Raw genomic sequence first — 56,723 nt, 5'->3', positions numbered from 1 at the left:
CTTCGAGGTCGCCGCCGCCGTCACCACGTTCATCCTGGCCGGCCGCTACTTCGAGACGCGGGCGAAGCGCCGTGCCGGCGCTGCCCTGCGCGCGCTCATGGACCTCGGCGCGAAGGACGTCACCGTGCTCCGCGACGGCGAGGAGCACTCGGTGCCCGTCGCCGGCCTGCACGAGGGAGACCTCTTCCTCGTCCGGCCCGGCGAGAAGATCGCCACCGACGGCGTGATCACCGAAGGCGGCTCCGCGGTCGACACGAGCCTGCTCACCGGCGAGCCGGTGCCGGTCGAGGTCGGACCGGGTGACGCGGTCACCGGCGCCACCGTCAACGCCGGCGGGCGGCTGGTCGTGCGGGCCACCCGCGTCGGCGACGACACCCGGCTGGCGCAGATGGCGCGGCTCGTCGAGGCCGCCCAGAACGGCAAGGCCGAGGTCCAGCGGCTCGCCGACCGCGTCTCGGCCGTGTTCGTCCCGCTGGTCGTCCTCGCGGCGCTGGCCACGATGGTGGTCTGGCTCGCGACCGGCGGGCGCCCGGACGAGGCGTTCACCGCGGCGGTCGCGGTGCTGATCATCGCCTGCCCGTGCGCGCTCGGCCTCGCGACGCCGACGGCGCTGCTCGTCGGCACCGGCCGGGGCGCCCAGCTCGGCATCCTCATCAAGGGTCCCGAGGTGCTCGAGTCCACCCGCCGCGTCGACACCGTCGTCCTGGACAAGACCGGCACCGTCACCACCGGCCGGATGACCCTGGTCGAAGGCGACGGCGACGCGCTGCGGCTGGCGGGTGCCGTCGAGGCCGCGTCCGAGCACCCGATCGGCCGCGCCATCGCGGAGGCGGCGAAGCAGCGCTTCGGCCCGCTTCCCGCGGTCACGGACTTCCGCAGCACGCCGGGTGTCGGCGTGACCGGCGTGGTCGAAGGACGCACCGTCAGCGTCGGGCGCGCCGAGGGCGGCGCCGCGACGACGGTCGGCGTCACCTGGGACGGCGAGGTCCGCGGCCGGCTGGTCGTCGCCGACGCGATCAAGCCGACGTCCGCGCGGGCGGTCGCCGAGCTGCGCGCACTCGGCCTGACGCCGGTGCTGCTGACCGGGGACAACGCCGACGCGGCGAGGGCTGTCGCGGCCCAGGCGGGCATCGACGAGGTCGTCGCCGAGGTGCTCCCGGAGGAGAAGGTCGCCGTCGTCAAGCGCCTGCAGGCCGACGGCCGCGTGGTGGCGATGGTCGGCGACGGCGTCAACGACGCGGCCGCGCTCGCCCAGGCCGACCTGGGCCTGGCGATGGGCACCGGCACGGACGCGGCCATCGAGGCGAGCGACCTGACGCTCGTGCGCGGCGACCTGCGCGTCGCCGCCGACGCGATCCGCCTCGCCCGGCGCACGCTGGCGACGATCAAGGGCAACCTGTTCTGGGCGTTCGCCTACAACGTGGCCGCGTTGCCGCTGGCCGCGCTCGGCCTGCTCGACCCGATGATCGCGGGGGCGGCGATGGCGTGCTCGTCGGCGTTCGTGGTCAGCAACAGCCTCCGCCTGCGCCGGTTCCGCTGACACCCCGGGAGGGTATAGTCGGTGGGAGGGAAGCCGACTACGGGACAGGTGGGCGATGACGGGTTACGGCAGCGAGCGGGACGCCTATCTGAAGCGCCTGCGCCGGATCGAGGGGCAGATCCGCGGGTTGCAGCGGATGGTCGAGCAGGACAAGTACTGCATCGACATCCTCACCCAGGTCTCGGCGGCGACGAAGGCGCTGCAGTCGTTCTCGCTGGAGCTGCTGGACGAACACCTGGCGACGTGCGTGGTGCAAGCCGCCGCGGCGGGCGGCGAGGAAGCGGATCTGAAGGTCCGGGAAGCGTCGGACGCGATCGCGCGGCTGGTGCGTTCGTAGCCCGGCTCAGCGCACCAGGACCGCGAGCGTCAGCCCGCCCGCGTTGGTGGTGAAGTGCACGAGCACCGAAGCCAGCACGCCCCGGCCGGCGTGCCGCCACCAGTGCAGGAAGACACCCGCCGCGCCCGCGGCCGCCATGGCCAGTACCTGCAGCACCACCGCCGGCGTTGAGCCGAACACGGCGTGGACCGCCGCGTTGCGGCCGATCGCCAGCGCCGGAAGCGCGTGCCACAGGCCGAACAGCGCCGCCGCGGCCAGGATCGGGCGCCAGCGCCACTTCTCGTCGCTCGCGCCGAACAGGGCGGGGAGCACCCCGCGGAAGGCCACCTCCTCGATCAGCACCGTGCCGAACAGGATGCGGCCGCAGGTCAGCCAGAGCAGCTGGCCGAAGTCCGGATCACCGACCCGGCCGTCGTGGTAGACCGTGCGCAACGCGGGCACCGCCAGCGCGATGCCGAACACGACGGCGATCAGCGCCGCGCCGGCCAGGCCGACCAGCGCGGGACGGCGGAAGCCGCGTAACCCCAGGTCACGCCACGTGCACCCGGCCGCGCGGGCCAGCGCCACCAGGAGCACCGCCGCCACCAGGCCGCAGAGCGGGTACGCCCAGCCGGGCAGCACGCGGTTGGCCAGCGTGGTCGACGCCGCCAGCGTCACCACCGCCGCGGCCACGGCCGGCGCGCGCCGGACCGCAACGGCGTGTGTCAACCGACCGCCAGGTCATCGGCGGGTGAGCGCCGCTGGACCGGCACCCGCTTCGACATCGGCAACGTCGCTTCCGGGTCGAACGGGCCCGGGCGTTCGTCCAGCGTCACCGCCGCATCGGCCAGCAGGGTGCGGCAGCCGGTCAGGCTCGCGTGGAGCTTGTCGCGGACTTCCTGCAACGCCGTGACCTCACGCTGGGCCGCCTCGACCAGCGTTTCGCCTTGGTGGGTGGCTTCGCCGATCAGTCGGGCGGCCTGTTCTCGCGCCGTGGCGAGTTCGGTTTCGCCGGTGGCGACCAGCGTTTCGCCGTGCTGCTTGGCCTCGCTGATCAGCTGGGCGGCCTGTTCTCGCGCGGAGGCGAGTTCGGTTTCGCCGGTCGCGACCAGCGTTTCGCCGTGCTGCTTGGCCTCGCTGATCAGCTGGGCGGCCTGTTCTCGCGCGGAGGCGAGTTCGGTTTCGCCGGTGGCGACCAGCGTTTCGGCCTGGTGGGTGGCTTCGCCGACCAGCCGGGCCGCCTGCTCCCGCGCCGAAGCGAGCTCGCCGCGGCCGGTCGCGACCAGCTGAGCCGCCTTCGCCCGGGCGGCCGCTTCCTGCTCGGCGAGTTCGCGCATCGCGTCGGCGCGCCGGACCGTCATGGCGCGCGTGTGGTCCTCTTCCAGCTGGGCGCGGCGGTGCGCCGCGGCCTCGTCCAGCTCGCGGCGGCGCTGCTCGGCCGCGCGCACGAAGTCCTCGTGCTCGGCGCGCTGCCGTTCGCGCTCGGCCTCGGCCTCGGCGACCAGCCGGCGTTCCTTCTCGGTGAGCCGGCCGGCCTCCGCTTCGGCCTCGCGCCGGATCCGGTCGGCGGTTTCCGTTGCCCGCGCGGTGATTTCCGCCGCTTCCTCGCGGGTCAGCTCGATCATCCGGCGCGCGCGCTCCTGCAGCGCGTCCGCCGGGATCGGGGTCATGCTGATCCGGTCGATCTTCACGCGGAGCTCACGGTTCTCCTCGGCGAGCGCGGCCCCGCGCCGGCGCGCCGCGTCGCGCTCGGCGGTGAGTCTGCGGATCTCGGCCTCGGCCCACGCGACGTACTCGGTGACCTGTGCGCGCTGGAAACCGCGCCACGCCAGGTCGAACTCGGGCTGGGTGTGCGCCACGTCCTCACCGCCGCCGGGGGCCATGCCTCACCTCCGAATTGGATGGTTTCTCCCCGGCCGCGCGATTTCGTTGCGGCACCGGGGAAGTTCACGTGCCACCCCAGTGTGCCGCAAACTCGCCGCCGCGTGCCCCCCGGGCGGGCGATCATTCGTCGAACGGTTCCCCGCGGCCGGGTGGACGTGCTCCGGACCCGGGCAGTTCCGCCGGTTCCCCGGCGAGGGCGGAGAGATCACCGCGCCCGTCCAGGCGCAGGGGCACGATCGCAATCCGTTGCCCGTCTTCGGAAATCGGCTCGTGAGCGACGTCGATCGCGGCCGGCTGGTGGCAGCCGAGAAGAACCGGCCGGGCCCTCACCACGGCATACTGGATCGGAAGCACCGGTCCGGTGCCAGGGTGAGGGGAACCGCGTGACAGCGACTCGGCCGGTCCCACCACCGGACTTCGTGGGCTACCCGGCAGTACGGCGCGGCGTTCGCGCGCTGCTCGACGGGCGGCCGGGCACGCACCGGCGGCCGGTCCCGGCGTGTCCGGAGTGGACCGTCACCGACCTGCTCGTTCACCTCACGGCCATCGCCGAGCGCGTGCTCGAGCGCCTCGGCGGCACCCCACCGCCCCCGGCCGGGGTACTGACGGTGCCGGAGCTGCTCGACCGCTGGGACGACGTCGGCGTCGAGCTCGACGGGAGGCTCGCGGACGCGGGCGGGCGCAGCGGCGAGGTCATGGTCATGGACGCGTACACGCACGAGCTCGACCTGCGCGCGGCGCTGGGGGTGCCGCCGCCGGTCGAGCACGTGGCCTGGGCGCCGAGCTTCGAAGTGCTGGTCAGAGGCTTCTCGGGCTCGGTCGCGGGCCGCGGCCTGCCCCCGCTGCGCCTCCGGACGACGGGCGGTTCGACGTGGACGGCGGGCGCGGGGCGCGCGGAGGCCGAGGTGACGGCGCCGGCCCACGAGCTGTACCGCGCCCTGGCCGGCCGGCGCTCACTCGCCCAGCTGGCCGCACTGGAGTGGAGCGCGGACCCGGGGCCGTGGCTCCCCGCGTTCAGCTGGGGGCCGTTCGTCCCGCCGCCGCGCCCGGGAGTGTGAGACCGGCCGCCGGTGCGGCTCGGAAGCAGCTCGGCGAGGTGTGCCGGACTGCGGTCGCGTGGGCTCCGGCCAGGTGCGGCACGCCGGATCGTGGCGCGCAGCCCGGCGTGCCGCACCCGACGTGCCGCACCCGGCGTGCCGCACGCCGGGTCGTGGCGCGCAGCCCGACGTCCGGAAGCGGGATGGCTGCCGTCCCGGGCGGGCGGCGCCGAGAGCGGTCAGCCGCCCGGCGGGGTGACCGTCAGCAGCGCCGCCAGAGCCAGCACCACCACGCTGATCACCACCTCCGCCGCCACCGCCTGACGCAGGCGGCGCAGGTCCGCCGTCACCGTTGTCGCCGCCGCCGGCTTCGAGGCCGCCAACCCGCGCTGCACCACCCGGCGCGAACGGCTCGCCACCGCCAGCAGAAGCGCGAAGCCCGCCACCTTGAGCAGCACCAGCAGGCCGAACCGGGTCGTCCAGAGCGCGGACAGCGACGGCATGATGCGCAGCGCCAGCACCGCTCCGCTGATCGCGATCGCCGTCACCGCGATCGCCGCCATGCGGGAAAACCGGGTGGCCGCCGGGGCCGGGTCCTCGCCCGGTGCCGGGCGGAACAGGCACAGGGCCAGCTGGACCAGGCCACCCGCCCACACGGCGATCGCGCCGAAGTGCACCAGGTCCGCCGTGACCGAGAAGAACATCATCGGGTCGGTCACGGGGTGGCCGGTGGCCGAGAACGTCAGCAGGACGACGAACCCCGTCACCATGGCCAGGTTTTCGTAGCGGGCCCGCAGCCGCTCCGGCAGCGACGGCCGCAGCAGGCGGGGCACCAGGGCCGCGAACGCGGCCACCGCCACCAGCCTCAGTAGCAGCAGTTTCCCGTACGCGACCCGCAGGGTGTCCGCCAGGAGCCCGGTGTCGAACACCGCCTCGAGGTCGCGGCCGGCCGCGTACGGGCCCTGGAGCAGCAACGCCGCCACCGTGGCCGCCGCGACCAGCACGGCGCCGCCGGACAGCAGCCGGCGGGCGCGGTGGTCGGTGCGGGCGGCCGGGCGGCACAGCACCACGAACGCCAGCCCGCCGAGGAGCACGACGCCGAGGTACGCCAGCCAGCGCACCGCCGTCGACGTGGCGTCCACCGCCGCGTCGGTACCGGTGGCCGCGGACACCGCGCCCGCCGACGTCACCAGGGGCCCGCTGCCGACCACGAACGCGAAGGTGCCGCGCACCGGGTGGGAATCGGCGGAGACGAAGGCGTATTCGACCAGGTAGCTGCCGTCCGGCAGGCCGGGCCGCAGCCGGATCCCGACCTGCTCGGCGGCCTCGCCGGGCTGGAACACCGGCCCGGCGTCCACCTGACGGCCGCCGAGGTCGACGACCTTGATCGACCCGGGCTGGATCCCGATGTTCTCCGAGAGGGTGATCGTCACCAGTGACGGCGCCGCGCTCAGGCGGGCGCCGTCACCGGGGTTCGACGAGAGGACTTCGACGTGCGCCGACGCCGGGGTGGCGCTGACCAGCAACCAGCCGGCGAGGAGCGCCAGGAGCGCCAGCGCCCGCTTCACGACGTGGCGAGCACGGGCGGCCGCGGCACGCCGCAGGAGCAGCCGGTCAGTTCGCGCTCGGCGGCGGAGGCACGCCGGTGCAGCACCATGGCGACGACCATCGGGATGGTGACGATCGTGTTGTAGAACAGGTGCAGCTCCACGCGGGGCACGAGCAGCTGGATGATGCTGGTGGGCACCTTCGAGCCGGCCAGCCGCCAGCCGCTCTGCGCCTGGATGAACAGCAGCAGGTGCTCGAAGTGGTGCCAGAACTGGATGCCCAGCGCGAGGTTCCACCACTGCCGCGACCGGCCCGCGAACCCGCGTCGCAGGGCCCAGAGGAACACCAGCATCACCAGCGCGTAGCCGTAGTGCAGCCACTCCTGCGAGATCAGCCACGGGAAGGGCATGCCGAGCACGCCCCGGGCACGCGAGGTCGGCCAGCCGAAGCCGTAGATCTGGATGGCCTGCACGATGTGCTCCACCCAGTGCGCGATGACGATGACCATGAACACGGCGAGGGCCCGGTTGTGGTACTTCCCGTTCAACGTCCCCAGGAAGCCGGCCGGCCGAACGAACTCGGAGGTCGACATGTCTGCCCTTTCTCGACAGGGCCGAAAGATCGGCTGCCAAAACCTTAAAGGGCCGGATCGGCGGTGCCGTTACTCCGGATTGCCCATCTTTGGTCGTCTCAGGCGGAAGGCCGGCCGGGCGCCCCCTGTGCGCCTCGGCCGGCCTCCGTCGCCCGGCTCGTGGATGTCAGTGGAAGGCGATGCCGTCCGGCAGCTCCGGCTTCGGCGGGATCCGGAACAGCTTCGTGAACAGCTCGAGGTGGGCGAAGTCGCCCTCGATCCGCACCCGGCCCGAGGCCAGGGCCTCGGACGCGGTGAGCTGGCCGTTGACGAGGTCGATCAGCTCCGGGCCCTGCGGCTCGATGACGAGGTCGGCGGCCGGGTGGTCGCCGGAGCCGACCTTGAGGGTGCCGTCCTCGACCATCGCGTGGATGATCAGTGAGTCGTGGTGGCGCAGCACGTAGGTGACGTGCACGCCGGCCGCGGCCTCCTGCTGGAACGTCGTGTACAGCGAGAGGATGGCGGCGTCGTTGGTGAACACGTCGTCGTCCTTCGGGTGCCCGAGCGACCGCGCGCCCCAGAGGCCGAGGTCGAGCAGGATGTGGTCGAGCTCGCTGCCGTACTCGGTGAGCTCGTAGACCAGGCTCGCGTCCAGCTGGGGCAGCACGCGGCGGCGGATCACCCCGGCCTGCTCGAGCTCGTTGAGCCGCGCGGAGAGGATGCTGGCCGGGATCCGCGGCAGGCCGAGCTGCAGCTCGGTGAACCGCTTCGGGCCGAGCACCAGGTCGCGGATGACCAGCATGGACCAGCGCTCCCCGATGATCTCGAGGGCACGCGCGAGGCCGCAGAACTGTCCATAGGTGCGAGTGGTCGTCATACTCGGTCCTCACTTGTGGTCTCGGTCGGAAGGCCGGGCGGTCGCCCGCGCCGGCTGTGCCCTCGCGATCCAGGTTGACGAACCACCCGAGGCGCGGACCAGTGCGCGGTGCACCCTCCCCACATGCGTTTCGCGCGAATCGACATGCGTTTCGCACGTCCGGTTCGGTGTGCGGCGCACTGGCCGCAGGTCGGCGCGCCGGAGAAGAATCCGGGTTCTCGGATCGCGCGCACGGAGTTGAGGAGCCCAGATGAGCGGATCGGCCGTGCAACCCGCCCCGCACCGGACGCGTTCCGCGCCGCCGCCGGCCGCCGGCCCACCCGTGCTGGCGTTCAAGCGGCACCTGCGCGCGGAGGTCCGGGCCGGCAAGGGGGCGTACCTGTTCTCCGAACAGGGTGTCATCGCGATGCGCGGCGCGTGCATCGAGTCGCTCGCGCCGCTGCTCGACGGCACCCGTGCGCTCGGCGAGGTGCTGCGGGCCCGGCCGGCCGGGATGACCCCGGAAGAGGTCGCCGCGATCGTGACCGAGCTGGTGGACGCCGGGCTGGTCTCGGTGCGCCCGGCGCCTGGACCGGCCGCCGACGAGCGAGAGCTCGCGTACTGGGACGCGTGCGGGGTCGACGCCGCTTCGGCCACCTCCCGGGACTCCCGCCGTGAGGTCCGGCTGCTGGCCGTCGGCGACGATGTCGACATCCGGCCGGTGGAACGCGCGCTCGCCGACGCCGGCCTCGGGGTCGCCCCGGCCGGTTCGGCGGCCGACGAGGCCGACCTGAGCATCGTGCTGTGCACGGACTACCTCGACCCGCGGCTGGGCGAGCTCGACGCCGAGCACCGCCGCACCGGCCGGCCGTGGCTGCTGGCGAGGCCGTTCGCCGCGCAGGTGTGGATCGGGCCGATCCTGCGGCCCGGCGAGTCGGCGTGCTGGCACTGCCTGACCAACCGGCTCTGGGGGCACCGGCACGCCGAGGCCTGCGCCCAGGAGCTGCTCGGCCACGAAGGCCCGGCGCGCCGCCCGGCCGCCGCGCTGCCGTCGCTGACCGCCGCCGCGGCGCACCTGATCGCGCTCGAGGCCAGCAAGTGGCTGGCCGGCTACCGGCACGGCGGCCAGGAGAGCGTGTGGGTGCTCGACACGCTGGACCTGCAGGGCAAGCTGCACGAACTGCGCCGCCGTCCGCAGTGCCCCGAGTGCGGGGACGCGACGCTGGTGGCCGCGCGGGCGGCCCTGCCGATCCGGCTCGAGCCGGCCCGCAAGACGACCTCGACCGGCGGCGGACACCGCACCGCGACCCCGGCGCAGACGCTCGCGCGCTACCGGCACCTGGTCAGCCCGGTCACCGGGATCATCCGGGACGTCCGGCCCGACCCGTCGGCGCCGTCGTTCGCGAACGTCTACCGGTCCGGCTACAACGTGGCCCGCGGGGTGACCGGGGTGAACGGCATGCAGGCGGGGCTGCGCAGCGAGAACGGCGGCAAGGGCGTCACCCCGATCGACGCCGAGGTCGGTGCCCTCTGCGAGGCCGCCGAACGCTTTTCCGGCAACTACCAGGGCGACGAGCTGCGCATCCGGGCGTCGTTCGACGAGCTCGGCGCGGAGGCGCTGCACCCCAACGACTGCATGCTCTTTTCCGAGCGCCAGTACGGCGAGCGGGCGGCCTGGAACGCCGCGCACGGCCTGTTCCAGCACGTCCCCCGCCGGTTCGACCAGGCGGCGCCGATCGACTGGACGCCGGTCTGGTCGCTGTCCGGGCAGCGGCGGCTGCTGCCGACCGGGTATCTCTACTACGGCGCCCCCGCCGCGTGTGGCGTCCGGGGGCTGCACCCGGACTCGAACGGCGCGGCGGCCGGGAGCAGCCTCGAGGACGCGGTCCTGCAGGGCACGCTCGAGCTCGTCGAGCGGGACGCCGTCGCACTCTGGTGGTACAACCGCACGCCGATGCCCGGCGTCGACCTCGGCTCCTTCGCGGACGGCTGGCTGGACGAGATGGCCGGCAACTACGCCGGGCTGCGCCGGGAGCTGTGGGTCCTCGACCTGACGTCGGACCTCGGGGTGCCGGTGTTCGTCGCGGTGTCGCGCCGCACGGACAGCCCGCACGAGCACATCATGTTCGGCTTCGGCGCCCACCTGGACCCGCGGATCGCCCTGCGGCGCGCGGTGACCGAGCTGAACCAGATGATCCCGGACGTCGAGGTGCTCGGCCACGACGTGAACGACCCGGACGCGGCCCGGTGGCTGCGGTACGCGACCGTCGCCAACCAGCCCTACCTGCGTCCCGCTCCCGGCGAGCGGACGCGGACCATGGCCGACTTCGGCTTCGTGCACCGCGCGGACGTGCGCGACGACATCCAGGCGCTGGCCAGGACGGTGGCGGCCGCGGGCAGCGAGCTGCTCGTGCTCGACCAGACCCGGCCCGACGTCGGCCTCCCGGTGGTCAAGGTGCTGGCACCCGGGCTCCGGCCGTTCTGGGCACGCTACGCTCCCGGCCGGTTGTTCGACGTCCCGGTGCGCCTGGGCCGGCTCGCCGAGCCGACCCCGTACGAGCGGCTCAATCCGTTCCCGATGTTCCTGTAGCACGCCTCGTGCATCGAACGGCGATTTCGTCGTCAATATAGGAGTTTGCGTTGGCTGCCGAGAGCCCGCAAGGGCACGCTGAAACGGTCCGCCTGCTGTCGTTGACCGAGGACACGCTGATCGAAGCGGGTGACGACGGGTCGCTGGTGGCGATCACGTGGTGGGGGGAGTACGACTTCCCCGGCGCGGCCGACGGGGTGCGCGAATCCCTCGGCAGGCTGGCGCTCGGGCCGGTGTCGATGGCGAACCTGGCGGTCTCGGGGGAGGCGGCCGGCAGCGACGCCTGGCGGCCTTCCCTGCGCAAGATCCTCAGCTGGCTGTCGGGATCGGTGGTGCACTCGCTGGCGCTCAACGACGGCCGCGGGCCGGTGCTCTCGGCGATCCCCGTGACGCAGTTCCCGGTGTTCCCCGACGGCCCGCTGCCGGCCGGGCGGCAGGTCCGGCTGTCGCGGTTCACGGCGCTTCGGGCCGACGAGGGCGCGCTGCTGGCCGAGTCCCCGGGCGCCCGGTACAAGGTCGCGCTGTTCCGCCCGCCGGCGGTGGTGATCGCGTCCGCGCTGGCCACCCCGGCGACGGTCGAGCAGCTGGCCGTGACCACCGGGGTGGCCGAGCCGGTCGTCGCCGACGTCGTCGAGTTCCTCGTCGCCGCCGGGGTCGTGCTCCTCGGCGACGCCGACGGCCGGTTCACCGAGGACGGCGACTCCGGCCGGGCGACCTGGTCGCACGACGACCTGATCTTCCACGCGCGCAGCCGGACCTGGCAGAAGGGCCCGCCGCCGGAGCCCGGCGCCGGCCGGACCGGCGCCGAGCCACCGGTGACCAAGCCGGTCACCGCGGGGCCGACCTTCCCGCTGCCCCGGCCGGACCTGCCGGACGCCGCGGAACCGTCGTTGACCGCGCTGCTGGAGACCGACCACTCCTGCCCGGAGTTCAGCGAACGGCCGCTGTCGGCGCGCCAGTTCGGCGAATTCCTGTTCCGCTCGGCGCGGGTGCGCTCGGTCGGTCCGGCCCACCTGCCCAGCGGGCCGTCCCACGAGGCGTCGCAGCGGCCGTACTTCAGCGTGGCCTGCCTGTACGAGCTGGAGATCTACGTCGGCGTCAACCGCTCCACCGACTTCGACAGGGGCATCTACCACTACGACCCGCTGTGGCACACGTTCACTCTGGTCAACGACGACGCGGGCGTCCTCGACAGCCTGCTGGACATGGCGATGATCGCCGCGGGCAGCCACCGCCGCCCGTCGGCCCTGCTCACGATGACGGCTCGCATGGCCCGGGTCGCGTGGGTGCTCGGCGGCGCGGCCTACGCGACGACGCTGCTGCACCTGGGTGCGTTGCAGCAGGTGTTCTCGCTGGCGGCGCGGGCGATGGGGCTGGCGGCGCACGCGGTGCCGGTCGATTCCGGGGACCGGGTGGACCGGGCCCTGAAGCTGGAGTGGCCGGCCGAGGTCAGTGTGGGGGAGTGCGTGCTGGACTTCCCGGAGTAGGGCGCCCGGGTCCAGTCGCCAGGAAAATCCCCCGAGGTGGCGAGCCGGATTCGCCGGAACGACTGTTAGATTGCTGTTCTGGGGAAGTGCAGCGTTTCGGGGAGGCGCCGCGGTGATCGCTACTGCGAGAATGCCTGACGCAAGAGTCCGGTCGCCGTATCCGCGCTGGTCGAAGGGAGCAACCTGGTCGCATACGGACACCGTGGATCGACCGGTGGGTAAGGCCTTCCCGGCTCGCCTCGTCTACACCGTGCACGCCGGGGTCTGTTTCGGCATCGGGGTGCTCGGCCTGCTCGGGCCGCTGCGGGAGGTCCGGTCGTGGCCCGTCTCGCTCGCCGCGGCCGGCTACGCGGTGGCCCTCGTCGCCGTGCACCTGGTCGGGTTCGGGTACGGGCGCATCCGGTTCCGCGGGCCCGCTCTCGTGCTGCAAGCCGTCCTGGGGCTCGCGCCGGTGCTGCAGCTGGGTGTCGCGTGGAGCGTGCTCAGCAGTTTCTTCGTGGGCAGCGTGCTGCTCGTCGCCAAGCCCGTGGTGTCGCTGCCGGTCCTCGTGCTCGTCTCGAGCAGCGTGGGCGTGCTGTCCGCGGACGCCGGCCCGCCCGAGGAGTCCATCCCGGACGGTCTGCACGGCGCGGCGCTGACCGCGGTCGCCGCGGCGGCCGTGTTCGGCCTGGCCTGGTTCGTCCGCCTGGCCGCCGAACGCGAGGACGGCAGGCGTGCGCTCGCCGCGCGGGTGGTCGCCGAGGAGCGGATGAGGTTCGCCCGGGACACCCATGACCTGCTCGGCCTGAGCCTGTCGGCCATCACGCTCAAGGTGGAGCTGATCCGCCGCCTGGTCGACACCCAGCCGGCGCAGGTCCAGCCGGAGCTCACCGAGCTGGTGACCATGTCGCGCAAGGCGCTCGCGGACGTGCGATCGGTGGCGGCCGGGCACCGGGAACTGTCCTTGGCCGACGAGTGCGCGGCCGCGGCCGCCGTGCTGACCTCGGCCGGGGTGACCGTGCGGTTCGACCGGGTGCTGCCCGATCAGCTCCCCGAAGTGGTCGCCACGACGCTGGCCACGGTGCTGCGCGAGAGCGTCACCAACGTCGTGCGGCACAGCCAGGCGTCGTGGTGCGAGTTCGCCATCGGCGCGGACCGCGGCGAGGCGTGGCTGCGCGTGGCGAACGACGGCGTCCTGCCGGGCGGTCCCGAGGAGAGCGGGGAGGAGCGCGGCTGGGGGCTGCGGAACCTCGAGCACCGCGTCAGCCTGCTCGGCGGGAAGCTGACGGCCGGGACCCGGCCAGGGGGGACGCACCTGCTGCACGCCAGCGTCCCGCTGGAGGCGTTCGGGGTCCGAAGGGGATTCGACCCGCTCAGAGCCATTCGGCGTCAGTGGCGATCCTGATCGCGTGGACCCGGTTGCGGGCGTTGAGCTTGGTCACCGACGCGGCCAGGTAGTTGCGCACCGTGCCGGGGGACAGGAACAGGTCCGCCGCGATGTCGGCGACGTTGCGCCCGCGGGCGGCGAGGGCGAGGATCTCCAGCTCGCGCGGGGTGAGCGGGCAGTCGTCGGCTTCCCACGCGGACAGCGCGAGCTCGCTGTCGATCACCCGCCGGCCGACCGCGACCGACCGCACCGCGTTCGCGAGCTTGTCCGACGGCGCGTCCTTGAGCAGGAAGCCGTTGACCTTCGCGTCCAGCGCGCGCCGGACCGTGCCCGGGCGACCGAGGCTGGTCAGGATCAGCGTGTGGCACTCCGGCAGGTGCTCGTGGATTTCGGTGGCCGCGGTCAGCCCGTCCTTGCCGGGAAGGTCGATGTCGATGACGGCGACGTCGGGCCGGGTCGACTTGGCCGCGGGCAGGATCTCGTCCCCGGAGTCCACTTCGGCGACGACCTCGATGTCGGATTCGAGGCTCAGCAGAGCGACGAGGGCACCGCGGACCATGTCCATGTCTTCGGCAAGAAGAACTCTGATCACGTCGTTCCTCGCTTCCCCCAGTCGACCCTTTCCCCCGTGCGGAATTGTACGTCACCGGACGATCGCCCCGGAGGATTCGCCGGTCGCTCTCCGCGAGCGCGGGGGTGAATCGGCAGTCGAAATGCCGGTTCGCGGTACCGGCGCGGCTCCCGCACGGGGCAGGGGAATCCGATTCCCGAACCCCGCGCGGGACCCCTCGGGTGTCAAACCGCGACCGGGTGCCGAACCGGGGCGGCGGGGCGCAGATCGGGCAGCGCCAGCAGGACCGGCGGGTCGAAACCGTGCCGCGGTCGCAGCCGGACGTCGGCCAGGCTCGCGGCCACCCCCCGGTACACGGTCACCGGGCCCGCCAGCCCGGTCAGCGGCCGCAGCCCGCGGTCGTCGTTCGGGCAGACGCCGAACGCGTGCGTGATGACGTACCACGAGCCCAGCGGCACGTCGGTCAGCGTGTACGGGCCGGCGCTCGGCAGGATCGTGTAGCGCGCGGGTGCGCCTTCGGCGATCTTCGCCGGGAACAGCCCGACGAACACCGGACCGGACTCCGCGCCCGGCGGGCGCCGGACGTGCCCGCGCACGGCCGCCTCGGAGCTCACCTGACCGGTCCGTTCGACGATCTGCGGCCGGGTGCCGCGCAGCTGGCGGTACCCGGTCGGCGAGAAGCCCACACTGCCGCTGAACCGCGCGCTGAACGTGCCGACGCTGTTGTAACCGACCTGGTGGCTGATGTCGGCCACCGAGATGGCGGTGGTCGCGAGCAGCCGCTTCGCCTCGGCCAGCCGCAGCGCGGACAGGAATCGTCCGGGCGACAGCCCGGTCACCCGGAGGAAGACCCGGGTGAAGTGGAACTTGCTGAACATCGCGGACTGGGCGAGGTCGTCGATGGTGAGGCGCTCCCCCAGGTTGTCCCGCATGGTCATGATGGCCCGTGCCACGGCCTGACGCACGATTTCGTCCATGATGGCCGTTCCTCCCGTCACCGGTATCCGCCGACCCGCGTCCCCCTGCGGACGCGTTCGGCGCCGGAAAATTGGTCTGGCAGAACTGTAGGTCGGAACCCGTCTACTTCTTAAGTGCTCTGTGCACCGTTCCGAATGGATTTCGCCGAGCGCGAGTATGCGTTTTGCATATGCGCGGGAATGCGTTTTACACAGGATGCTCGAAGATGGTTTAGAGCCGACCGTGAACGGGGCATGCGGAGGGGTGACAGCGTGACGATCTCGTCGCTCAGGGCGCCGAGACGACCCCGATCCGTGACGGGTATACACCCGAACGGTCGATGAAACGCGTCCTCGTTACTCCATCCTGTGGTATGCCCGGGACTACCTGGAGCAGTCATAAAGCACGACGCCCCGATGATGCGGGCACTGGCTCGCGCCGGGCCGTAAGTGGACTATTTATGGCACACAAGCCTTTCATCTTCACCGCTGGGGAGTACACAATGTCTGTGCGTTTTTCTGCTGACGTCGACGCAATTTTCGCCGACCTGGGAATCGAGGTCGAAAAGGTTCGTGCCGTCAACTCCGGCCTCGTCATCGACAGGTTCGACCGCCCGCCCGGTGACGTCGTGGTCCGCGCGACGATCTGCACCACCCTGGCCGTGCAGGTGGAGGAAGCCGCGCTGGCGGCCTGACTGGTCCGGACCAGTATCGCTGCTGGTCCGCACGGTGGAGAGCCGGTCACCGGAGCGCTTTCGCGCTCGGGTGACCGCCTCCGTCCCCGGCGGTGGCACGTCCGCCTGCGACCCGACCCGGAAAACCTTCAACGGAATGGCAAACAGCAGTTTGCCTCACGTGTGGTAGCGGCGCGAGCGCGTATTGCGCTGTCTTTCGCGACTTCGTCCTCGTCGGGTCGCATATCGGCCTGTGGAAGCCCCAAACGGACCAACCGGCAAGTCGGCCGGAATGTTTAACTTGGGGTACTGGGGATCTGGGCAGTGCTTGAAGGCGGAGGCGCCCTCGTGATCAAAGTGCTCGTTGCCGAAGACATGCACATCGTCCGCGGCGCGTTGGTGGCATTGCTCCGGCTGGAATCCGACATCGAGGTGGTGGCCGAGGTGGCGTCCGGGGTGGAGATCCTCCCGGCCGCCCGCTCGACGGCCGCCGAGGTGGCGATCATCGACATCGACTTGCCGGGCAAGGACGGCCTCACGGCGGCCGCCGAGCTGCACGAGCAGCTGCCGGGGTGCCGGACCCTCATCCTGACCAGCCTGGGGCGTCCCGGGACGCTGAGACGGGCGCTGGACGCCAAGGTGAGCGGCTTCCTGCTGAAGGACGCCCCGCCGGACAAGCTGGCCAACGCGGTGCGGGGCGTGGTGGCGGGCCGCCGGATGGTGGACGGCGACCTCGCGCTGGCCGCCTGGGACAGTGTGGACTGCCCGTTGACGGTCCGGGAGCTCGACGTGCTGCGGATGACGGCCCACGGGTACGGGACCGTCGAGGTGGCCGCGCGGCTGTTCCTCTCGGCGGGGACCGTCCGGAACTACCTGACGACGGTGGTGGCCAAGCTGGGGGCGCGCAACCGGGTGGATGCGATCCGCATCGCGGGCGAGTCCGGGTGGTTGTGAGGTTCTGGGGGCGTTGACCCCCGTCCTCGGGGACGCGCGCGGCCGGTCGTCCTGTGCCGGGTCCACCGGCGATGGATGGCTGGCTGGCTGCTCCTGCGCGCGGGTTCTTCTGCCCCCGGGAGCGGAATTTCTTTCGTGATGGTGCGTTCCGCCGATCGGGTGACCGGGTGGTCGCCCGGCATCGCGAATCCGGTCGGTTGCCGCAGTGTCCCGCCCCCTCGCCCCGCCCGGGCGAGCGCAAATCCTCGGCTGCCGCAGGCGAGGGGCCGCAGGCCGGACGTTTCGAGCCGGGACTGCCACCGAAGCGCCTCGCTCCCGGCACCACCCAGCCCCAATGCGCTGCCGAAGCCGTCGCCGGATCGCCTCTGACGGCCCCGGCGATCAGCAGGTTCTGCCGGACCGGCTCACACCGGGACGACCGCGCGTAGGCGGAACCGGCCGTCGTCCGCCACCCCGGCCGTCAGCTCGCCGCCGAGGTCCGAGACCCGGTGCGCGAGGTTCCCGATGCCGCTGCCCGAGCTGCCGCCTCCCGAGGGCCCGTTCCCGTTGGATGCGGGCTTGGCCGCCGCACGGCCCAGGCCGTCGACACCGTCGTTCACGATCTCGAGCGTCACGCCTCCGTCCATTCGGCGCACCGCGATCTCGCACGTCTCGACACTGCTGTGCCGGAGCACGTTCGTCACGCCCTCGCGCAGCACCACCGCCAGGACCGTGCGCACCGGGGCCGGCAGCTCGTCCTGCAGCATCTCCATGCGGACCTGGACGTCGGCCGCCACCAGAACCGACCGGGCCGACTTCGACTCGCTGTCCAGCGACAGCTCGCGGTAGCCGCTGGCCACCGAACGGACGTCCGCGAGGGCCTGCCTCGTCAGGCCCAGGATCTCCTGCAGCTCGTCCGTCGCCCGGCCGCGGTCGAGCGGCAGCACCCTGGCCGTCAGCTCGCTCTTCAGCGCGATCGCCGACAGGCTCATGCCGAGCAGGTCGTGCAGGTCCCTGGCGAACCGGAGCCGCTCCTCGGCGACCGCCATGTCGGCCAGCCGTCGCCTGCTGTGGTCCAGTTCGGCCGCCAGCCGGACGAGCCAGAGCATCCCGAACACGATCAGCGCCGTCATCACCGTCCCGGTGGAGAACAGGATCGCGTACCACGTGTCCTGCCCCGCCTGCCCGGCGATGTACTGCAGCCACAGGTACACGCCCGTGTTCGCGGCGAACAGCAGCCAGCCCGCCGCCGGGGGCAGGACCAGCAGACCGCACCCCATGAGCAGCGGGGGCAGGCTCACCCAGTCGTGTTGCAGGGGCAGCAGCGGGAGGTAGATCAAGCAGGCCTGGACGAACAGCATCGCGATGCTCTGCCCCGACCGCAGCCGCGTCGTCGGCCGGTTGAAGTAGGCGAACTGCAGCGTCAGCAGCGCCGCCACGGACCCGATCACCATGGCGATGTGCCAGACGTTCGTGGTCAGCAGCAGCACGTGGAGGACCGCGGCCACGCCGAGCAGCCCGAACACCACCGGCAGGAGCAAGCGGATGCGCCGCGATTCGGCGAACGCCTTCTCGTCGGCTTCGCCCGCCGCGGCGACCGGCTCGGCCTGGTCGGGGAGCGGCAGCTCGACCCGCAGCCGGAAGCGGCCGTCGTCGCCGGTACCGGTCGTCACCCTGCCGCCCAGGGCCGCCACCTCGTCGGGCAGGCGGGCCAGCAGCTCGGACCCGGCCGGCAGCTGCTCGGGGTCCACGCCGTCGTTCACGATCACCAGGCTGACCCCGTCGCGCCGGCGCCGGACGTCGATCTCGCAGTGTTCGACGTCGCTGTGGCGCAGCACGTTCGTGACGCCCTCCCGCAGCACCTTCGCCAGCAGCGTGCGGGCCTGCACCGGCAGCTCGGCCTGGTCGAGGTGCACCCGCACGGCGATGTCGGACGCCGTGAGCAGGGACTGCGCCGTGCGGAACTCCTTCTCCAGCGACAGTTCGCGGTAGCCGCGGGACACGGCGCGGACGTCGGCGAGCGTGCGCTGCGCCGTGGCCGTCATCTCGGCCAGCGCGGCCTGTGCCCGCTCGCTCGACTTCCGCAGCAGGCGGCGCGCCAGTTCACCCTTCAAGGCGATGGCGGACAGGCTGATGCCGAGCAGGTCGTGCAGGTCCCTGGCGAACGCGAGCCGCTGCTCGGCGACCGCGCGCTGGGCCAGCTCCGTCCGGGCCCGGTGCAGCTCGCGGATCATCCGGGCGAGCTGGGTGAGCAGGTAGAAGGCCAGGCTGTAGAACGCCGCGCCCTCGAGCGTGTAGGCCACCAGGATCGGCGGGTCGTACAGCAGTTCGATCCACAGCACGCCACCGAGGTTGAGCAGGAACAGCGGCCACGCGAACCGGGGCCGCAGCACGAGCAGCACCGCGCTGCCGAAGAAGACCGGCATCGCGGCCCACGTGGACTCGAACGTCAGGACCGGCACGTACCCGAGCACGGCCAGGACGATCAGCAGCAGCTTGCTCGGCGTGGAGTCGAGCCGGACCGACGGCCTGCTGTAGTGCAGCAGCTGGATCGCGAGCAGGACGACGACCGCGCCGATCGCGTAGCCGACCTCGAACGGGCTGAGCGCCAGCGGGATCAGGGAGGCGAGGAGGACGAACCCGAACCCCGCGACGACGATCGTGATCATCGTCGCCGCCAGGTAGGCGGCCAGCTTCGGCCGCCGGTCGACGACACTGGTGCCACGCGGCTCGGTCACCGCGTTCAACGCTTCCGGCCGGCTCGAAACGGTTCCCGGAGACATCGGCTTCGGTCCTCCGGCGGGTCGGCGGTACCCGGAGCCGGCAGTTCGGTCCGGGCGGAACTCGGTGTGCATGCTCCGCGGAATCCTATCCCATGACAGCCCCGTCATGACAGCGAAGAAGTGGCCGTACGGTGCGGGTTTCGGTCCCGTGGCGGCCTACTGGTCCAATACTGGTTCAGTGCGGCCACGGGCTGCCGGGGACGCCGGCGTGGGCCCGGAAAGCCCGGCGTGGCACGGCGATGGGCCCGAGGTGACGCCCGAACCTCCTGTCCCCGCGGGAATCGCGCGGGCCGCCGGCATCGGTGCGGTGCGGGTGGCGGGTGGCCGGGAAGCCGGCACCGGACGCGTCGTCCACGGCGGACCGGACCGCCGGGCCGCGGCCGAAGTGGCGGCCGGACGCGACGGATTCCGGGCGCGGTGGGTGAAAACCGGCCACGGTCCGGCTGTCCGCGGCACCGGGCGGGCTCGCGTCCGGTATCCGCCGGCCGGCGGATCCGGCCGCCGGGCCCGCCACGGCGCGGGGCCGGGGCGGCCGGGGGCCGGTGCGGGCGGGATCGGGCAGCGCCGGCTGGGTCATGTTCGCCTCCTCGGCGACAGCTCCTGTCGCACCCGCGGATTCTCCGCCGGAGGAGGGCCTGCGGTCACCACCTCCGGCCCGGTCACGGCAAGGTGGGAGACGCCGCCGGGCGGCGCGACGGGCCGGGGCCTAGGCTCACGCCATGGCGCGGTACTTCGACGTCCACCCGGACAACCCCCAGCGACGGGCCATCGGTCAGATCGCCGACCTCGTGCGGCAGGACGGCCTGATCGCCTACCCGACCGACTCCTGCTACGCGCTGGGGTGCCGGCTGGACAATCCGGACGGTCTCGACCGGATCCGCTCGATCCGGCGGCTCGACCGGCGCCACCACTTCACCCTCGTCTGCCAGGACTTCGCCCAGCTCGGCCAGTTCGTGCACGTGGACAACGCGGTGTTCCGCGCGATCAAGGCGGCGACGCCGGGCAGCTACACGTTCATCCTGCCCGCCACGAAGGAGGTGCCGCGGCGGCTGATGCACGAGAAGAAGAAGACCGTCGGCGTGCGCATCCCCGACCACGTCGTCACCCAGGCGCTGGTGGCGGAGCTGGGGGAGCCGCTGGTGTCGAGCACGCTGCTGCTGCCGGACGTGGCCGAGCCGCTCACCCAGGGCTGGGAGATCAAGGAGGAGCTCGACCACGTCCTCGACGCGGTCGTCGATTCCGGGGAGTGCGGGGTGGAACCGACCACAGTGGTCGACTTCTCCTCGGGAGAGGCCGAAGTGGTCCGCCGCGGTGCCGGCGACCCGGGCCGGTTCGAATAGCGTCAGTCCAGTTCGGACGTCCACAGAGGATTGCGGCGCGCGGGCACCAGCTCGACCCAGCGGACGGCTTCCGCGCCCGTGGCGGTGACGCCGAGGTCACCGGCCGCGCGGCGGCCGGTGAACAGCAGGCAGAAGTCCACGGCGGGGCCGGTGATCCGGTCCGGCGCGTCAGCGGGGCCGAACTCCCACCGCTCGCCCGACGGCGCGACGAGCTCGTACCGGAACCGCCCGGACGGCGGCTCCCCGTGGCCCTCGTAGACCTCGTCGCGCGTGCGGACGCCGTAGTAGGCCACGTGGCCGACTTCGTCGTTGCGGCGCAACGGGGTCTCGAGCACGTCGGCGATGTCCTGGCCACGGGCGAACAAGGCCGTGAGCAGCGCGGCCGCCAGCACCGAAGGGCGCATCGGGCCGCCCGGCCACGGGATGTCCGCTTCCGCGGTGGCCAGCAGCTCGGTGGCCTTGCGGTGCTCCGACAGCCACGCGAGCACGGCGTCTCCGAGCATGCCGGCGTTCGTGATGCGGGGCGCCGAAGCGCTTTCTTCGCCTTCGACGCCCAGCACGATCCGGCGCGCGACGACGGTGAGCTCGGCCAGGTACCCGGTGATCGCCCGGCCGACGGGCAGCATCACCCGCCCTTCGTGGTCGCGGATGAGGTCCGCCAGGGCGTCCGCCTCGGTGGTGAGAGCGGAGTGCACGTCTTGCATGGGGTTTTCCTTCGGGGGTGCTCGGTGGTGAAAAGACGATGCTGCCCCTGCGGCGGCGTCGGCGACCACTCACAGGTTGCGGTGCCGGATCGGCTATGTTTCGCGGGAACCGATGCGGGGAGGCGCGATGAAGTACCTGCTGGCGATGTACATGAACCCGGACGTCTGGGAGGGCCTGTCCGAGCAGGCCAGGGAAGAGGTGATGACCGGCCACGGCGAGTTCATCCGCCGGATCCGGGAGTCCGGCGAGATGATCAGCACCCAGGCACTGGCCGCTCCCGCGCAAAGCGCGGTGGTGCAGGTGAAGGACGGCCTGCCGGCGGTCACCGACGGCCCGTTCGCGGAGTCGAAGGAGTTCCTCGCGGGCTACTACCTCGTCGAGTGCGCCAGCCAGGAGCGCGCGTACGAGGTGGCCGCGATGATCCCGGACGCGAAGATCGAGGGGCTCGGTATCGAAGTCCGGCCGGTGGTGTTCTTCGCCGACGCCGAGACCGAAACCGAGTTCACCGGCGGGTGAGCGCGGACGTCGGCGAGCTGCTCCGCCCGCTCGTCCCGCGGGTGCTGGGCGTGCTCGTGCGCCGGTACGGGCAGTTCGACGCGTGCGAGGACGCCGTGCAGGAGGCGCTGCTCGCGGCGTCGCTGCAGTGGCGGGACGGCGGCGTGCCGGACAACCCGCTCAGCTGGCTGGTCACGGTCGCCACGCGACGGCTCACCGACCACTGGCGCAGCGAGAGCGCGCGCCGTCGCCGGGAGGAGTCCGTCGCGGCGCGGGAAGTCCCGGACGGAGAAGCCGTGCCGGCCGAGGACGACACGCTGAAGCTGCTCTTCCTGTGCTGCCACCCGACGCTGTCCCCGCCGTCGCAGGTGGCGCTGACGCTGCGCGCGGTGGGTGGGCTGACGACGGCGCAGATCGCGAAGGCGTTCCTCGTCCCGGAACCGACGATGACCCGCCGCATCACCCGCGCCAAGGAGACCATCGCGGCCTCGGGCTCGACCTTCGGCGAGCCCGAGGGGGACGGCTACGCCGAGCGGCTGGCCGTCGTGCTGCAGGTCCTGTACCTGATCTTCAACGAAGGCTACACGGCGACGTCGGGAACGGACCTGCACGCACCCGAGCTGGCGCGCGAGGCGATCCGGCTGACGAGGGCGGTCCGGGCGTTGCGGCCGGACGACGGTGAAGTCGCCGGGCTGCTGGCGTTGATGCTCCTCACCGACGCCCGCCGTCCCGCGCGCACCGGCGACGGCGGAACGCTGGTGCCGCTGGCCGAGCAGGATCGCGGCCGCTGGGACCGGACGGCGATCGCCGAGGGCACGGCGCTGGTGCGCGCGGTGCTGGGCCGCGGCCCGGTGGGCGCGTACCAGGTCCAGGCGGCGATCGCGGCTCTGCACGACGAAGCGCCGAGCACGGAAACGACGGACTGGGCGCAGATCGCGAGTCTGTACGAAGTGCTGCAGGAGCTGGCGCCGAGCCCGGTGGTGACGCTCAACCAGGCCATCGCCGTGGCGATGGTCGACGGCCCGGCCCGCGGGCTCGAACTGCTGGATTCCATCGCCGAGGACAGCCGGATGAAGCACAGCCACCGGCTGGACGCCGTCCGGGCGCACCTGCTGGAGCGGGCCGGGGATGCCGCGGCCGCGCGGGAGCACTACCTGCGCGCGGCCGCGCGGACGGGGAGCGTGCCGGAGCGGCGGTACCTGGAGGAGCGGGCCGGACGCCTGGGTTGAGCAAGGGCACTTTCCCGGGAAAGTGCCCTTCCCGGGGCGTGCGTGAGCCGGCGGGGCGCTCGTCCCCGCCGGCTCGCGACCCCGGTCGTCCTCAGTGGACGGAGACGCCGTTCTTCGGCTCGGGGGCCGAGGTCAGGCGGAACAACCGCGTGAACAGCTCGAGGTCGCGGACGTCGCCCTCGATGGACACCGAGCCGTTCGCCACGGCCTCCGCCGGCGTCAGGTGGCCGCCGATCACGTCCAGCAGGGCCGATCCCTGGCCGGCGCGGATGATCAGGTCCGCCTCCGGGTAGCGGCCTTCGGAGACCTTGAGGTCGCCGTTGTCGATCATCGCGTGGAGGATCATCGTGTTGTGGTACTGGATCTCGAACGTGATCTGGACGCCGGCCGCCGCTTCGGCCTGGAACGTCGTGAACAGCGAGAGGATCGCCGCGTCCAGGGTGAAGACGTCGTCCGGGCCCGGGTGGCTCAGCGACCGGGCGCCCCACAGGCCGAGGTCCAGCAGGATCTGGTCGAGTTCGCTGCCGTACTGGGTGAGCTCGTAGACCAGGCCGGCGTCGAGGTCCGGGCGGACCCGGCGGCGGATCACGCCGGACTCCTCCAGTTCGTTGAGCCGCGCCGAAAGCAGGCTCGGCGGGATCTTGGGCAGACCGGCCCGGAGCTCGTTGTAGCGCTTCGGGCCGAGCACCAGGTCGCGCACGATGAGCAGCGCCCAGCGCTCACCGACGAGCTCCATGGCGCGGGCCAGTCCGCAGTACTGTCCGTAGGTGCGGGTGCGTGCGGTCATTGATCCTCACTTCGTTCGTACTGGTGGGTCGTGGTGCAGTGGCTCAGAGGTGCGGTGGCTCAGAGGTGCGGTGGCTCAGAGGTGCGGTGGCTCAGAGGTGGTCGCCCTCCGAGATCAGGTCGTGGTGCAGCAGCTGCAGTTCGTCGCACGGCTCGACGCCGAGCTCCTCGCTGAGCCGCTTGCGGAGGCTGCGGTAGACGGCCATCGCGTCCGACCGGCGGCCGCTGCGCCCCAGCACCCGCATCAGCTGCCCGTGCAGCGCCTCGTCGAGGGGGTTGCCCGCGGCCAGCGAGCGCAGCTCCCCGATCAGTTCGCGGTGGTGGCCGCTGGTGATCTCGGCCTCGATGAGCATGTGCAGCGCGTTGCGCCGCTGCTCCAGCAGTTCCATCGTGTACGGGAGCAGGACGGGTCCACAGTGGATGTTGGCGAGCGGCGGCCCGCTCCACAGGTCCAGCGCGGCGCGGAACCGTGCGGCCGCCGCCGCGTGCTGGTCCCGGCGCAGCAGGTCCTGCGCCTCCTGCTGCATCAGCCCGAACCGGTGGACGTCGACCTGGCTCGGGTCGATCCGGAACAGGTACCCCGGCGCCTTGGTGACCAGCATGTCGTCGGCGCCGTCGGCCAGGCTGTGCTGCTCGAAGCAGCGGCGCAGGTGGTAGACGTAGGTGTGCAGCGTGGTCCGCACCGTCCGGGGCGGACCGCTCGGCCAGAGCTCCTGCGTGATCGAGTCGACGTGCACCATCTTGCCGGGACGCATCACGAGCAGGGCCAGCAGCTGCAGGACCTTCGGCGCGGTGGGCGTGCAGTCCACACCGTCGCGCAGCACACCGAGCGGGCCGAGAACCGTGAACTGGACCACACTTTCGGGTGGTTGGTCGGACCGCCGGGACACGTCGACCGGCCCGTCCGATAGCCTTTTCTCGGAGTACATGTCGCGCGCCTCCAGTGTTCTGCCGCGATGTATCTGGTCCCCAGTGCGCCGCGCCAGCCGGGCATAACCGGCCGCGGGCTGTCCAATGTCGAATGTGACAGAGCGGCGCCACCCCAGCCAGTGAGCGGTCCACCAGAGTCAAGATGTGTCTTCCCCGGCGGCCCCGTGCGATTCGCACGTCCCGCTCGGGCACCCCTCACCCGCGCCGGGCGCCGCGGGGTGGGCAAACCGCAGGTCCCGCGCGGCGTGGCGGGTCGCGAACGGGTGACGGCGACCTCCGGTACTTCTCGAACCGGCGTTTCTGCCGACCGGCCGCGGTGTGCCGCGCACGGAGCGGGGGTGCGTTCCGCACCGCCGGAGCCAAGACGGTCACACATTCGTCGTCCGGCCGCGAACTCCTGCTCAGCCGGCTTTCGATCGGCGGTCTACCGGCCCGCAAGACCCGGCGTCTTACCTGGCGGGGAGGGAACTTGACTTCGGCAGGGAATTCGAGGTTGGACAGATGATCTTGCGATCGGTGACGTCCGGGGGCGCCGACGGCGAAGACTCGTCGGCGGGTGTGGAGCGGTACAGGCATGTCCGGGCGCCGGAACAGCCCGTCCAGCCCGCCGTTCTCCGCGCGATCGAAATGATTCTGGAGCGGTACTTCGAGCCGATCACGTTGTCGGCGCTGGCGTCCGAGGTGTTCGTGAGCCCGTTCCACTTCTCACGCATCTTCGCCAAGGCGACCGGAGTGACGCCAGGGCGCTTCCTCACCGCGGTGAGGTTGTTCGAAGCCAAGCGGCTGCTGCTGACGACTTCGCTGACGGTGTCGGACATCGTCTGCAGCGTCGGCTACAGCAGCGTCGGCACGTTCACCAGCCGGTTCGTCCGCGCGGTCGGGATGACCCCGACCGAGTACCGGGAGCCGGAGGTGGGCGAGCTGCTCGTCGCGCATTCGGCCTACTTCCGGCGGCTGCCGGCGCTGCGGTCCCTGCGGGAGGCGGGCAGCACCTGCGCGTCCCTGCAGGACGGCAACGAGCGGCTGGCGGTGCGGTTGCAGTTTCCCAACGGCGCCGCACCGGCCAACGTGCTCGTCGGCGTGTTCGCGGACTCGGTGCCGCAGAGCGGTCCGGTGGCCTTCGGCGGGCTGGCCGACGCCGAGTCGGCCGACCTGACCATCCACGGGGTGCCCGAGGGCACCTGGACGGTCATCGCGGTGGCCGACCACGGTGCGGGGCGACGGCCCGCGGGCGGACCCGCGTTCACCATCGGCACCGCGACGGCGACGGTGACGCCGTTCGAGCCGTCGGAGGTGGCGATCCGGTTGCGGCCGCCGGCCCTGACCGACCCGCCCATCGCGATCACCCTGGCGTCGCGCCGCACACCGGGCAGCCAGCAGATGCTCGCCGCGTCGCGTGCGCACCTGCGCGCGGTGGCGTGAGCGGCGCCGGACGAAAGGGACGAGTGATGGCGACCTTCTTCGGTGTCCTGCGCAAGCGCGCACTGGCACCTTCCCTGGCTTCGGTGGGATTCGGGGAGCGCGGCTTCCCGGTCACCCCCACCGCGGCGACAGCCCGGCTGGAAGCGGTGCCGCAGGCCGTGGTGTGCGGGTTCGAGTGGGCGATCGAGGGTGCGTCCCTCTGGGAGCTCGAGCGGCGGCTCGCACTCGTCGAGCCGGAGCAGCGCGGGTTCGCCTACGAAGGCGCGACGATGGGGTACACGATCCTCGACGCGATGCCGGGCGGCGGCCGCGACCGCACGAAGGCACTGCTCGAAGGACCGGGAGAGCCGCACATCTTCCTCACCTACATCGGGATCGGGTTCGCGATGGCCCGGCTGCCGCGTCCACTGTGGAAGAACATCCTCCCGTCGTTGACCGGGGTGCACCACCACCCGGTCATGAGCTGGCTGGCGGTGGACGGCTACGGCTTCGACCGGGCGTACTTCGACACGCGCCGGTGGGTCGACGAACAGGCCGAGCCGGCCCCCTACCCCTGGGCGGGGCGCGCCGACTACTTCTCGCGCGCCTTCGACCAGGGAGTCGGCCGGGCCCTGTGGTTCATCCACGGCGGCGTGCCCGAGGCCGCCGCGGCCGCGGCCGACGCCTTCGCCGAACACCGCCGTCCCGATCTGTGGAGCGGGATCGGGCTGGCGGCGACCTTCGCCGGTGGTGCGGACCGGGCCGGGCTGGTGGCCCTCCGCCGGCTCGCCGGGCCGCACCACGCGGAACTGGCGCTGGGCGTGGTGTTCGCCATCAAGGCGCGCACCTACTCGACGTTCGTGCCCGAGCACAGCCGCCTCGCCGCGGAGGTGCTCGCGGACCTCACGGTCGAGGAGGCGACGGCGCTCGCCGACCGCACCGAGGTGCCCTTCGCCGACGAGGGGCCGGAGCCGCCGTACGAGCGGTGGCGGGAGCGGATCCGCGCGGAGTTCCGCGCGGGTTCGCAAGAGCGCGCGGCTTGACGCCCGAGGTCACCGGCAACCGTGGAGTAGACCGTTGACCAGGGAATCTGTGACCGTGAAGAGCAAGAGCTCCACATTCACACCGACCCGTAAGGGGGAGAGTGCGTTGGGCAATGGTTGGCGCGCGCTCAGACGTCGCATCCTGACACCGAACGTCGCGGAGACTTCGCTGGCGAAGCGGGGCTTCCACCGCAAGAGCCCAGCCGCTCAGGAACGACTCGAGACGATCGGCGAGAAGTTCCTCCTCGGGTACGCACACGCGGTCGAAGCGCGTTCGGCCGAGCAGGCCGAAGAATGGCTGGAGCGCATTCCCCCGCAGTTCCGCGGCTTCGCCTACGAAGGCGCGGGAATGGGGTACGGCGTGCTCGACGGGCTGCCGTTCGGCAAGAACACGAACATCGCCGAGTTCCTGGCCGGCCCCGGTGAGAAGCACGACTACATCATCTACGTCGGGGTCGGCTGGGGGATGGCCCGGCTCCCGCGGTTCGCCTGGCCCAAGGCGTCGGGCTTCGACCCGCTCCTGCGCTGGCTGGTGCTCGACGGCTACGGGTTCCACCAGGCGTACTTCAAGACCGACCAGTACATCCGGCGGCAGCACCAGGAGCGGAACTTCTCCTGGCCGGACCGGCGCTACGACGGCTACGCGCTGCGGGCCATCGACCAGGGCATCGGCCGCGCGCTGTGGTTCATCTGCGGCACCGACGTTTCCCTGGTCGCCAAGACGATCGAGGAGTTCCCCGAGTCGCGGCACGGCGACCTGTACGCCGGGGTCGGGCTGGCCTCGACCTACGCGTGCGGCGTCACCGCCGACGAGCTGGCGGAACTGGTCGACCGGGCCGGGATCCACCACGGGCAGCTGGCGCAGGGGAGTGCCTTCGCCGCCGAGTGCCGGGTGCGCTCGGGCCTGATGATCCCGGAGACCGAGATGGCGGCCCGCGCGATCTGCGGCCTGCCGGCCGAGCGCGTGGCGGCCATCACCCAAGAGGTCCGGCCGGCCGTGGTCGTCGACGGCGACGACGTCCCGGCGTTCGAAACCTGGCGGCAGCGGATCGCCGAAGAAGTGCTGACCCACGGAGGGAAGAACAAATGACCGCGACCTTCGGCTGGCTGCGCAGGCAGCTGGCGGGCATCGTGGCGCTGGTGCTGATCCTCGGCCTGTTCCTGGTCGCGCGGTTGCCCAGTGTCTCGGCCGCCGAACAGGACCAGATGGCGGACAAGTTCCACTTCACCCCGATGACGATCGCGCTGCCCGCGGCGAAGAAGTCGCAGTCGATCCGGACGGTGAACAAGGAGTACGAGAAGATCGCCGCCTGGATCTCCTCGGTCGGCGCCGCGATCGCGATCAACGACATCAGCGGCAGCGGCAAGCCGAACGACCTCTGCCTCGTCGACCCGCGCAGCGACCAGGTCGTCATCACCCCGGCGCCGGACTCGGGCCCGCGGTACGCGCCCTTCGCGCTCGACCCCGCACCCGCGCTGCCGACGTGGGACTACATGGCGCCGATGGGCTGCGTCCCCGGTGACTACAACGAAGACGGCCGCACCGACGTGCTGGCCTACTACTGGGGCCGGTCCCCGGTCCTGTTCCTGCAGAAGGCCACCGCGACCAGGTTCGACGCGTCCGCGTTCCAGCCAACCGAGCTGCTGCCGGGCAACCACCGCGGCCCGGACGGCAAGTACAACGGTCCACTGTGGAACACCGACTCCGTCACCATCGGCGACTTCGACGGCGACGGGCACGTCGACGTCTTCGTCGGCAACTACTTCCCGGACAGCAAGGTCCTCGACCCGAACGCCGACGGCGGCATCACGCTGAACCAGTCGATGTCGCACGCGACGAACTCGGGCGCCAAGTACATCTTCCGCTGGACCGGCGCGACGTCCGGGGCGCACCCGAGCGCGACGTTCGCCGACGCTTCCCAGGGCATCCCCGAGTCCGCGCGGCTGGGCTGGACGCTGGCCTCCAGCGCCACCGACGTCAACGGCGACAACCTGCCGGAGCTCTACATCGCCAACGACTTCGGGCACGACCACTTCCTGTACAACAAGTCCACGCCGGGCCACATCGAACTCGCCGAGGTGACCGGCGTCCGCGGGATCGCCGACCCGAAGTCGAAGGTGCTGGGCCACGACTCCTTCAAGGGGATGGGCGTCGACTTCGGCGACCTGAACCACGACGGCCTCTACGACCTGTTCGTCAGCAACATCACGACGTCGTGGGGCATCGAAGAGTCGAACTTCCAGTTCATGAACGAGGCCACGGACAACGCGGACCTCACCAGGCAGTTCCAGAACGGCGTCGCGCCGTTCCACGACGACAGCGCCGAAAAGGGCACGGCGTGGTCCGGCTGGGGCTGGGACGTCAAGATCCAGGACTTCGACAACAGCGGCGAAAACCAGATCGCCCAGGCCACCGGGTTCGTCAAGGGCCAGGTCAACCGCTGGCCGAACCTGCAGGAGATCGCCACCGCCCACGACGGCCTGCTGTCCAACCCGTTCTGGTGGCCGAACGCCCGCGCCGGTGACGACATCGGCGGCGACCAGACGCTGCACTTCTTCGTGAAGAGCGCCGACGGCCGGTACACCGACCTCGCGCCGAAGCTGGGTCTCGCGGTCCCGGTGCCCACCCGCGGCATCGCGGTCGGCGACACCGACGGCGACGGGCTGCCCGAGTTCGCGGTCGCGCGGCAGTGGGAAGAGCCGATCTTCTACCACAACGACAGCCCGAACCCCGGGAAGTACCTGCAGCTCAAGCTGACCACCGACGCCCCGGTGGCGCCCGGCCCGCTGCCCGCGGCCGGCGTGCCGGCGATCGGCGCCCAGGTCACCGTGACGACCTCGGACGGCAAGAAGTACCTCGGCCGGGTCGACGGCAGCAGCGGGGAGGCCGGCCGGCGCAGCTTCGACGTCCAGATCGGCCTCGGCCACGACGTCGGCGGCCCGCTCGACGTGCACCTGCAGTGGCGGGACCGGACCGGGCAGCTGCGCACGCAGGACCTGAAGCTGCAACCCGGCTGCCACATGTACCAGCTGGGCTCCACGGCGAAGGAAGAGATGTGACATGGCCACCCCGACCCTGACCAAGGTGGACAGCGCGCCACCGAAGCGGACCAACAAGGTCATCACCGCCCTGCGGCGCTTCGCGATCTCGATCACCATCTTCAACATCGTCGGCTACACGTTCCTCGGCTTCGAGCAGCCGTGGCTGTACCCGTTCGTCGCGCTGGCGACCGCGTACACCACGGAGATCGTGCTGGAGATCATCAACGCCCGCGTGACCCACCGCGACGTCCGGTTCCGGGGCAACGGGTTCAAGGGGCTCATGGAGTTCCTGCTCCCCGCGCACATCACCGGGCTCGCGCTGAACATGCTGACCTACGTCAACGACCAGATCCTCGTGATGATGTTCGGGGTCGTCGTCGCGGTCGGTGCGAAGTGGATCCTGCAGGCGCCGGTGTACGGCCGCATGCGGCACTACATGAACCCGTCGAACTTCGGCATCACGATCATCCTGCTGGTCTTCCCGTGGGCCAGCATCGCGCCGCCGTACCACTTCACCGAGCAGATCCCCACCTGGGGCGGCTGGCTGATCGTCGGCATCATCCTCGCGTCGGGCACGGTGCTCAACGCCCTGCTGACCGGCCGGATGTTCCTCATCGCGGGCTGGCTGAGCTTCTTCGTCGTCCAGGCCTTCGTCCGCGGCTGGCTCTTCGGCACGTCGATCTCCGGTGCGCTGGCGATGGGCACCGGCGTCGCGTTCGTGCTCTACACCAACTACATGGTGACCGACCCGGGCACGTCGCCGTCGAAGAAGGGTTCGCAGTTCCTCTTCGGCGCGGGCGTGGCGATCGCGTACGGCTTCTTCACCGCCGTGCACGTGGCCTACGGTCTCTTCCTGGCCACCGCGACCGTCTGCCTGATCCGCGGGCTGTTCCTGTGGGGCCTGCACTTCTCGAACAAGGCGCGGATCAAGTTCGAAACCGAGCAGGCCGCGCAGAAGGCGAAGCTCGAGCTCGCGCCGGCCCCGCCGGCCGGCGACGAGAAGCCCGGGGCCGTCGCGGCATGACCACCGGATCGGACGAGGCCCGGGCGGCGCGCACCGCGCCGCCCGGGCCGCCGCGCCGGGCGACGTTCCGGTTGCTGAAGCAGCTCTTCACCGACCGGCTCGCGCTCATGGGCGACAACGCCGAGGCCTACGGCGACGTCGTCCGCATCGCCATCGGCCCGAAGGCGATGTACCTGGTCAACCACCCGGACCTGGCCAAGCACGTGCTCGCGGACAACGCCGCGAACTACCACAAGGGCATCGGCCTGCAGGAGGCCCGCCGTGCCCTCGGCGACGGCCTGCTCACCAGCGACGGCGACACCTGGAAGCAGCAGCGCCGGACCATCCAGCCGGTGTTCCAGCCCAAGCGGATCTCGCGGCAGGCCGCCGTCGTCGCGTCCGAAGTGGACGCGCTGGTGAAGCGGCTGGCCGAGCACGACGGACCGGTCGAGATCCTGCACGAAATGACCGGGCTGACCCTCGGCGTGCTCGGCAAGACGCTGCTCGACGCCGAGCTGGGCGGCTACGAGACGCTGGGGCACTCGTTCGAGGCCGTGCAGGACCAGGCCATGTTCGAGGCGGTCACGCTGAGCATGGTCCCGCAGTGGGTGCCGCTGAAGAAGCAGCTGCACTTCCGCACGGCGCGCGGCGACCTGCGCCGGATCGCCGACGAGCTCGTCGAACAGCGGCTGGCGAACCCGGTCGAAGGCGGCGAGGACGTGCTGTCGCGGCTGATCGCGTCCGGTTCGGAGCAGGGCGCGTCGCGCGAACGCATGCGCGACGAGCTGATCACCCTGCTGCTGGCCGGGCACGAGACCACCGCGAGCACGCTCGGCTGGGCGTTCCACCTGATCGACGAGCACCCCGAGGTCGGCGAGCGGCTGCACGCCGAAGCGACGCAGGTGCTCGGCGACCGGCTGCCCGAACACGAGGACCTGCGGCGGCTCACCTACACCGTCGCGGTCGTCGAGGAGGTCATGCGGCTGTACCCGCCGGTGTGGCTGCTGCCGCGGATCGCCCAGGCCGACGACGAAATCGGCGGGTACCACGTGCCTGCCGGGTCCGACGTCGTCGTGGTGCCCTACACGCTGCACCGGCACCCCGGCTTCTGGACCGACGCCGAGCGTTTCGACCCGGGTCGCTTCACCGCCGCGGAACGGCCGCCGCGGTACGCCTACCTGCCCTTCGGGGCCGGGCCGAGGTTCTGCATCGGCAACAGCCTCGGCGTGATGGAAGCGGTGTTCGTGCTCGCCATGGCCGCGCGCGACCTCGAGCTGCGCAAGGTGCCGGGCAAGGTCGTCGAGCCCGAGGCGATGCTCTCGCTGCGGGTGCGCGGTGGGCTGCCGATGACCGTGCACCGCCGGGCGCGGGCACGGCGGGCCGACGCCGCCTGAATTCTGCTGTGGACATTCCGACGAGGAGGTAGGCCGGTGGAACCCGAGGCCCGATCAGAAGGCTCCGAAGAAGAACGCGTCAAGAACATGACCCTCGAGGCCTACGCGGACACGATCGTGCCGGGGGAGAAGCGGTTCCCCGGCGACCGGGCGATCGCCGGGGCCGCCCCCGGGCCCGGCTCGGTGGCGGCGGGCGCGCTCGACCTGCTGAACTTCGACGCCACCGGCGTCACGGTCGGCCTGCCGTACCTCGCGCAGTCGCTCAACGACCACGCGAAGTCCTACGCGGGCGAGGTGGCGCTGGAGCTCGACGACGACGTCCCGCCGTTCGTCGCGCTGCCGTACGAGCACCGCCGCGAGCTGGTGCGCCGGCTGACCACGCCGGGGCACCCGGAGAAGGACGGCTGGGTCAGCCTCGCGCTGTTCTGCAACATGGCCTTCGACAGCGCCGCCCACCTGCACACCGCCGAGGCCATCCGCGACGGCCACCCCGGCCTGCTGGCGCTCGGGTACACGCCGCCGGACGCGGACGGGTTCTGGCGGTTCCCGAAGTACGGCTACGGCCGCAAGCTGGCCGAACTGCACCCCGACACCACGCCTTCCGGGAGTCCCGCATGAACGCCATCGACAAGACCGACGTCGTCATCGTCGGCAGCGGTTTCGGCGGGTCGATCCCGGCCTACCACCTGGCGGCGGGCGGGGCGAAGGTCACCGTGCTGGAGCGCGGGCCGTGGCTGGCCGCGGCCGACTTCGAGCACGACTACCTGCTGGGCTCGTCCTATACCCGCGCGTTCGACTTCGTCGTCGGCGACGGGATGAGCGTGCTGGGCGGCAACTGCGTCGGCGGCGGCAGCGTGGTGTACTTCGCCGCGATGCCGCGCGCGCCGCGGTTCGTGTTCGAGCGTCACGGCAGCATCGGGCGCCGGATGTGGCCTTCGGTCATTTCGCGCGACACGCTGGAGCCGTGGTACGACCGCGTCGACGAGTCGATCCCGGTGTCCAAACAGGACTGGAGTGACGTCTCCTACGCCGGCGGCCTGTGGGCGGCGGCCTGTCACCACTCGGGCCGCACGGCCAACCCGGCGCCGGTGGCCGTCGACAACGCCACCTGCGTCAACTGCAACTTCATGATGGCGGGCTGCCGGTTCGACGCGAAGCGGTCGATGCTGACGAACTACCTGCCCGCCGCGCTCGCGCACGGCGCGGAAATCCGGCCGCTGCACGAGGTCCAGCGCCTCGAGCGGACCGAGGACGGCGGCTATCGCGTCCACTTCGACATCGTCGACGACGAGGACTACCGGATCCACACCGGCAGCGGGGTGATCGAGGCGAAGGTCGTCATCATCGCCGCCGGCGCCGGCGCCACGCCGGTGATCCTGCAGCGCTCGGAGGCCGCGCTCGGTGAGATGCCGCACGGTGTCGGCCGGTACTTCTCCGGCAACGGCGAGCGGCTCAACACCGCCATCATCGACGAGGACCGCGTCCGCGAAGTGCTCGGGCTGTCGCGCGAGGACGGCCCGGTGTACTCGGCCAACCACATCGGCAAGGGCCCGACCGTCGCGAACTGGGACAAGCTCGACGGGTCGCTGCCGGAGTACGAGCGGTACTCGCTGGAGCAGCTGTACTTCCCGCCGGGGCTGGGGACCATCCTCGCCCAGGTGCCCGGCGGCGAGGAACCGCGCTGGTACGGGGCGGAGAAGAAGGAGATCCTCAAGCAGTGGGCCAACTGGCTCACGATCTTCCTGATGACCGAGGACGACAACGAAGGCGTCTTCGGCACCCCGCCGCCGACCGGCAACGCGTACCGGATCTCGCAGCAGATGCTCGGCCGCGGCCCGCTGCGCTACGACCCGACGCCCAACACCCGGCGCGGCTGGGCGCTCGCGGACGCCGACTGCAAGGCCATCATCGAGAAGGACGGCATCGCCAAGGTGGCGCCGTGGACCAACGACGTCGTCGGGGCGTACACCGTGCACCCGCTGGCGTCCTGCCGGATCGGGGACGACCCGGCGACGTCCGCGCTGCACCCGAACCACGAGCTGCGCAACCACCCGGGGATCTTCGTCACCGACAGCGCGTCGGTGCCGGGTGCGCTGACGGTCAACCCGGCGATGACCATCGCCGCGCTCGCCGAGCGCTCGATCCCGGGCATCGTCCGGGAGCTGCAGGCCCGCGGCGTCGACGTCAAGTACGGCGCCCCGGCCCCCGACGGCTCCGTCACGGGCCGTCGTGCGGTGTCCAAGCTGGACCTGGTCGCCGGCAACTGATGCACGGGCACTTCGAACTCGCGCTCCTCGGGACCTGGGAGCGCGAGTTCTCCGGCGGAGGGAGGACCATGGCCCCGGGACTGGTGCGGCTCGCGCTGCGGCGGACCGTGAAGGACGTCAAGCACGTCGAGGCCGTGCGGCCGCGGCGGGCGCGTGGCCTGGTGCGGGAGGTGTACCGGCAGCTCGAACGGGACTTCGGGATGCTGGCGCCGCCGATCGCACTGCATTCGCCGTCCCCGCCGGTGCTGGCGGCCGCGTGGCTCCTGCTGCGCGAGTCGCTGGTCGCGGCGGGGATCTCGAGCCGGGCGGACCGGGAAGTCGTCGCGGCCGCCGTGTCGGCCGCCAACTCCTGCCCGTACTGCGCCGAGGTGCACGCGATGGCGATCGGCGCACTGGGGGACCCCGCCACCGCGGCCGCGCTGGAAGCCGGCACCCCGGGGGAGATCGCCGACCCCGCCGCCCGCCGGCTCGCCGGCTGGGCGCGGGGCGCGGGCCCGCTCCCGCCGGGCACCCCGGCCGGGGCGGCCGCCGAGTTCACGGCGGTGGCCACGACGTTCCACTACCTGAACCGGGTGGTCGCCGTCTTCCTCGGCGACTCACCGGTGCCCGGCCGGGTGCCCGCCTCCGCCCGGGGCAGGGTGAAAGCCGTGCTCGGCCGGTTCCTCCGGCCGGGCCAGGCCCCGCCGGCCGGACTCGCCCGGCAGCTGCTGGCCCCCACCGGCGCCGACGGCCCGGACTGGGCCGCGCCGGGCAGCACGCTCGCCGACGCCTTCGCCAGGGCCCGCGTGGCCGTCGAGGCCGCCGGAGAGCGGGTGCTGCGGCCGGGGGTGCGCGATCTCGTGCGGCGCGAGCTGAAGGCGTGGGACGGCCGCCCGCCCGGCCTCGGCCGCTCCTGGGCCGAGGGGCCGCTCGCCGAGCTCCCGCCGGCGGACCGCCCGGCGGCGCGGCTGGCGCTGCTGGTGGCGAAGGCCGCCTACCAGGTCGACGACGACCTCGTCGCCGACCTGGTGAGCAGCGACGGCGTCGACGACCGGGGCCTGATCGAACTCGTCTCGTGGGCGGCTCACGCCGCCGCGGAGGAGCTCGGCAGCCGTCTTTCCCTGCGCCCACGAGGAGAAGACGCGTCACGCGAGCGCGGGTGATGATTCGAAAAGGAGCAGATCGACCGGCCGGCCGAGCGCAGCACCGGGACACAGCCGAAAACCGCGCCCGGCGTGCCGCCGCCGGCCCGGCCGGATCCCCTCGATCTCTCCCCGGCGGCCGCCGCACGTGGCCCACCCACCCCCGCCACGAACCCGGCGGCCGCCGGCCCCCGTCCCTTGACCGTCCACGAGAACCGCGTAGCGAGAGGACAACCGGTGACTGACACGACGGCCGTGATCGCCGACCTGACGACCGAGGCCGAGGGCGTGGACGCGCTCGTCGCCGGTCTTTCCGAAACCGAGTGGGACACCCCGACCCCGGCGCCCGGCTGGACCGTGCGCCACCAGGTCGGGCACCTCGCGTTCATCTTCCGCATCGCGGGCCTCGCCGCGGCGCAGCCCGACGCCTTCGTCGCGCTGACGAAGTCGATCGGCGGCGACCTCGACGCCGCGGTCAACGGCGCGCTGCAGGAGTACCTGGGTGGTCCGGCCGAGATCCTGCTGAACCGCTGGCGCGCCGAGCGCGACCAGGGCATCAAGGCCCTCGCCGCCGTCCCCGGCTCCGACCTCGTGCCGTGGCTGGTCAACCCGCTGCCGCCGTACGTGCTCGCCTGCGCGGGCATGATGGAGGTCTTCGCGCACGGCCAGGACATCGCCGACGCGCTCGGCGTCCGCCCGGTACGCACCGACCGCCTCGCCCACCTCGTCGGCTTCGCCGTGCGCGTGCGCGACTTCGGTTACCAGGCGCGCGGGCTGACCCCGCCCGAGGAGGAGTTCCGCTTCGAGATCACCACGCCGTCCGGGCGCCTGCTGACCTTCGGGCCCGAGGACGCGCCGGAGCGGGTGACCGGTGGCGCCGAGGACTTCTGCCTGCTGGTCACCCGGCGGCGGCACCCCGGCGACCTCGACGTGCGCGCCGAAGGCGGGCTGGCCCGGCAGTGGCTGGAGCTGGCCCAGGCCTACCGCGGCCCGGCGGGCGCGGGACGCCACCCCGGGCAGTTCCGGGCCTGATCGGTCCACTGTGGACGGTCGCGGGGAGCGCGGCGGATTTGTTCGCCGTTGCGCTTCCCCCGGCCCGGGCAGGGAGAAAGTAGAAGGCGGGCGTGCGGGAGCCCATGCTGAAGCGGCTGGGGCAACCACGGGAGACGCCGGCGGTACACGACGAACGACCTCGGCGGCGGTGCGAACCCGTGCGCCGGACAGAACCGGGAGCCGTCGCCCTCGCGACGGACGGGCTCGAGAGCTATTTGGGAGTGCGGTGGCATGAGCGGTGAGCGGATAGCGATCGTCGGGATCGGACTGCGGTATCCGGACGCCCGTTCGCTGGACGAGCTCTGGGAGAACGTGCTGGCTGGCCGCCGCGCGTTCCGACGGCTGCCCGACGAACGGATGAACCGGGCGGACTACTACTCCCCGGACCCGGCGGCACCGGACCGGTTCTACGCGCAGAAGGCCGCGGTGCTCCGCGACTTCGAGTTCGACCGGGTCGCGTACAAGGTCGCCGGCAGCACGTTCCGGGCCACGGACACCACGCACTGGCTGGCGCTGGACGTCGCCGCCCAGGCCCTGGCGGACGCCGGGTTCCCGGAGGGCGAAGGCGTGCCGAGGGAGGCCACCGGTGTCGTCATCGGCAACAGCCTGACCGGCGAGTTCTCCCGGGCGAACATCATGCGGCTGCGCTGGCCGTACGTGCGCCGGACCGTCGCCGCGGCGCTGTCGGAGCGGGGCTGGGGCGACGAGGAGACCGCGTCGTTCCTGCGGGAGCTCGAGGTCCAGTACAAAGAGCCCTTCCCGGAGATCAACGAGGACACCCTGGCCGGCGGCCTGGCGAACACCATCGCCGGGCGCGTCTGCAACTACTTCGACTTCGCCGGCGGCGGCTACACCGTCGACGGCGCGTGCTCGTCCTCGCTGCTTTCGGTGGTGAGCGCGGCCAACTCGCTGGCCCAGGGCGACCTCGACGTGGCCATCGCCGGGGGCGTCGACCTCTCGATCGACCCTTTCGAGGTGATCGGCTTCGCCAAGACCGGTGCGCTCGCCAAGCGGGAGATGAAGGTCTACGACGCCGACTCGAACGGCTTCTGGCCGGGCGAAGGCTCCGGCATGCTCGTCCTGATGCGCGAGAGCGACGCGATCGAGCAGGGCAAGCGCATCTACGCCTCGATCGGCGGCTGGGGCGTGTCCTCGGACGGCAAGGGCGGCATCACCCGGCCCGAGGCGGCCGGGCACCGGCTGGCGCTGCGGCGAGCCTACGACCGCGCCGGCTACGGCGTCGAGACCGTGTCCTACTTCGAGGGCCACGGCACGGGCACCGCGCTCGGCGACGCCACCGAGATCGAGGCGCTCTCCACCGCCCGCCACGACGCCGACCCGCTGGCCACCCCGGCCGCGCTGTCGACGATCAAGGGCAACATCGGGCACACCAAGGCCGCGGCGGGCGTCGCCGGGTTGATCAAGGCGACGCTCGCCGTGTACCACCAGGTGATCCCGCCCGCGACCGGGCACTTCGACCCGCACGAGAAGCTCACCGGCGAATCCGCGCGGATGTACGTGCCGCTCGAGGCGCAGCTGTGGCCGGCCGACGCGCCGGTCCGCGCCGGTGTCTCGGCGATGGGCTTCGGCGGGATCAACTCGCACGTCACCGTCACCGAGGCCCCCAACGCGCCCCGTAAGACCGAGCTCGACGAGCGCACCAGGGCACTGGTCTCCGGCCGTCAGGACGCCGAGCTGCTGCTGCTCGACGCCGACGACGTCGACGGGCTGCGTGCCCGCGTCACCGGCCTGCTGGAGATCGTGCCGAAGCTGTCGATGGCCGAGCTCACCGACCTCGCCGCGCAGCTGGCGGGCGAGCTCGCCAACCGGCCCGCCCGCGCCGCGGTCGTCGCGACCGGGCCGGAGGAGGCCGAGCGCAAGCTGACCCGCCTGCTCGAGCTGCTGGCCACCGACGGGTCGGTGTTCGCCGCCACCGACGGCATCTTCGCCGGCCACCGCGTCACCGAACCGCGCATCGGCTTCCTGTTCCCCGGCCAGGGTTCCGGCCGGGCCGTGGACGGTGTGCTGCGCCGCCGGTTCACCGCCGCCGACGACGTCTTCCGCGCCGCGGGCCTGCCCACCGGCGCCGACCACATCGCCACCGAGGTCGCCCAGCCGCGGATCGTCGCCGGCTCGCTGGCCGCGCTGCGGGTGCTCCGCTCGCTCGGCATCGAGGCGCAGACGGCCGCCGGGCACAGCCTCGGCGAGCTGACCGCGCTGCACTGGGGCGGTGCCCTGGACGAGCGCGCGGTGCTGCAGCTGGCCAAGGTCCGCGGCAAGGTGATGGCCGAGACCACCGCCGGCGAAGGCGCCATGGCGGGCATCGCCGCGTCCCCGAGCCGCGCGGAGGAGCTCGGCCTCGGTTCCGACGTCGTCATCGCGGGCTACAACGCCCCCGAGCAGACGGTGATCTCCGGCCCGGCCACCGCCGTCGACCGGGTGATCGCCCGCGCCCACGCCGCCGGCGTCACCGCGACCCGGCTCAAGGTGTCGCACGCGTTCCACTCGCCGCTGGTCGAGCCGGCCGCGACGGCGATGACGGCGCCGCTGGCCCAAATCCCGTTCGCCCGTCTCGAGCACGCCGTCGTCTCCACCGTCACCGGTGACGTCCTGCACGCCGCCGAGAACCTGCCCGAACTGCTGCGCGAGCAGATCGTGCTCCCGGTCCGCTTCCGCGAGGCCGCCGCCAAGGTGGCCGAGCGCAGCGACCTGGTGATCGAGGTCGGCCCCGGCCGCGTGCTCTCGGGCCTGTTCGAGGAGATCGCGCCGGGCACGCCGGTGCTGGCCGTGGACACCGACAGCACCACGCTCAGCACGGTCCTGCGAGTCGCCGGTGCGGCGTTCGCCGCCGGTGCGCAGCTGACGACCGGCCCGCTGTTCGAGGGCCGCGCGGTCCGCTCGCTGCCCGAGGACGGCGTGTTCTCCTTCCTCGCCAGCCCGTGCGAGGCGGCGCCCGAGATCGACAGCGAGCTCGCCGCGGAGCTGGCGGCCGAGAAGGAGCAGGCCGCCGCGGAAGCCGCGGTCGAGGTCGGCGGGGGCGCCAACGCGACGCTCGACCTGCTGCGCAAGCTCGCCGCCGAGCGCGTCGAGCTGCCGCTGGAGACCGTCACCGCGGACACCCACCCGCTCGACGACCTGCACCTGTCGTCCATCACGGTCGGCCAGCTGGTCAACGACGTCACCCGGGCACTGGGCCGGCCGGCCCTGGAGGGCATGCCGAACTTCGCGACGGTCTGCCTCGGCGAGCTCGCCGAGATGATCGACGAGCTGGCCCAGACCGCGAAGCCGGCCGACACCGGCGGCGGCGAGGTCCCGGGCGCCGGCCCGTGGGTCCGGCCGTTCGCGGTCGAGTACGTCCCGGCCCCGCGGCCGGCCGCCGACCTGACGCCGGGCCTCGGCCAGGCGCGCTGGGAGGTCTTCGCGTCCCCCGGCCACCCGCTGGCCGAGCCGCTGCGCGCGGCGCTGGCCCGCGCGGGTGCCGGTGACGGCGTGCTGCTCTGCCTGCCCACGGACTGCGACGCGAGCCACACCGGTCTGTTCCTCGAGGCCGGCCGCGCCGTCATGGCCGCGCCCAACGGCACGCGCTTCGTCGTCGTGCAGCACGGCCTCGGCGCCTCCGGGCTCGCGAAGACCCTGCGGCTGGAGGACCCGTCGGCCCGCACCACGATCGTCGACCTGGCCGACCCCACCCCGGCCGACCCGGCCGCGATCGCCGAGGCGGTCCGGCTCGTCGTCGCCGAGGTCGCCGCGACCACGGACTTCGCCGAGGCCCGCTACGGCGCCGACGGCGGCCGGACGGTGCCGCGGCTGGCGGCCATCGCCCCGGCGCCGGCCGGCCCGGCCCCCGAGTCGCTGGACGCGGGCGACGTCCTGCTCGTCACCGGTGGCGGCAAGGGCATCACCGCGGAAAGCGCACTGGCGCTGGCCAAGGACTCCGGCGCGAAGCTCGCCCTGCTCGGGCGCAGCGACCCGGCCGACGACACCGAGCTGGCCGAGAACCTCGGCCGGATGACGGCGGCCGGCATCGACTACCGCTACGAGCGCGCCGACGTCACGTCGGCCACCCAGGTGGCCGACGCGATCGCCCGGATGCAGGCCCAGCTGGGCCCGGTGACCGCCGTGCTGCACGGCGCCGGGCGCAACGAGCCCGCGGCGCTGTTCAGCCTCACCGAGGACGCCTTCCGCAAGACCCTGGCGCCGAAGATCGGTGGCCTCAACGCGGTCCTCGACGCGGTGGACAAGAGCAAGCTCAAGCTGCTGGTCACCTTCGGCAGCATCATCGGCCGGGCCGGCCTGCGCGGCGAGGCGCACTACGCCACGGCCAACGACTGGATGACCGAACTGACCCTGCGCTTCGGCCGCGAGTACCCGCAGGCGCGGGCGGTCGCGCTGGAGTGGTCGGTCTGGTCCGGGACCGGCATGGGCGAGAAGCTCGGCGTGGTCAGCGCCCTCAAGCGCGACGGCATCACGCCCATCCCGACCGAGGACGGCATCGCCATCCTCAAGCAGGCGCTGGCCGACCCGGCGGTGCCGCCGGTGCTGGTCGTCTGCGGCCGGACCGGTGGGCTGGCCACGCTGCCGATCCAGCGCAAGGAGCTGCCGCTGACCCGGTTCGTCGACCGCGCGGTCGTGCACTACCCGGGCGTCGAGCTGATCACCGAGGCGGACCTGTCCGCCGGCTCGGACCCGTACCTGGCCGACCACCTGCTCGACGGGCAGCTGCTGTTCCCGGCGGTGCTCGGGATGGAGGCGATGACCCAGGTCGCCGCCGCCACCCTCGACCGGACCGGCGCGCCGGTGCTGTCGGACGTGGAGTTCCTGCGCCCGATCATCGTTTCGCCGGGCGGGTCCACCACGATCCGGCTGGCCGCCGTCGCCCGCGACGCCGACACCGTCGACGTGGTCCTGCGCAGCGACGAAACCGGGTTCAGCGCCGACCACTTCAAGGCCACGCTGAACTTCGCGCGGCCCGCGGAGATCGGCCCGAAGCAGGCCCGCAGCACGGACGTCCCGTCGGTGCCGGTGGAACCGCTCTCGGAGCTCTACGGCACGGTCCTGTTCCAGGGCAAGCGGTTCCAGCGGGTCATCGGCTACCGGCGGGCGAGCGCCCGGCACGCGGTCGCCGAGATCGCGACGACGGCCGACCACGACTGGTTCGCCCCCTTCCTGCCCCAGCAGCGGCTGCTGGCCGACCCGGGCACGCGGGACGCGATGATGCACGCGATCCAGTGCTGCGTCCCCGACGCGACCCTGCTGCCGCAGGGCATCGAGAAGCTCCACCTGGCCGAGCCCGGCGCCCAGCACCCGGAGTACGTGCTGCTGGACGCGAAGGAACGGCTGCAGGACGGCGATTCCTACGTCTACGACCTCGACGTCCGCAACCCCGACGGCGAGCTGGTGGAACGCTGGGAAGGCCTGATGCTGCGGGCGGTCCGCAAGACCGACGGGGCCGGGCCGTGGGTGCCCTCGATGCTGAGCTCCTACCTGGAGCGGGCGTGCGAGCGGTTGCTCGGCGGCAGCCGGTCGGTGGTGCTGGAGCCGGACCCGGCCGGCCTCGAGGGCGGCATCGCCGTACGCCGGGCGCAGACCGCGCTCGCCGCGAGCCGGGCGTTCGACCGGCCGGTCGAGATCCGGTACCGCCCGGACGGCAAGCCGGAGATCGACGGCGGCACGATCACCGCCTCGCACAGCTCCCGGCTGACCCTGGTCGTGGCGGGCACCGGCCAGGTGACCTGCGACGTCGAGACGGTGCTCGAGCGGACCGAGGAGGACTGGGCCGGGCTGCTCGGCGAGGAACTGCTTTCGGTCGGCCGGCTGCTGGCCGCCGACGCGGGCGAACCGGTCGCCGTGGCGAACACCCGGGTGTGGAGCGCACTGGAATGCGTCCGCAAGACGGGCGCGATGACCGAATCCCTGACCGTGCGCCGGGTGGAGGCCGACGGCTGGGCGCTGCTGGCCTGCGGGCCGGCGCGGATCGCGACCTGGTCCACGACCGTCAACGACCGGGCCGAGCCGGTGGTCTTCGCGGTGCTGCAGGCAGAGGAGAACTGAGCATGTCCGACTACTACGAGATCCGCCACACGGTCGGCTTCGAAGAGACGAACCTGGTGGGCAACGTCTACTACGTGAACTACGTGCGCTGGCAGGGCCGGTGCCGCGAGATGTTCCTCAAGGAGAAGGCCCCGGCGGTGCTCGAGGAGGTCCGCGCCGACCTCAAGCTGTTCACCCTCAAGGTGGAGTGCGAGTTCTTCGCCGAGATCACCGCGTTCGACGAGCTGTCCATCCGGCTGCGGCTGGAGGAGCTCACCTCGACGCAGGTGCAGTTCGCCTTCGACTACGTGCACCTGCACCCGGACGGCGAGCGGCTGGTCGCCCGCGGCCGGCAGCGGATCGCCTGCATGCGCGGCCCGAACACGGCCACCGTGCCCTCGCGGGTGCCGGAGCAGCTGCGCGAGGCGCTGGCGCCCTACGCCACCAGCACGGTGAACGGCAGGGGAGCGTGACGTGGCCGACGCCGGGGAAACCAACGACGGGGCGGTCCTGAAGCGGCTGCCCGCTTCGCCGGGGCGGCGGCACCTGTCGGCCCAGACCGGGTTGCGCGAGGTGATGGCGCAGTTCGCAACCGGGGTCACGGTCCTGACCGCGGGCGGCGAGTCCGGCCACGGCATGACGGCCAACGCCTTCTCGTCCGTCTCGCTGGAACCGCCGATGGTGCTGTGCTGCGTGTCCCGGGCCGCCCGGATGCACGCCGCCATCACCGAGGCCGGTTCGTACGCCGTGAACATCCTCGCGGCCGACCAGCAGGACCTGTCCAAGTACTTCGCCGACTGGCGCCGTCCCGCCGGGATGGCCCAGTTCGAGGCGGTCGCCTGGACGCCGGGCGCGCGGACGGGGGCACCGCTGCTGGCCGGCGCGCTGGCGTGGCTCGAGTGCGAGCTCGAAGAGGCCTACGAAGGCGGTGACCACTCGATCTTCCTCGGTCGCGTGGTCACCTCCAGCCGCGGCACGGGAGACAACTCGCTCGTCTTCTACGGCGGCGGCTACCACGAAGTCGACGGCCGCGCCCGCGCGGCCTGAACCGGGGGAGTGCGATGTTCATCGCGGTGACCGGCGGCACCGGGTTCCTCGGTGCGCACACCGTGCGGGCCCTGCTGCGGCACGGCCACCGGGTGCGGCTGCTGGCCAGGCGGCCGGACCGGGTGGCGGCCGCGCTGGCCCCGCTCGGGGTGGCGCCGGACGCGGTCGGCGTCGTCGAAGGCGACGTCACCGACCCGGCGGCGGCCGCCCGGCTGGTGTCCGGAGTGGACGGTCTGCTGCACGCGGCCGGCGTCTACACCTTCGACCCCCGCCGCCGCGCCGGACTGCGGGTGAACGAGCACGGCACCGAGGTCGTGCTCGCGGCGGCCCGGGCCGCCGGGGTCGGCCGGCTCGTGCACGTGTCGACGGTGGGAACGCTGTACCCCACCACGGCTCCCGCGGTCGGGCCCGGGTCGCCGCTCGGCCGGTCGCGCGAGCCGTACCTGGCCTCGAAGACGGCCGCCGAGCGGATCGCCCGGCGGTACGGCGCGGCGATCACCCGGCCCCCGGCGCTGCTCGGCCCGCACGACCCGCACCTGGGTGACCAGAACGCGCGGCTGCGGGACCTGCTGCGCGGGCTGATGCCGTTGTGGCCGACGGGTGGTCTGCCGCTCGGCGACGTCCGCGACAACGCCGAGCTGCACGCGCGGCTGTTCGACGGCGTTCCCGGCACGGAGTTCTTCGGCCCGGGATCGTTCGTGACGACTCGCGAATACGTCGCCACCGTGCGCGCGGTCACCGGCCGCGTGCTTCCGGCGGCGTTCTGCCCGGCCCGCGCGCTGGCCTTCGCGGGCCGGGCCGCGGATGCGCTCCAGCGCTGCTGGCCGGGGCGCCTCCCGGTCCAGGGCGGGGCGATCCACGTGTGCGAGGTCGCCGTGCCGGTCGTGGCGGGAGCCCCGGACGCCGGGGTGCCCGCGCGGCCGCTGGCGGAGACCGTGGCGGACACCGTGCGCTGGCTCGCCGAAACCGGCGCACTCGGCGCGCGCCGGGCCGGGCGGCTCGCGCACCGGGCGGCGCCCGCCTCGGCCGCCGGGATGCCCGCGCCGGCGTCTCCGGGCTCGGCTGCGGGCGCCGCGCGCCACGTGCCTGCCGCACTTTCACCAGTCTCATCGGCTCCACCCGTCACCCCAGCCGGGCCCGCTGGCTCCGGCGCGACCGGAAAGGCACTGCCATGACCGCGCACGAGGAGACCGACGACAGCACGCGCCCGGTCCGGGTCGTCCCGGACCCGGTGGCCGCAGCGCCCGCCGAGCCGGTGGCCGCGGAGGTACCAGTCATCCCCCGGCCGATGCCCCGGCTGGGCCGCGGCATCGTGTGGAGCACCATCGTCGCCGAGATCGAGCAGGACAACCTGGAGCGACTCGGCCGGCTGCGGGACGCCGCGTGAGCGGTCCGTCCGAGGCCGGCGCCCAGTCGCTGGACGACGTCGACGTGGTGCCCCTGACCGGCGGTGACCGCCGCGGGCCGGGGCACCACCGCCGGTCCGTGCCGTCCGGCGAGGCCCGGGTGATCTCCCTGCACCCGGCCACCGAGCCGGAGCCGGGAATGCCGCTGCTGCGCAAGCGGCGCGACGAGCTGGCCGCGCACGTGGCCGAGGGCCGGATGGACGCCGTGCGGCGTCAGCACTCCCTCGGCAAGCTCACCGCGCGGGAGCGGCTCGCCCTGCTGCTCGACGAGGACTCCTTCACCGAGATCGAGCCCTACCGGCGTCACCAGGCCCGCGGGCTCGGGCTCGAGGAGAACCGCCCCTACACCGACGGCGTGGTGGCGGGCTCCGGCACGATCGACGGCCGTCGCGTGTTCGTCTACGCCCAGGACTTCACCGTGTTCGGCGGGTCGCTGGGCGAGGCGCACGCGGCGAAGATCCACAAGGTGCTGGACCTGGCGATGGCCACCGGCTCCCCGGTGATCGCGCTCAACGACAGCGGCGGCGCGCGCATCCAGGAAGGCGTGCTGGCGCTCAACGGCTACGGTGGCATCTTCCGCCGGCAGGTCGAGGCGTCCGGGGTGATCCCGCAGATCAGTGTCGTCCTGGGCCCGTGCGCGGGTGGCGCGGCGTATTCGCCCGCGCTGGCCGACTTCACGTTCATGGTGCGCGACACCGGCTGGATGTTCCTGACCGGCCCGGACGTCGTCGAAGCGGTGACCGGGCGGCGCGTCAGCCACGACGAGCTGGGCGGGGCGGACACCCACGGCCGCCACTCCGGCGTCGCCACCGTGGTGCACGACGACGAGGAGAGCTGCCTCGCCGACGTCCGCTACCTGGTTTCCCTGCTGCCGCGCAACTACCTCGAGCGGCCACCGGCCGAGCGCGAGACGGGGGCGACGGCGGACTGGCGGCCGCGCCTGGCCGAGCTGGTGCCGGCGGAGCCGAACCGGCCCTACGACATGCGCGACGTGTTCACCGAGATCGCCGACGACGGCGAGTTCTTCGCGTTGCACGAAGCCTGGGCCCCGAACGTCCTGTGCGCGCTGGCCCGGATCGACGGCCGCGTGGTCGGGCTGGTCGGGAACCAGCCGTGCGTGCTCGCGGGCGTGCTGGACGGTCCGGCGTCGCAGAAGGCGGCGCGGTTCGTCCGGTTCTGCGACGCGTTCGGCATCCCGCTGGTGACGCTCGTCGACGTGCCGGGGTTCCTGCCCGGCGTGGACGAGGAGCGCAACGGGATCATCCGGCAGGGCGCCCAGCTGCTGCACGCGTACTGCGAAGCAACGGTGCCCCGGATCCAGGTGATCCTGCGCAAGGCCTACGGCGGCGCGTACATCGTGATGGACTCCCGGTCCATCGGGTGCGACCTGTCGCTGGCGTGGCCGACGAACCAGATCGCGGTGATGGGCGCCGAAGGGGCGGTGAACGTGCTGTTCCGCCGGGAGCTGGCGGCGGCCCCGGACTCGGCGGCCCTGCGGGCCCGGCTGGTCGCCGAGTACGTGGCGGAGTACCTGAACCCGCAGTACGCGGCGGAGCGGGGCCTGGTGGACGACGTGATCGACCCGGCGGACACCCGCGCGGCGATCGCCCGCGGGCTGGCCATGCTGCAGGACAAGCGCAAGCCCGGCCCCCAGCGCAAGCACGGCAACCACCCCGTCTGACGTTTCGAGGTCCCCGATGGCAGCAACCGAGCCCGCCGGCCCCCGGCTGAGGGTGGTCCGCGGCCTGCCCGACGACGCCGAGCTGGCGGCGGTGATCGCGGCCCTGCTGGCGGTGTCGGCCGCGCCGGCTCCGGCGCCGCCGGAGCCGGCGCGTTCGGCCTGGGCCGCCCCGGCGGCCCGGTGGGACGCGCAACCGGCGGGGCCGGACTCCTGGCGGCTGTCCGGCCTTCCCCGCTGACCCGGCGGCCCGTCCCGCCCGGAGGGAACCGCCGCACGGGGCGGGCGCGGGCGCGCCGGCCCGGTCAGGCCGCGTCGTCCAGCTCGAAGGCGTCGTAGGCGTCGAACTCGTCGCTGTCCCAGACCGGCAGCCGCCGGGGACGGGGGTGCACCGGACGGGTTCCTTCGCTCACCCGATCGGTCCGGATCGGCGCTCGGCCGTCGTGTCCGGTCTCGGCTTCGGTGAAGATCTCCTGAGGAGGCTCGGTCATCGTGCACCTCGGTGGTCGTGGCGGGCTCCGGCTCGTCCAGTGCACCGCGGTGGGGCGCCGTCGTGCGTCTCGCCCGCTGCGGACCGGGTTTCGATCGGTCCGTCAGCCGGGCGCGACGGCACCTCGACCCCGCAGGCGCACCATGGACGGCGGCCAGGAGTGAGACGGAGGTACAGCGATGACCGTTCCCCAGATCCGGAACGACCGCGAACTGATCGAAGAAGCGCTGGGTGTTCCCGCGCCCCGCACCGCCCTCGAGGCGGTGCCCGTCGCGCCGGCCGAAGCGCCGGTGCAGCGCGAGTACGTCGCCGACACGATCATCCTGGGCTACAACTGATCCCGGCCGGGAGGCCGCAAGATCCGAGATGCCGCCGGGTGCCGGAAACAGTCAGAATGGAAGCTGTTTCGCTCTCGGTTCGCCGCGCTCGGTAGGGAGGCCAGCGGATGGCTATGCACCTCCGGCTCGCGGCGGGTGTCGAGCTGATCGACGAATGGGCGGAATCGGCTACCCAAGCGGAGCGGAATGTTCTCTACGAAGCTTTGTTCGCCATCGGCGACGGTTCCGTGTTTCTCATTTACGACGTTTTCGGCGACCCGGATGACATTTCCAATTTCATGGTCATGGTCAAGGCCGATCTGCTGGTGAAGATCAACGTCCAGCGCGCCGAATCGTCGTTCGACGTCCTCTACGTCGGCGCCCTCGACGACGGCGCGACGGCGAACGCCGCCGAGATCGCGGCCGAACTCGCCGCCGACGCCGACGCCGACGAGGCCTGACGTCGCCGGCTGACATCGCCGCCTGGCATCGCCGCCTGACACCGCCGCCTGACACCGCCGCCCGACATCGCCGCCTGATCGCCATTCCGCGTAACCCCGCTGCCCCGAACGGCCGCATTCGCGGTGCGCGGGCGGCCGCAGCCGCGTGCCCGTATGGCCCTTCGAATGTGCATTCGTCATCTTGACGTCCGGCCGGGCCGTGTGAAATTCTCGGGCTTGTTCGCAGTTCATGGGGGCTCTCGGGGGCAAAATAAGGAGGCTGCGCGATGACGTCACCGGAATTCGCGGGATTGGACGTTTCCGGCCGGGTGCGGGCACGGGACATCCAGATGGCGGGCGTCGCCGACGTCCGCCGCCGGGTGCTGATGATCTCCGGCGCCATCGACACGTCGGACCACGACGTCTCGGTCACCGTCAACCTGCCGGAGCCGGGGCGCTGGCAGGTCATCAAGTCCGAGACGAACCTGACCGACCAGACGTGGGTCGCGATGCAGGTCGTGATGGACGACGAGTCGACTTTCGTCAACGACCCGGAAACGCTCGTCATGTCACGGCAGTTCTCGAAGTCGTTCATGACCCCCGACCAGCGGCGGCTGACCTTCTACGGCGGCGAAGTCCGGCCCGGCGAGGCCGTGCTCAAGGTCTACGAGATGGAGACGAGCGCGCGCAAGCCGGCGTACTCCTACTCGCGGTACAGCCCGATCGCGACCGACAGCATGGAGCAGTCCCAGCAGACGCTGGAGGAGCTCGTCCAGAACGGGATGGCACGGCGGCCGATGGTCGAGGTCATCGTCCCGGTCACCGTGATCGGCTGACCCGGGTGCCGTCCGGACGCGGGGGGACCCGGTGACCACCTTCATCCCCGGCCCGCACCTGCTGGAGTCGCCCCGGGGACGTGACTGGCCGCGGTTGCCGGCCGCGCCCGCGCCCGTGCGCGAGCCGGCGCCGCCGTCGCGGGCCGACGTCGTCGTCGTGGGCGCCGGCCCGGCCGGGCTGGCCGTGGTTTCGGCGCTCTGGCACCACGGCGTCTCCGACGTCGTCGTGCTCGACCGCGGCGGCCGGCCGTGCCGCCGGTTCTTCGACCGGGTCGACCTGCTCGGCCAGCGGGTGCTGCGCTCGCCGTACGAGCACCACCCGGGCGTCGAGGGTTACCGCGACTGCGAGCTGCTGGACTTCGCCCGGCTGCACTGGTCGCGGCTGACGCCGGTCGAGCGCCGGGAAGTCCGGATGGCGCAGGCCGGGCACCGCTCGGTCGTGCCGGTGGACGTCTTCGAGGCCTACTGCGACCACCTGGTCGCCACCCACGACGTGGCCGGGCGGACGTGGCGGGCCACGGTCCGCGACGTCCGGCCGGGGGGCTCCGACGTCACCGTCCGGACCGACCGGGGCACCGTCACCGCCCGGCACGTCGTCCTCTGCCCGGGTGAGGAGCGCCGCGAGGCGCCGCGCGAATGGTGGGGTGGCGGCGCCGCCCCGTCGGGGGTGCGGTACTGGGACGAGCGGCCGCCGCCGGGTGGTGAACGCCAGGTGGTGGTGGGTGCCGGCCTGACCGCGGCGCACCTGATCTCGAACGCGCTGGCGGCCGGTCGCCGGGTGCACTGGGTGATCCGGGAGCCGGGCGAGCGCTACCAGTGCGCGGACGTCAACTCGAAGTTCTTCCGGCCCGAGGGCCGCGCCCGGGTCGGCAACGTCGGCTGGGACGACCGGCTGGGGCTGCTGGCGCAGTTCCGGCGGGCCTCGATCATGTTCGAGTTCCGCCCGCTGCTGGAGCGGGCCGAAGCCGAAGGGCGCCTGGTGGTGCACCGCGGGGCGGCGGTCACCGGGGTGGCGGCCGCGACCGGGGGCACGGTGGCCGTGCGGCTGGCCGGCGGGCAGCGGGTCGGCGGCGACTGCGTCGTGCTCGCGCTGGGCACGACGCCGGAGACGGGCCGCGGGCTGCTGCCCGAGGACGTCGTCGGCGAACGCGACGGCTGGCCGGCGCTCGACGAGCGGACGCTCGCCTACACCCACGCGCCGCGGGTGTCCGTGGTCGGCGCGGCCGCGGGCATGGTGCTCGGGCCGGCGGCCCGCAACATCGACGGGCACCGCGTCGCCACCGCCCGCGTCGCCGAGGCGATCGCGCGCGGGGTGCGGGGCGGGCCGCTCGCCGCCGCGCCCGTCCGGACCGAGGTGGGAGCCGGTGTCTGAGCAGGAACCGTACGACTCGCGCTTCACCCTGCCCGACGTCGACGCCTGGCCCGAGACCGAGGCCGGGGTGATCCTGCTGGGCCTGGAACCGGACCGGCTGCTCGCCGGGCTCGGGTTCGCGGCGCTCGCCGACGACCCGGCGATGGTCACCCAGGTCGTCGACCAGGCCCGGCACGGCGTCTTCGCCGCGGACCTGGCCGGGCTGGCCGAAGCCGGGGTGGCCCGGTGGCGGGCGCTGCGGCCGGCGCTCGCGGCCGTGCCGGGGCGCCCGGCCGTGGGCGCGCTGCGGCAGGAGTGGGCGAACTCGGCCGACCTGGTGGCGGTCGCGGTACCGGGCACCGGGCCGGCCGCGCTGGCGTACCTGACGGCCTGCTGGATCCGCCGGGACGAAATCGACCGGCTCGCCGAGGGAAAGGAACCCGATGTCCTACCTGAAGTCGCTGCCGGCTGAAACGACGCTGCTCCAGGTGTTCCAGGCCTACCCCGGGCCGGCGCGTCACCTGCTCGCGTTCCACGAAACGCTGCTGCGCGGCGAATCGCCGTTCACGGCGGGGGAGCGGGAAATGATCGCCGCCTACGTTTCCGGGGTGAACAGCTGCGGCTACTGCCACGGCATCCACACCGTGACGGCCGAGGCGTTCGGCGTGCCGGAAGGCGTGCTGGCGGCGGCCGTGGCGGACCTGGAAAGCGCTCCCGTGGACGACAAGCTGAAGCCGGTGCTGGCCTACGTGGGCAAGCTGACGCGCACGCCGTCGAAGATGACCGAGGCCGACGCCGAAGCCGTGTTCGCGGCGGGCTGGGACGAGCGGGCGCTGCACGACGCGGTGCTCGTGTGCGCATTGTTCAACTTCATGAACCGGATGGTCGAGGGCCTCGGCATCGAGGCGGACGCGGCGTACACGACGACGTCCGGCGAGCGGCTGGCCGAAGGCGGCTACGCCGGGCTTTCCGGTCTGCTGGCCGGTTGACGGAACGGCCGTCACCACCGCTGGTGGTGACGGCCGTTCCGGGTGCTCAAGCCGCTTCGCGCCGGGCGATGTCCGGAGCCGGCCCCGCGGAGTCCACTGTAGACAGCCGGTGGCCCAGCCAGTCTTCGTGGTCGAGCAGCCGCAGCCGCTCGTCCTCGGTGCGCGCCACGCGCCGCATCGACAGCCGCAGCAGCGGCGGCGCCATCACCGACGTGACGATCGCGACGAGGACCACCATCGTGTAGGTGGCCGTGTTGAGCACGCCGAGCCGCAGGCCGGTCAGCGCCACGATCACCTCGATCACACCGCGGGAGTTCATCCCCGCGCCGAGCGCCAGCCCCTCCCAGCGGCTGAGCTTGCTCACCCGGGCGCCGGTGTACGCGCCGACGAACTTGCCGACGACGGCGAGGGCGAGCAGGGCGAGCGCGGCCGAGGCGGTGGCCGGGTGCCACAGCGCCGTCAGATCCATCCGGAGCCCGGCCGTGGCCAGGAAGAGGGGCGCCAGCACGGAAAGCACCACCGTGCGCAGCGGCGCCAGCTTCGGCTGCGCCGACCGCGACCGCGCGATCAGGATGCCGCCGACGAACGCGCCGAACACCGGCTCCATGCCGAGGCTCTGCGTGGCGGCGCCGAACGCCAGCAGGATGATGACCGCCATGGCGACCGCCGGGCCCGGCTCCGGGCGGCGGGCGGCCAGGTCCATCAGCCTGCGTACCAGGACACGGCCCACGGTTCCGGCCAGCGCCACGAACCCGGCCAGGTAGCCGACCGAAAGCGAGACGACGCCGGCCGTCACGCCGACCGTGGCCGCCGCGGAGACCACCGACAGCAGCAGCCAGCCGACCGCGTCGTCGACCATGCCGGCCGCCAGGGTCAGCTGGCCGATGTTGCGGTGCAGCAGGCGCATGTCGGTGAGCGTCTTGGCGATCACCGGAATGGCCGTCACGCACATGGCGACCCCGATGAAGAGCGCGAACACCCAGCGGCTGGAGTTGCCGCCGAGCAGGGAGCCGGGCAGCACGAACCCGAGCGCGATGCCCAGCCCCAGCGGCAGCAGCAGCCCGAAGAGGCTGACGGTCGCCGCGACCCGGCCCTGGCGGCGCAGGATGTTCGGGTCGAGGTGGGTGCCGGTGATGCCGACCAGCAACAGGACGGCGAACTGGCCGACGGCGTCGATCAGGTGGATCTGCTCGGGCGGCTGCGCGGGCAGCAGCCAGTGCGAGATGCCGGGCGCGACGTGGCCCAGCAGGGTCGGGCCCAGCAGCATGCCGGTCACGAGCTCGCCGACCACCGACGGCAGCCCGAAGCGCTCACCGAGGCGGCCGAGCAGCTTGGCCAGGCTCAACAGGACCAGCAGGCCCAGCAAGAAGAGCAGCAAGGGGTGCGGCGCGATCGGCGCCACGGGAGCGGCAAGATGCATGGTCGACCTCCACGAGTACTCGTCAGTCGAATTGTTTCCGGAGGCCCCGCCGCCGGCGTCTCGATCCATGCGAATTTCAGGAGTTCCCCATGCGGTTCACCGGATTCCCGCGCAGGCGGCGAGCCCGCCGTAGGATGCGGGCAGGGGTCCACCTTTCTCCGAATCGCACCTCCGAATCACACCTCAATGAGGGGAGTTTCCCGATGGGTACGAAAATCCGCAGACTCGCGACCGTGGTGGCGGCGGCCGCCGGGGTCGTGGCCGCGTCCGCGTCGACCGCGTCCGCCGCGGCGCCGGTCCGCCTGTTCGCGGCACCGACGTTTGCCTTGTCCGCCAACGCCACGGTGGCCGCCGTGGTCACCGGCCTGCCCGCGAACGGCACGTTCTGGGTCGGCGAATGCGGCTGGGTGCCGACGGGCTGCGCCGGCAACCCGGCGACGGTCGTGGAAGTCCACAGCGACGCGAAAGGCGTCGCGTTCACCACGATCGTGGCGCAGAAAGTGTACGTCGGAAATATCGGCGACGGCGTGGACGTGACGGTGGACTGCGCCGCGGTGCAGTGCACGCTGGGCGTTTACGACGCTTCCATCACCGCGTTCGATCGCGTCGACATCCATTTCCGCTGACCCGCGCGCGGCACCGCCCCGAACCACCGTCCGGACGCACCGGCGACCGGAAGTGGCCGAGGGCGGTGCTGCGGCCGGCGCGGAGGTCAGGAGGCGAGGATGCGCGCGGCGCGCTCGCGGTCGCCGTCCTCGTGCGCGGACAGCAGGTCCGCGAGCCGCTCCGCGGGCAGGATCCGGATGCCCAGCTGCGCCGCCTTGTCCGCCTTGCTCCCGGAGCCTTCCCCGACGACGACCAGGTCCGTCTTCGCCGACACCGACCCGGACGCCGTGCCGCCGAGCCGTTCGACGGCCTGGTTGCCTTCGTCGCGGTTCTTCAGTCCGGGGACGGCACCGGTGACCACGACCCGCATCGGCGAACCGTCGGGCTTGCGCAGGGGCAGCACGGCCGCCGTATCCGCCGCAGCCGCGGGCCGGGTGGCGTCCGGCTCGGTCATGGTGAGCCCGCGGGCCTCGAGCTTCGCGATGACGCCGGCCAGCTCGGCCAGCTCGCCCGCGATCGTCTCGGCGCGTTCCCGGCCGACGCCTTCGACCTGCTGCAGCTGCTCGGGGGTGGCCGCGAGCAGCGCGTCCATCGAGCCGAAGTGCCGGGCCAGCCGCCGCGACACCGCGCGCCCCGCCATCCGGATGCCGAGCCCGGTCAGCAGGCTCGACAGCGGGCGCGCCTTCGTGGCCGCGATCGCCGTGACGAGCTTGCCGCCGGAGATTTCGCCGAGGCCGTCGAGGGCCGCGAGCCGCGGCACGTCGAGGTCGTACAGATCGGCCGGGTCGGCGACCAGTCCCTCGGCCACCAGCAGGTCGATGATCTTGCCGCCCAGGCCCTCGATGTCCATCGCCTCGCGCGTGGCGTAGTGCGCCAGGATCTTCCGCGCGCCGCAGGTCCGGCCGCCGGTGCAGCGCCAGCGCGTCTGCGAACGGTCGATCTCCGAGCCGCAGTCCGGGCACACCTCGGGCGGGGTGAACGGCTGGGCGCCTTCGGGCCGTTCGTCGAGCTTGGCGCCGGTGATCTCGGGGATCACGTCGCCCGCCCGGCGGACGAACACGGTGTCGCCGACGCGGACGTTGCGCCGCTGCAGGTCGTCGAAGTTGTGCAGGGTGGCCGAGACGACCTTGACGCCGTCGATGAACACCGGCTCGAGCGTGGCGACCGGGGTGATCACGCCGGTGCGGCCGACCTGGACGTCGATCGCGAGCAGCTTGGTGCTGCGGGTGTCGGCGGGGAACTTCACGGCCACGCCCCAGCGCGGCGCCTTCGTCGACGCCCCGGCGGCTTCGCGGTCTTCGGGCCGGTCGGCCTTGATGACCACGCCGTCGACGCCGAAGGCGAGTGCCCCGCGCAGGTCCCGGATCTCCGCGACCGCCGCTTCGATCTCCTCGGCGCTCCGGCAGACCTTCAGCGCCGGCTTGCCGCCCGACGTCGTCGCGACGCCGAGTTCTTCCAGCTGCCGCATGGCTTCCGAGTGGGTGCCGTCGTCGGCGAGGCCCTGCACGGCGTAGGCGACGAACGAAAGCGGCGCGGAGTAGGCGCGGTCGACCGCGCGCAGCGTCCCGGCCGCGGCGCTGCGCGGGTGCGCGAAAGCCGGTTCGCCGTGCCCGGTGCGCAGCTCGTTGGCCGTGCGGAAGTCCTCGTCGGTCATGAACACCTCGCCGCGGACCTCGATCGTCCGCGGGGACGAGAGCTTGGCGGGCAAACCCTTGGCCAGGATCGCCCGGGTGGTGACGTCTTCGCCCATCGTGCCGGTGCCGCGGGTGAGGACGAGGGTGAGCCGGCCGCGGGAGTAGCGCGCCGCGACGGCGAGGCCGTCCAGCTTCGGCTCCACCGTGTAGGCCGTGACCGGGTGACCGAGGACGCGCTCGAGGCGCGTGGCCCACTTCCGCAGCGACTCGCTGTCGAAGACGTTGTCCAGGCCCAGCATCGGTGTGCTGTGCGGGACTTCGGTGCCCGGCGCCACACCCGCGCCGACGGCTTCGGTCGGGGTGTCCGCGGGCTTCCACGCCGGGTGCGCGGTCTCCGTCGCGATCGCGCGGGCCAGCAGGGCGTCGTAGGTGTCGTCGTCCATGACGACGTCCGGGCCGGCGTAGTAGGCGGCCGCGGCGGCGCGGATCTCGGCGAGCGCCTTCTCGTAGCTCGCGACGGACGGGAACGGCTTCGCCTTCGCCGGGTCGACGGGTGCCCCGGTGCCGGGGGGAAGTTCCGTGGTCATCGGGATCCCTCGCTCGTCGGCCGTCGGCGGGGCCGGACGACCCCGCCTGGGACGCTAGCCCCGGCGGCGCCGCCCGCCATCTCCCAAAATGCCGTGAAGGCCTCCCGGCCCGCGCCGGGCGCGGGCGAGGAGGCCTTCACGGACTTCGTCAGCCCTTGACCGGGCTGCTCTGGTGCGAGAACAGGCTCAGGTCGCCCTCGCCGTTGCGGACGACGACCCAGACGGCCCGGATCTGGTTCTCCGGCGCGATCTCGGACTCACCGGCGCGGATGATGCCGCCCTCGGTGATCGCGATCGCGATGCCCGGCTCGAGGAACTTGACCTCCAGCGGCCAGCCGTGGACGTGGGCGCCCTTCAGCGGCCCGGCGAACCCGGTCCGCATGTAGCCGCGGATCTCGTCGCGGCTGGTGAGCTGGTTGTCCTGCAGCAGCAGGCTGCCGTCGGCGGTGAAGACGTCGGCGAACTTGTCGGCGTCGTTCCGCAGCCAGGCGTCCTGGATGCGCTGCGGCACGGTGAGGACGGCCTTTTCGTCCGCGCTGGTGAAATCGCGGTAGAAGGAGGTGTCCTCCTCGACGCCGTGCGCGGCGAGGATCGCGGTGGCATCGCCCCACGAAGTGTTCGGCACAATGATCTCCCGGGTGGTTTCGGTTACCAGCGGAGCGTCGCGCCGGCGCCGCGCGGGCTGTTCTGGTACACGGCCAGCTGCCATTCGTTGTCGCGCTTGACGACGACCCAGGTCGAGCGGACGGCGAGCTCTTCGTCGATCTCGGTCTCGCCCGGCGCGAGGATGCCGCCGTGCGTGCGGATCAGCGCGACGGTGTCCGAGACGAACCGGAGGTTGACCGGCTTGCCCGTGACGCCGGTGCCCTTGAACGGACCGGCGTACGCGGCGGCCATGAAGGCGCCGATCTCGTCGCGGCCCTTCTTCAGCACGTCGCCGGGCAGGATGAGGATGCCGTCCTCGGTGAAGG

Annotated in this window: 52 protein-coding genes (2 of these 52 running past the window's edge); 35 read left to right on the top strand and 17 right to left on the bottom strand. The window is 72.6% G+C overall.

Annotated elements, in window-relative coordinates:
• Both ACLJOU_RS22750 and ACLJOU_RS22745 read left to right on the top strand, forming a co-directional pair.
• Positions 1–1,540 carry the 3' portion of a heavy metal translocating P-type ATPase gene (locus tag ACLJOU_RS22750; protein ID WP_410569676.1) on the top strand. 530 nt of this gene lie to the left of the window's left edge, so 1,540 of the gene's 2,070 nt are visible here — the last part of the coding sequence; its start codon lies beyond the left edge, outside the window; the stop codon is at positions 1,538–1,540.
• Positions 1,541–1,595: 55 nt separating this feature from the next.
• Entirely contained in the window at positions 1,596–1,877 is a 282-nt protein-coding gene (locus tag ACLJOU_RS22745) for a metal-sensitive transcriptional regulator (protein ID WP_043785431.1), read from the top strand.
• A 6-nt stretch (positions 1,878–1,883) separates the two neighbouring features.
• Here the strand turns inward: ACLJOU_RS22745 and ACLJOU_RS22740 are convergent, their stop codons facing one another.
• Entirely contained in the window at positions 1,884–2,585 is a 702-nt protein-coding gene (locus ACLJOU_RS22740) for a type II CAAX prenyl endopeptidase Rce1 family protein (RefSeq protein ID WP_410569674.1), read from the bottom strand.
• Positions 2,582–3,739, bottom strand: coding sequence for a M protein (locus ACLJOU_RS22735; protein WP_410569672.1), 1,158 nt, complete (start codon positions 3,737–3,739; stop codon positions 2,582–2,584). Before ACLJOU_RS22735 ends, ACLJOU_RS22740 begins: the two co-directional genes overlap by 4 nt.
• Before the next feature lie 384 nt (positions 3,740–4,123).
• Here ACLJOU_RS22735 and ACLJOU_RS22730 point away from each other — a divergent pair, with 384 nt between their 5' ends.
• The gene (locus ACLJOU_RS22730) at positions 4,124–4,798 is read left to right on the top strand and encodes a maleylpyruvate isomerase family mycothiol-dependent enzyme (RefSeq protein WP_410569671.1); all 675 of its coding nucleotides are present in this window, start codon (positions 4,124–4,126) and stop codon (positions 4,796–4,798) included.
• A 218-nt stretch (positions 4,799–5,016) separates the two neighbouring features.
• On the opposite strand, the gene ACLJOU_RS22725 is transcribed toward ACLJOU_RS22730, so the two are convergent.
• The 3 genes from ACLJOU_RS22725 to ACLJOU_RS22715 form a co-directional block, all read right to left on the bottom strand.
• Positions 5,017–6,345 carry a copper resistance CopC/CopD family protein gene (locus ACLJOU_RS22725; RefSeq protein WP_410569669.1) on the bottom strand — a complete coding sequence of 443 codons (1,329 nt, stop codon included), beginning with the start codon at positions 6,343–6,345 and terminating at the stop codon, positions 5,017–5,019.
• Positions 6,342–6,917 carry a hypothetical protein gene (locus ACLJOU_RS22720; protein WP_410569667.1) on the bottom strand — a complete coding sequence of 192 codons (576 nt, stop codon included), beginning with the start codon at positions 6,915–6,917 and terminating at the stop codon, positions 6,342–6,344. Before ACLJOU_RS22720 ends, ACLJOU_RS22725 begins: the two co-directional genes overlap by 4 nt.
• A 166-nt stretch (positions 6,918–7,083) precedes the next feature.
• Positions 7,084–7,773 carry a winged helix-turn-helix transcriptional regulator gene (locus tag ACLJOU_RS22715; protein WP_410569665.1) on the bottom strand — a complete coding sequence of 230 codons (690 nt, stop codon included), beginning with the start codon at positions 7,771–7,773 and terminating at the stop codon, positions 7,084–7,086.
• 250 nt (positions 7,774–8,023) lie between these two features.
• Between ACLJOU_RS22715 and ACLJOU_RS22710 the strand changes: the two genes are divergently transcribed.
• The 3 genes from ACLJOU_RS22710 to ACLJOU_RS22700 all read left to right on the top strand — a co-directional run bounded on the left by ACLJOU_RS22710 (position 8,024) and on the right by ACLJOU_RS22700 (position 13,213).
• On the top strand, positions 8,024–10,342 hold the full coding sequence (locus ACLJOU_RS22710) for a TOMM precursor leader peptide-binding protein (RefSeq protein ID WP_410569664.1): 2,319 nt from the start codon (positions 8,024–8,026) through the stop codon (positions 10,340–10,342).
• A gap of 50 nt (positions 10,343–10,392) precedes the next feature.
• The gene (locus ACLJOU_RS22705; protein WP_410569662.1) at positions 10,393–11,829 is read left to right on the top strand and encodes a SagB/ThcOx family dehydrogenase; all 1,437 of its coding nucleotides are present in this window, start codon (positions 10,393–10,395) and stop codon (positions 11,827–11,829) included.
• A gap of 214 nt (positions 11,830–12,043) precedes the next feature.
• Complete coding sequence (locus ACLJOU_RS22700; protein WP_410569660.1) at positions 12,044–13,213, top strand: sensor histidine kinase; 1,170 nt, start codon at positions 12,044–12,046, stop codon at positions 13,211–13,213.
• On the opposite strand, the gene ACLJOU_RS22695 is transcribed toward ACLJOU_RS22700, so the two are convergent.
• A complete protein-coding gene (locus ACLJOU_RS22695; protein WP_410569659.1) occupies positions 13,182–13,787 on the bottom strand; it encodes a DNA-binding response regulator in 606 nt (201 codons plus the stop codon). The two genes, ACLJOU_RS22700 and ACLJOU_RS22695, sit on opposite strands and share 32 nt — an antisense overlap.
• Before the next feature lie 203 nt (positions 13,788–13,990).
• Positions 13,991–14,743, bottom strand: a complete 753-nt coding sequence (locus tag ACLJOU_RS22690) for a helix-turn-helix domain-containing protein (protein ID WP_410569658.1) — start codon at positions 14,741–14,743, stop codon at positions 13,991–13,993.
• Positions 14,744–15,231: 488 nt separating this feature from the next.
• On the opposite strand from ACLJOU_RS22690, the gene ACLJOU_RS22685 reads away from it, so the two are divergent.
• Both ACLJOU_RS22685 and ACLJOU_RS22680 read left to right on the top strand, forming a co-directional pair.
• On the top strand, positions 15,232–15,417 hold the full coding sequence (locus ACLJOU_RS22685) for a hypothetical protein (RefSeq protein WP_410569657.1): 186 nt from the start codon (positions 15,232–15,234) through the stop codon (positions 15,415–15,417).
• 327 nt (positions 15,418–15,744) lie between these two features.
• On the top strand, positions 15,745–16,350 hold the full coding sequence (locus ACLJOU_RS22680; RefSeq protein ID WP_410569656.1) for a DNA-binding response regulator: 606 nt from the start codon (positions 15,745–15,747) through the stop codon (positions 16,348–16,350).
• Positions 16,351–16,754: 404 nt separating this feature from the next.
• Here ACLJOU_RS22680 and ACLJOU_RS22675 read toward each other — a convergent pair whose 3' ends face one another.
• Both ACLJOU_RS22675 and ACLJOU_RS22670 read right to left on the bottom strand, forming a co-directional pair.
• Positions 16,755–19,067 carry a sensor histidine kinase gene (locus ACLJOU_RS22675; protein ID WP_410569655.1) on the bottom strand — a complete coding sequence of 771 codons (2,313 nt, stop codon included), beginning with the start codon at positions 19,065–19,067 and terminating at the stop codon, positions 16,755–16,757.
• A gap of 220 nt (positions 19,068–19,287) precedes the next feature.
• Positions 19,288–19,689 carry a hypothetical protein gene (locus ACLJOU_RS22670; RefSeq protein ID WP_410569654.1) on the bottom strand — a complete coding sequence of 134 codons (402 nt, stop codon included), beginning with the start codon at positions 19,687–19,689 and terminating at the stop codon, positions 19,288–19,290.
• A gap of 142 nt (positions 19,690–19,831) precedes the next feature.
• On the opposite strand from ACLJOU_RS22670, the gene ACLJOU_RS22665 reads away from it, so the two are divergent.
• Positions 19,832–20,452 (top strand): L-threonylcarbamoyladenylate synthase, encoded by a 621-nt coding sequence (locus tag ACLJOU_RS22665; RefSeq protein ID WP_176171977.1) that lies wholly within the window; start codon positions 19,832–19,834, stop codon positions 20,450–20,452.
• 2 nt (positions 20,453–20,454) lie between these two features.
• Here ACLJOU_RS22665 and ACLJOU_RS22660 read toward each other — a convergent pair whose 3' ends face one another.
• Entirely contained in the window at positions 20,455–21,156 is a 702-nt protein-coding gene (locus tag ACLJOU_RS22660; RefSeq protein WP_410569653.1) for a maleylpyruvate isomerase family mycothiol-dependent enzyme, read from the bottom strand.
• A gap of 127 nt (positions 21,157–21,283) precedes the next feature.
• Here ACLJOU_RS22660 and ACLJOU_RS22655 point away from each other — a divergent pair, with 127 nt between their 5' ends.
• Positions 21,284–21,673 (top strand): YciI family protein, encoded by a 390-nt coding sequence (locus ACLJOU_RS22655; RefSeq protein ID WP_410569652.1) that lies wholly within the window; start codon positions 21,284–21,286, stop codon positions 21,671–21,673.
• A complete protein-coding gene (locus ACLJOU_RS22650; RefSeq protein ID WP_410569651.1) occupies positions 21,670–22,881 on the top strand; it encodes an RNA polymerase sigma factor in 1,212 nt (403 codons plus the stop codon). The genes ACLJOU_RS22655 and ACLJOU_RS22650 overlap by 4 nt, the downstream gene beginning before the upstream one ends.
• Before the next feature lie 91 nt (positions 22,882–22,972).
• Here ACLJOU_RS22650 and ACLJOU_RS22645 read toward each other — a convergent pair whose 3' ends face one another.
• Together ACLJOU_RS22645 and ACLJOU_RS22640 are read right to left on the bottom strand one after the other, a co-directional pair.
• Complete coding sequence (locus ACLJOU_RS22645; RefSeq protein ID WP_410569650.1) at positions 22,973–23,668, bottom strand: winged helix-turn-helix transcriptional regulator; 696 nt, start codon at positions 23,666–23,668, stop codon at positions 22,973–22,975.
• A gap of 91 nt (positions 23,669–23,759) precedes the next feature.
• Complete coding sequence (locus ACLJOU_RS22640; protein ID WP_410569649.1) at positions 23,760–24,596, bottom strand: AfsR/SARP family transcriptional regulator; 837 nt, start codon at positions 24,594–24,596, stop codon at positions 23,760–23,762.
• A 502-nt stretch (positions 24,597–25,098) separates the two neighbouring features.
• Between ACLJOU_RS22640 and ACLJOU_RS22635 the strand changes: the two genes are divergently transcribed.
• The 17 genes from ACLJOU_RS22635 to ACLJOU_RS22555 all read left to right on the top strand — a co-directional run bounded on the left by ACLJOU_RS22635 (position 25,099) and on the right by ACLJOU_RS22555 (position 47,323).
• Complete coding sequence (locus ACLJOU_RS22635; protein WP_410569648.1) at positions 25,099–26,019, top strand: helix-turn-helix transcriptional regulator; 921 nt, start codon at positions 25,099–25,101, stop codon at positions 26,017–26,019.
• A gap of 26 nt (positions 26,020–26,045) precedes the next feature.
• Complete coding sequence (locus tag ACLJOU_RS22630; protein WP_410569647.1) at positions 26,046–27,041, top strand: DUF1702 family protein; 996 nt, start codon at positions 26,046–26,048, stop codon at positions 27,039–27,041.
• A gap of 106 nt (positions 27,042–27,147) precedes the next feature.
• On the top strand, positions 27,148–28,131 hold the full coding sequence (locus ACLJOU_RS22625) for a DUF1702 family protein (protein ID WP_410569646.1): 984 nt from the start codon (positions 27,148–27,150) through the stop codon (positions 28,129–28,131).
• Complete coding sequence (locus ACLJOU_RS22620; RefSeq protein ID WP_410569645.1) at positions 28,128–30,101, top strand: CRTAC1 family protein; 1,974 nt, start codon at positions 28,128–28,130, stop codon at positions 30,099–30,101. The genes ACLJOU_RS22625 and ACLJOU_RS22620 overlap by 4 nt, the downstream gene beginning before the upstream one ends.
• Before the next feature lies 1 nt (position 30,102).
• Positions 30,103–31,107, top strand: a complete 1,005-nt coding sequence (locus ACLJOU_RS22615; protein WP_410569644.1) for an enediyne biosynthesis protein — start codon at positions 30,103–30,105, stop codon at positions 31,105–31,107.
• The gene (locus ACLJOU_RS22610; RefSeq protein ID WP_410569643.1) at positions 31,104–32,480 is read left to right on the top strand and encodes a cytochrome P450; all 1,377 of its coding nucleotides are present in this window, start codon (positions 31,104–31,106) and stop codon (positions 32,478–32,480) included. The genes ACLJOU_RS22615 and ACLJOU_RS22610 overlap by 4 nt, the downstream gene beginning before the upstream one ends.
• An 87-nt stretch (positions 32,481–32,567) precedes the next feature.
• Positions 32,568–33,098, top strand: a complete 531-nt coding sequence (locus tag ACLJOU_RS22605) for a DUF5987 family protein (RefSeq protein ID WP_410569707.1) — start codon at positions 32,568–32,570, stop codon at positions 33,096–33,098.
• Positions 33,095–34,747: a GMC family oxidoreductase N-terminal domain-containing protein gene (locus ACLJOU_RS22600; RefSeq protein WP_410569642.1), complete on the top strand. Its 1,653-nt coding sequence runs from the start codon at positions 33,095–33,097 to the stop codon at positions 34,745–34,747. The genes ACLJOU_RS22605 and ACLJOU_RS22600 overlap by 4 nt, the downstream gene beginning before the upstream one ends.
• A 68-nt stretch (positions 34,748–34,815) precedes the next feature.
• Positions 34,816–35,889, top strand: coding sequence for a carboxymuconolactone decarboxylase family protein (locus ACLJOU_RS22595; RefSeq protein WP_410569641.1), 1,074 nt, complete (start codon positions 34,816–34,818; stop codon positions 35,887–35,889).
• A 216-nt stretch (positions 35,890–36,105) separates the two neighbouring features.
• The gene (locus ACLJOU_RS22590; RefSeq protein ID WP_410569640.1) at positions 36,106–36,900 is read left to right on the top strand and encodes a TIGR03084 family metal-binding protein; all 795 of its coding nucleotides are present in this window, start codon (positions 36,106–36,108) and stop codon (positions 36,898–36,900) included.
• A 252-nt stretch (positions 36,901–37,152) separates the two neighbouring features.
• The gene (locus ACLJOU_RS22585) at positions 37,153–42,972 is read left to right on the top strand and encodes a type I polyketide synthase (protein WP_410569639.1); all 5,820 of its coding nucleotides are present in this window, start codon (positions 37,153–37,155) and stop codon (positions 42,970–42,972) included.
• Positions 42,973–42,974: 2 nt separating this feature from the next.
• Positions 42,975–43,424, top strand: coding sequence for an acyl-CoA thioesterase (locus ACLJOU_RS22580; protein ID WP_410569638.1), 450 nt, complete (start codon positions 42,975–42,977; stop codon positions 43,422–43,424).
• 1 nt (position 43,425) lies between these two features.
• On the top strand, positions 43,426–43,998 hold the full coding sequence (locus ACLJOU_RS22575; RefSeq protein ID WP_410569637.1) for a flavin reductase family protein: 573 nt from the start codon (positions 43,426–43,428) through the stop codon (positions 43,996–43,998).
• A 14-nt stretch (positions 43,999–44,012) separates the two neighbouring features.
• The gene (locus ACLJOU_RS22570; protein ID WP_410569636.1) at positions 44,013–45,173 is read left to right on the top strand and encodes an SDR family NAD(P)-dependent oxidoreductase; all 1,161 of its coding nucleotides are present in this window, start codon (positions 44,013–44,015) and stop codon (positions 45,171–45,173) included.
• Complete coding sequence (locus tag ACLJOU_RS22565) at positions 45,170–45,385, top strand: DUF6222 family protein (RefSeq protein WP_410569635.1); 216 nt, start codon at positions 45,170–45,172, stop codon at positions 45,383–45,385. Before ACLJOU_RS22570 ends, ACLJOU_RS22565 begins: the two co-directional genes overlap by 4 nt.
• The gene (locus ACLJOU_RS22560) at positions 45,382–47,085 is read left to right on the top strand and encodes an acyl-CoA carboxylase subunit beta (RefSeq protein WP_410569634.1); all 1,704 of its coding nucleotides are present in this window, start codon (positions 45,382–45,384) and stop codon (positions 47,083–47,085) included. Before ACLJOU_RS22565 ends, ACLJOU_RS22560 begins: the two co-directional genes overlap by 4 nt.
• 16 nt (positions 47,086–47,101) lie before the next feature.
• Positions 47,102–47,323 (top strand): acyl-CoA carboxylase epsilon subunit, encoded by a 222-nt coding sequence (locus ACLJOU_RS22555; protein ID WP_410569633.1) that lies wholly within the window; start codon positions 47,102–47,104, stop codon positions 47,321–47,323.
• Between the two features lie 64 nt (positions 47,324–47,387).
• Here ACLJOU_RS22555 and ACLJOU_RS22550 read toward each other — a convergent pair whose 3' ends face one another.
• Positions 47,388–47,573 (bottom strand): hypothetical protein, encoded by a 186-nt coding sequence (locus ACLJOU_RS22550; protein ID WP_410569632.1) that lies wholly within the window; start codon positions 47,571–47,573, stop codon positions 47,388–47,390.
• Positions 47,574–47,751: 178 nt separating this feature from the next.
• Between ACLJOU_RS22550 and ACLJOU_RS22545 the strand changes: the two genes are divergently transcribed.
• From ACLJOU_RS22545 to ACLJOU_RS22520, 6 genes are all read left to right on the top strand, one after another.
• Positions 47,752–47,910, top strand: coding sequence for a hypothetical protein (locus ACLJOU_RS22545; protein ID WP_410569631.1), 159 nt, complete (start codon positions 47,752–47,754; stop codon positions 47,908–47,910).
• Between the two features lie 113 nt (positions 47,911–48,023).
• Positions 48,024–48,350, top strand: coding sequence for a DUF6235 family protein (locus ACLJOU_RS22540; RefSeq protein ID WP_410569630.1), 327 nt, complete (start codon positions 48,024–48,026; stop codon positions 48,348–48,350).
• Positions 48,351–48,679: 329 nt separating this feature from the next.
• Positions 48,680–49,165 (top strand): DUF6423 family protein, encoded by a 486-nt coding sequence (locus ACLJOU_RS22535; protein WP_410569705.1) that lies wholly within the window; start codon positions 48,680–48,682, stop codon positions 49,163–49,165.
• A gap of 31 nt (positions 49,166–49,196) precedes the next feature.
• On the top strand, positions 49,197–50,537 hold the full coding sequence (locus ACLJOU_RS22530; protein ID WP_410569629.1) for an FAD-dependent oxidoreductase: 1,341 nt from the start codon (positions 49,197–49,199) through the stop codon (positions 50,535–50,537).
• The gene (locus ACLJOU_RS22525; protein ID WP_410569628.1) at positions 50,530–50,988 is read left to right on the top strand and encodes a DUF6187 family protein; all 459 of its coding nucleotides are present in this window, start codon (positions 50,530–50,532) and stop codon (positions 50,986–50,988) included. Before ACLJOU_RS22530 ends, ACLJOU_RS22525 begins: the two co-directional genes overlap by 8 nt.
• Entirely contained in the window at positions 50,960–51,505 is a 546-nt protein-coding gene (locus ACLJOU_RS22520; RefSeq protein ID WP_410569627.1) for a carboxymuconolactone decarboxylase family protein, read from the top strand. Before ACLJOU_RS22525 ends, ACLJOU_RS22520 begins: the two co-directional genes overlap by 29 nt.
• Positions 51,506–51,551: 46 nt before the next feature.
• On the opposite strand, the gene ACLJOU_RS22515 is transcribed toward ACLJOU_RS22520, so the two are convergent.
• The gene (locus ACLJOU_RS22515; protein WP_410569626.1) at positions 51,552–52,925 is read right to left on the bottom strand and encodes a cation:proton antiporter; all 1,374 of its coding nucleotides are present in this window, start codon (positions 52,923–52,925) and stop codon (positions 51,552–51,554) included.
• A gap of 233 nt (positions 52,926–53,158) precedes the next feature.
• On the opposite strand from ACLJOU_RS22515, the gene ACLJOU_RS22510 reads away from it, so the two are divergent.
• Entirely contained in the window at positions 53,159–53,551 is a 393-nt protein-coding gene (locus ACLJOU_RS22510) for a neocarzinostatin apoprotein domain-containing protein (RefSeq protein WP_410569625.1), read from the top strand.
• 86 nt (positions 53,552–53,637) lie between these two features.
• Here the strand turns inward: ACLJOU_RS22510 and ligA are convergent, their stop codons facing one another.
• The 3 genes from ligA to ACLJOU_RS22495 all read right to left on the bottom strand — a co-directional run.
• A complete protein-coding gene (gene ligA, locus ACLJOU_RS22505; protein WP_410569624.1) occupies positions 53,638–55,752 on the bottom strand; it encodes an NAD-dependent DNA ligase LigA in 2,115 nt (704 codons plus the stop codon).
• Positions 55,753–55,900: 148 nt separating this feature from the next.
• The gene (locus ACLJOU_RS22500) at positions 55,901–56,377 is read right to left on the bottom strand and encodes an SgcJ/EcaC family oxidoreductase (RefSeq protein ID WP_410569623.1); all 477 of its coding nucleotides are present in this window, start codon (positions 56,375–56,377) and stop codon (positions 55,901–55,903) included.
• 23 nt (positions 56,378–56,400) lie between these two features.
• On the bottom strand, positions 56,401–56,723 hold the 3' portion of the coding sequence (locus tag ACLJOU_RS22495; protein ID WP_410569622.1) for an SgcJ/EcaC family oxidoreductase. It continues 145 nt past the right edge of the window; the window shows 323 of its 468 coding nt (coding positions 146–468); the start codon falls outside the window, past its right edge; its stop codon occupies positions 56,401–56,403.

Origin of the sequence: Amycolatopsis sp. cmx-4-61, assembly GCF_046548775.1 — a bacterium.
GTDB lineage: Bacteria > Actinomycetota > Actinomycetes > Mycobacteriales > Pseudonocardiaceae > Amycolatopsis.
Note: the sequence above shows the minus strand (reverse complement) of the source record. Positions and strands in the feature narration are given on the sequence as shown.

Coding starts and splice junctions, on each gene's coding strand:
- ACLJOU_RS22745 (WP_043785431.1), top strand. CDS start 1,596: ATGACGGGTTACGGCAGCGAGCGGGACGCCTATCTGAAGCGCCTGCGC.
- ACLJOU_RS22735 (WP_410569672.1), bottom strand. CDS start 3,739: ATGGCCCCCGGCGGCGGTGAGGACGTGGCGCACACCCAGCCCGAGTTC.
- ACLJOU_RS22720 (WP_410569667.1), bottom strand. CDS start 6,917: ATGTCGACCTCCGAGTTCGTTCGGCCGGCCGGCTTCCTGGGGACGTTG.
- ACLJOU_RS22715 (WP_410569665.1), bottom strand. CDS start 7,773: ATGACGACCACTCGCACCTATGGACAGTTCTGCGGCCTCGCGCGTGCC.
- ACLJOU_RS22710 (WP_410569664.1), top strand. CDS start 8,024: ATGAGCGGATCGGCCGTGCAACCCGCCCCGCACCGGACGCGTTCCGCG.
- ACLJOU_RS22690 (WP_410569658.1), bottom strand. CDS start 14,743: ATGGACGAAATCGTGCGTCAGGCCGTGGCACGGGCCATCATGACCATG.
- ACLJOU_RS22670 (WP_410569654.1), bottom strand. CDS start 19,689: ATGACCCAGCCGGCGCTGCCCGATCCCGCCCGCACCGGCCCCCGGCCG.
- ACLJOU_RS22665 (WP_176171977.1), top strand. CDS start 19,832: ATGGCGCGGTACTTCGACGTCCACCCGGACAACCCCCAGCGACGGGCC.
- ACLJOU_RS22660 (WP_410569653.1), bottom strand. CDS start 21,156: ATGCAAGACGTGCACTCCGCTCTCACCACCGAGGCGGACGCCCTGGCG.
- ACLJOU_RS22655 (WP_410569652.1), top strand. CDS start 21,284: ATGAAGTACCTGCTGGCGATGTACATGAACCCGGACGTCTGGGAGGGC.
- ACLJOU_RS22645 (WP_410569650.1), bottom strand. CDS start 23,668: ATGACCGCACGCACCCGCACCTACGGACAGTACTGCGGACTGGCCCGC.
- ACLJOU_RS22640 (WP_410569649.1), bottom strand. CDS start 24,596: ATGTACTCCGAGAAAAGGCTATCGGACGGGCCGGTCGACGTGTCCCGG.
- ACLJOU_RS22635 (WP_410569648.1), top strand. CDS start 25,099: ATGATCTTGCGATCGGTGACGTCCGGGGGCGCCGACGGCGAAGACTCG.
- ACLJOU_RS22630 (WP_410569647.1), top strand. CDS start 26,046: ATGGCGACCTTCTTCGGTGTCCTGCGCAAGCGCGCACTGGCACCTTCC.
- ACLJOU_RS22620 (WP_410569645.1), top strand. CDS start 28,128: ATGACCGCGACCTTCGGCTGGCTGCGCAGGCAGCTGGCGGGCATCGTG.
- ACLJOU_RS22615 (WP_410569644.1), top strand. CDS start 30,103: ATGGCCACCCCGACCCTGACCAAGGTGGACAGCGCGCCACCGAAGCGG.
- ACLJOU_RS22610 (WP_410569643.1), top strand. CDS start 31,104: ATGACCACCGGATCGGACGAGGCCCGGGCGGCGCGCACCGCGCCGCCC.
- ACLJOU_RS22605 (WP_410569707.1), top strand. CDS start 32,568: ATGACCCTCGAGGCCTACGCGGACACGATCGTGCCGGGGGAGAAGCGG.
- ACLJOU_RS22600 (WP_410569642.1), top strand. CDS start 33,095: ATGAACGCCATCGACAAGACCGACGTCGTCATCGTCGGCAGCGGTTTC.
- ACLJOU_RS22595 (WP_410569641.1), top strand. CDS start 34,816: ATGGCCCCGGGACTGGTGCGGCTCGCGCTGCGGCGGACCGTGAAGGAC.
- ACLJOU_RS22585 (WP_410569639.1), top strand. CDS start 37,153: ATGAGCGGTGAGCGGATAGCGATCGTCGGGATCGGACTGCGGTATCCG.
- ACLJOU_RS22580 (WP_410569638.1), top strand. CDS start 42,975: ATGTCCGACTACTACGAGATCCGCCACACGGTCGGCTTCGAAGAGACG.
- ACLJOU_RS22570 (WP_410569636.1), top strand. CDS start 44,013: ATGTTCATCGCGGTGACCGGCGGCACCGGGTTCCTCGGTGCGCACACC.
- ACLJOU_RS22565 (WP_410569635.1), top strand. CDS start 45,170: ATGACCGCGCACGAGGAGACCGACGACAGCACGCGCCCGGTCCGGGTC.
- ACLJOU_RS22555 (WP_410569633.1), top strand. CDS start 47,102: ATGGCAGCAACCGAGCCCGCCGGCCCCCGGCTGAGGGTGGTCCGCGGC.
- ACLJOU_RS22550 (WP_410569632.1), bottom strand. CDS start 47,573: ATGACCGAGCCTCCTCAGGAGATCTTCACCGAAGCCGAGACCGGACAC.
- ACLJOU_RS22545 (WP_410569631.1), top strand. CDS start 47,752: ATGACCGTTCCCCAGATCCGGAACGACCGCGAACTGATCGAAGAAGCG.
- ACLJOU_RS22540 (WP_410569630.1), top strand. CDS start 48,024: ATGCACCTCCGGCTCGCGGCGGGTGTCGAGCTGATCGACGAATGGGCG.
- ACLJOU_RS22535 (WP_410569705.1), top strand. CDS start 48,680: ATGGCGGGCGTCGCCGACGTCCGCCGCCGGGTGCTGATGATCTCCGGC.
- ACLJOU_RS22520 (WP_410569627.1), top strand. CDS start 50,960: ATGTCCTACCTGAAGTCGCTGCCGGCTGAAACGACGCTGCTCCAGGTG.
- ACLJOU_RS22515 (WP_410569626.1), bottom strand. CDS start 52,925: ATGCATCTTGCCGCTCCCGTGGCGCCGATCGCGCCGCACCCCTTGCTG.
- ligA (WP_410569624.1), bottom strand. CDS start 55,752: ATGACCACGGAACTTCCCCCCGGCACCGGGGCACCCGTCGACCCGGCG.